The organism is Mycolicibacterium arcueilense, assembly GCF_058536225.1.
Window position 1 is genome coordinate 1 of record NZ_JBZTYL010000027.1, and the last position, 55,259, is coordinate 55,259.

At 65.1% G+C, this 55,259-nt stretch carries 57 protein-coding genes (1 of these 57 running past the window's edge); 29 read left to right on the top strand and 28 right to left on the bottom strand.

Features of this window, described 5'->3' with window-relative positions:
- Positions 1-944, top strand: a 944-nt coding sequence (locus AC4LGL_RS26735) for an HNH endonuclease signature motif containing protein (RefSeq protein WP_491841408.1), incomplete at its 5' end; no start/stop codon positions are given.
- Positions 945-980: 36 nt separating this feature from the next.
- Here the strand turns inward: AC4LGL_RS26735 and AC4LGL_RS26740 are convergent.
- From AC4LGL_RS26740 to AC4LGL_RS26755, 4 genes are all read right to left on the bottom strand, one after another.
- Positions 981-1,580, bottom strand: a complete 600-nt coding sequence (locus AC4LGL_RS26740; protein WP_491841409.1) for a twin-arginine translocation pathway signal — start codon at positions 1,578-1,580, stop codon at positions 981-983.
- On the bottom strand, positions 1,577-2,242 hold the full coding sequence (locus tag AC4LGL_RS26745; RefSeq protein ID WP_491841410.1) for an Rv1363c family protein: 666 nt from the start codon (positions 2,240-2,242) through the stop codon (positions 1,577-1,579). The genes AC4LGL_RS26740 and AC4LGL_RS26745 overlap by 4 nt, the downstream gene beginning before the upstream one ends.
- 104 nt (positions 2,243-2,346) lie before the next feature.
- On the bottom strand, positions 2,347-2,832 hold the full coding sequence (locus AC4LGL_RS26750) for an Rv2576c family protein (RefSeq protein WP_491841411.1): 486 nt from the start codon (positions 2,830-2,832) through the stop codon (positions 2,347-2,349).
- Positions 2,798-3,157, bottom strand: coding sequence for a hypothetical protein (locus tag AC4LGL_RS26755; RefSeq protein WP_491841493.1), 360 nt, complete (start codon positions 3,155-3,157; stop codon positions 2,798-2,800). The genes AC4LGL_RS26750 and AC4LGL_RS26755 overlap by 35 nt, the downstream gene beginning before the upstream one ends.
- 163 nt (positions 3,158-3,320) lie before the next feature.
- Here AC4LGL_RS26755 and AC4LGL_RS26760 point away from each other — a divergent pair, with 163 nt between their 5' ends.
- On the top strand, positions 3,321-3,833 hold the full coding sequence (locus AC4LGL_RS26760) for an Rv2253/PknI dimerization domain-containing protein (RefSeq protein WP_135361304.1): 513 nt from the start codon (positions 3,321-3,323) through the stop codon (positions 3,831-3,833).
- Positions 3,834-3,917: 84 nt separating this feature from the next.
- On the opposite strand, the gene AC4LGL_RS26765 is transcribed toward AC4LGL_RS26760, so the two are convergent.
- The 8 genes from AC4LGL_RS26765 to AC4LGL_RS26800 are packed head-to-tail and all read right to left on the bottom strand — an operon-like array spanning position 3,918 to position 13,106.
- A complete protein-coding gene (locus tag AC4LGL_RS26765; RefSeq protein WP_491841412.1) occupies positions 3,918-5,486 on the bottom strand; it encodes an MCE family protein in 1,569 nt (522 codons plus the stop codon).
- A complete protein-coding gene (locus AC4LGL_RS26770; protein ID WP_491841413.1) occupies positions 5,486-6,721 on the bottom strand; it encodes an MCE family protein in 1,236 nt (411 codons plus the stop codon). The genes AC4LGL_RS26765 and AC4LGL_RS26770 overlap by 1 nt, the downstream gene beginning before the upstream one ends.
- Entirely contained in the window at positions 6,718-8,175 is a 1,458-nt protein-coding gene (locus AC4LGL_RS26775; RefSeq protein WP_491841414.1) for an MCE family protein, read from the bottom strand. The genes AC4LGL_RS26770 and AC4LGL_RS26775 overlap by 4 nt, the downstream gene beginning before the upstream one ends.
- A complete protein-coding gene (locus tag AC4LGL_RS26780) occupies positions 8,172-9,254 on the bottom strand; it encodes an MCE family protein (RefSeq protein WP_491841415.1) in 1,083 nt (360 codons plus the stop codon). Before AC4LGL_RS26780 ends, AC4LGL_RS26775 begins: the two co-directional genes overlap by 4 nt.
- On the bottom strand, positions 9,254-10,285 hold the full coding sequence (locus AC4LGL_RS26785) for an MCE family protein (protein ID WP_491841416.1): 1,032 nt from the start codon (positions 10,283-10,285) through the stop codon (positions 9,254-9,256). The genes AC4LGL_RS26780 and AC4LGL_RS26785 overlap by 1 nt, the downstream gene beginning before the upstream one ends.
- Positions 10,282-11,469 (bottom strand): MCE family protein, encoded by a 1,188-nt coding sequence (locus tag AC4LGL_RS26790; protein WP_491841417.1) that lies wholly within the window; start codon positions 11,467-11,469, stop codon positions 10,282-10,284. Before AC4LGL_RS26790 ends, AC4LGL_RS26785 begins: the two co-directional genes overlap by 4 nt.
- Before the next feature lie 12 nt (positions 11,470-11,481).
- A complete protein-coding gene (locus AC4LGL_RS26795; protein ID WP_491841418.1) occupies positions 11,482-12,339 on the bottom strand; it encodes an MlaE family ABC transporter permease in 858 nt (285 codons plus the stop codon).
- A complete protein-coding gene (locus tag AC4LGL_RS26800; RefSeq protein ID WP_055110583.1) occupies positions 12,336-13,106 on the bottom strand; it encodes an MlaE family ABC transporter permease in 771 nt (256 codons plus the stop codon). The genes AC4LGL_RS26795 and AC4LGL_RS26800 overlap by 4 nt, the downstream gene beginning before the upstream one ends.
- A gap of 228 nt (positions 13,107-13,334) precedes the next feature.
- Here AC4LGL_RS26800 and AC4LGL_RS26805 point away from each other — a divergent pair, with 228 nt between their 5' ends.
- On the top strand, positions 13,335-14,213 hold the full coding sequence (locus tag AC4LGL_RS26805) for an alpha/beta fold hydrolase (protein WP_491841419.1): 879 nt from the start codon (positions 13,335-13,337) through the stop codon (positions 14,211-14,213).
- Here AC4LGL_RS26805 and AC4LGL_RS26810 read toward each other — a convergent pair.
- Positions 14,188-14,856, bottom strand: coding sequence for a TetR/AcrR family transcriptional regulator (locus tag AC4LGL_RS26810; protein ID WP_491841420.1), 669 nt, complete (start codon positions 14,854-14,856; stop codon positions 14,188-14,190). The two genes, AC4LGL_RS26805 and AC4LGL_RS26810, sit on opposite strands and share 26 nt — an antisense overlap.
- A gap of 118 nt (positions 14,857-14,974) precedes the next feature.
- Here AC4LGL_RS26810 and AC4LGL_RS26815 point away from each other — a divergent pair, with 118 nt between their 5' ends.
- Positions 14,975-15,826 (top strand): IclR family transcriptional regulator, encoded by an 852-nt coding sequence (locus AC4LGL_RS26815; protein WP_491841421.1) that lies wholly within the window; start codon positions 14,975-14,977, stop codon positions 15,824-15,826.
- Between the two features lie 7 nt (positions 15,827-15,833).
- Here AC4LGL_RS26815 and AC4LGL_RS26820 read toward each other — a convergent pair whose 3' ends face one another.
- Genes AC4LGL_RS26820 through AC4LGL_RS26845 form a run of 6 tightly spaced genes read right to left on the bottom strand, consistent with a single transcriptional unit; the run spans position 15,834 to position 21,179 of the window.
- Positions 15,834-16,676 (bottom strand): SDR family oxidoreductase, encoded by an 843-nt coding sequence (locus AC4LGL_RS26820; protein ID WP_491841422.1) that lies wholly within the window; start codon positions 16,674-16,676, stop codon positions 15,834-15,836.
- A 2-nt stretch (positions 16,677-16,678) separates the two neighbouring features.
- Positions 16,679-17,440, bottom strand: a complete 762-nt coding sequence (locus AC4LGL_RS26825) for a hypothetical protein (RefSeq protein WP_491841423.1) — start codon at positions 17,438-17,440, stop codon at positions 16,679-16,681.
- 9 nt (positions 17,441-17,449) lie between these two features.
- The gene (locus AC4LGL_RS26830) at positions 17,450-17,938 is read right to left on the bottom strand and encodes a nuclear transport factor 2 family protein (RefSeq protein WP_491841494.1); all 489 of its coding nucleotides are present in this window, start codon (positions 17,936-17,938) and stop codon (positions 17,450-17,452) included.
- Positions 17,939-17,947: 9 nt separating this feature from the next.
- Positions 17,948-18,781, bottom strand: a complete 834-nt coding sequence (locus tag AC4LGL_RS26835) for a mycofactocin-coupled SDR family oxidoreductase (RefSeq protein WP_491841424.1) — start codon at positions 18,779-18,781, stop codon at positions 17,948-17,950.
- On the bottom strand, positions 18,778-19,581 hold the full coding sequence (locus AC4LGL_RS26840; protein ID WP_491841425.1) for a mycofactocin-coupled SDR family oxidoreductase: 804 nt from the start codon (positions 19,579-19,581) through the stop codon (positions 18,778-18,780). The genes AC4LGL_RS26835 and AC4LGL_RS26840 overlap by 4 nt, the downstream gene beginning before the upstream one ends.
- Complete coding sequence (locus tag AC4LGL_RS26845) at positions 19,581-21,179, bottom strand: flavin-containing monooxygenase (RefSeq protein WP_491841495.1); 1,599 nt, start codon at positions 21,177-21,179, stop codon at positions 19,581-19,583. The genes AC4LGL_RS26840 and AC4LGL_RS26845 overlap by 1 nt, the downstream gene beginning before the upstream one ends.
- A 146-nt stretch (positions 21,180-21,325) precedes the next feature.
- Here AC4LGL_RS26845 and AC4LGL_RS26850 point away from each other — a divergent pair, with 146 nt between their 5' ends.
- From AC4LGL_RS26850 to lipP1, 6 genes are all read left to right on the top strand, one after another.
- A complete protein-coding gene (locus AC4LGL_RS26850; RefSeq protein ID WP_491841426.1) occupies positions 21,326-22,390 on the top strand; it encodes a 2Fe-2S iron-sulfur cluster-binding protein in 1,065 nt (354 codons plus the stop codon).
- Between the two features lie 100 nt (positions 22,391-22,490).
- Positions 22,491-23,672, top strand: a complete 1,182-nt coding sequence (locus AC4LGL_RS26855; protein WP_491841427.1) for an acyl-CoA dehydrogenase family protein — start codon at positions 22,491-22,493, stop codon at positions 23,670-23,672.
- Positions 23,673-23,685: 13 nt separating this feature from the next.
- On the top strand, positions 23,686-24,594 hold the full coding sequence (gene bphC, locus AC4LGL_RS26860) for a biphenyl-2,3-diol 1,2-dioxygenase (protein ID WP_491841428.1): 909 nt from the start codon (positions 23,686-23,688) through the stop codon (positions 24,592-24,594).
- Positions 24,591-26,057 (top strand): FAD-dependent oxidoreductase, encoded by a 1,467-nt coding sequence (locus AC4LGL_RS26865; protein WP_491841429.1) that lies wholly within the window; start codon positions 24,591-24,593, stop codon positions 26,055-26,057. Before bphC ends, AC4LGL_RS26865 begins: the two co-directional genes overlap by 4 nt.
- Positions 26,058-26,269: 212 nt before the next feature.
- Entirely contained in the window at positions 26,270-27,103 is an 834-nt protein-coding gene (locus AC4LGL_RS26870) for an IclR family transcriptional regulator (protein WP_491841496.1), read from the top strand.
- Complete coding sequence (lipP1, locus tag AC4LGL_RS26875; RefSeq protein ID WP_491841430.1) at positions 27,100-28,023, top strand: LipP1 family hormone-sensitive lipase; 924 nt, start codon at positions 27,100-27,102, stop codon at positions 28,021-28,023. The genes AC4LGL_RS26870 and lipP1 overlap by 4 nt, the downstream gene beginning before the upstream one ends.
- Here lipP1 and AC4LGL_RS26880 read toward each other — a convergent pair.
- Complete coding sequence (locus AC4LGL_RS26880; RefSeq protein WP_491841431.1) at positions 28,000-29,205, bottom strand: NADH:flavin oxidoreductase; 1,206 nt, start codon at positions 29,203-29,205, stop codon at positions 28,000-28,002. The two genes, lipP1 and AC4LGL_RS26880, sit on opposite strands and share 24 nt — an antisense overlap.
- A gap of 100 nt (positions 29,206-29,305) precedes the next feature.
- Between AC4LGL_RS26880 and AC4LGL_RS26885 the strand changes: the two genes are divergently transcribed.
- Positions 29,306-30,286, top strand: a complete 981-nt coding sequence (locus tag AC4LGL_RS26885) for a Dabb family protein (RefSeq protein WP_491841432.1) — start codon at positions 29,306-29,308, stop codon at positions 30,284-30,286.
- A 9-nt stretch (positions 30,287-30,295) separates the two neighbouring features.
- On the opposite strand, the gene AC4LGL_RS26890 is transcribed toward AC4LGL_RS26885, so the two are convergent.
- From AC4LGL_RS26890 to AC4LGL_RS26900, 3 genes are read right to left on the bottom strand one after another with little or no spacing between them, the layout of a single operon-like run.
- Positions 30,296-31,558: an HNH endonuclease signature motif containing protein gene (locus AC4LGL_RS26890; protein WP_491841433.1), complete on the bottom strand. Its 1,263-nt coding sequence runs from the start codon at positions 31,556-31,558 to the stop codon at positions 30,296-30,298.
- A 44-nt stretch (positions 31,559-31,602) separates the two neighbouring features.
- Positions 31,603-32,490: an SDR family NAD(P)-dependent oxidoreductase gene (locus tag AC4LGL_RS26895; RefSeq protein ID WP_491841434.1), complete on the bottom strand. Its 888-nt coding sequence runs from the start codon at positions 32,488-32,490 to the stop codon at positions 31,603-31,605.
- On the bottom strand, positions 32,487-34,412 hold the full coding sequence (locus tag AC4LGL_RS26900) for a flavin-containing monooxygenase (RefSeq protein WP_491841435.1): 1,926 nt from the start codon (positions 34,410-34,412) through the stop codon (positions 32,487-32,489). The genes AC4LGL_RS26895 and AC4LGL_RS26900 overlap by 4 nt, the downstream gene beginning before the upstream one ends.
- A 103-nt stretch (positions 34,413-34,515) precedes the next feature.
- Here AC4LGL_RS26900 and AC4LGL_RS26905 point away from each other — a divergent pair, with 103 nt between their 5' ends.
- The 9 genes from AC4LGL_RS26905 (at position 34,516) to AC4LGL_RS26945 (ending at position 43,975) form a co-directional block, all read left to right on the top strand.
- Positions 34,516-36,102, top strand: a complete 1,587-nt coding sequence (locus AC4LGL_RS26905) for an acyl-CoA synthetase (protein WP_491841436.1) — start codon at positions 34,516-34,518, stop codon at positions 36,100-36,102.
- A gap of 11 nt (positions 36,103-36,113) precedes the next feature.
- Positions 36,114-37,220, top strand: coding sequence for a zinc-binding dehydrogenase (locus AC4LGL_RS26910; RefSeq protein WP_491841437.1), 1,107 nt, complete (start codon positions 36,114-36,116; stop codon positions 37,218-37,220).
- Between the two features lie 9 nt (positions 37,221-37,229).
- The gene (locus tag AC4LGL_RS26915; protein ID WP_491841438.1) at positions 37,230-38,660 is read left to right on the top strand and encodes an aldehyde dehydrogenase family protein; all 1,431 of its coding nucleotides are present in this window, start codon (positions 37,230-37,232) and stop codon (positions 38,658-38,660) included.
- The gene (locus tag AC4LGL_RS26920) at positions 38,657-39,433 is read left to right on the top strand and encodes a crotonase/enoyl-CoA hydratase family protein (protein ID WP_491841439.1); all 777 of its coding nucleotides are present in this window, start codon (positions 38,657-38,659) and stop codon (positions 39,431-39,433) included. Before AC4LGL_RS26915 ends, AC4LGL_RS26920 begins: the two co-directional genes overlap by 4 nt.
- The gene (locus tag AC4LGL_RS26925) at positions 39,430-40,542 is read left to right on the top strand and encodes an acyl-CoA dehydrogenase family protein (RefSeq protein WP_491841440.1); all 1,113 of its coding nucleotides are present in this window, start codon (positions 39,430-39,432) and stop codon (positions 40,540-40,542) included. Before AC4LGL_RS26920 ends, AC4LGL_RS26925 begins: the two co-directional genes overlap by 4 nt.
- A complete protein-coding gene (locus AC4LGL_RS26930) occupies positions 40,539-41,600 on the top strand; it encodes an acyl-CoA dehydrogenase family protein (RefSeq protein ID WP_491841441.1) in 1,062 nt (353 codons plus the stop codon). The genes AC4LGL_RS26925 and AC4LGL_RS26930 overlap by 4 nt, the downstream gene beginning before the upstream one ends.
- Positions 41,601-41,668: 68 nt before the next feature.
- Entirely contained in the window at positions 41,669-42,175 is a 507-nt protein-coding gene (locus tag AC4LGL_RS26935) for a polyketide cyclase (RefSeq protein ID WP_491841442.1), read from the top strand.
- The gene (locus tag AC4LGL_RS26940; protein WP_491841443.1) at positions 42,172-43,035 is read left to right on the top strand and encodes an SDR family NAD(P)-dependent oxidoreductase; all 864 of its coding nucleotides are present in this window, start codon (positions 42,172-42,174) and stop codon (positions 43,033-43,035) included. Before AC4LGL_RS26935 ends, AC4LGL_RS26940 begins: the two co-directional genes overlap by 4 nt.
- 1 nt (position 43,036) lies before the next feature.
- On the top strand, positions 43,037-43,975 hold the full coding sequence (locus tag AC4LGL_RS26945; RefSeq protein WP_491841444.1) for an alpha/beta hydrolase: 939 nt from the start codon (positions 43,037-43,039) through the stop codon (positions 43,973-43,975).
- Between the two features lie 33 nt (positions 43,976-44,008).
- On the opposite strand, the gene AC4LGL_RS26950 is transcribed toward AC4LGL_RS26945, so the two are convergent.
- Positions 44,009-44,875 (bottom strand): alpha/beta fold hydrolase, encoded by an 867-nt coding sequence (locus AC4LGL_RS26950; protein ID WP_491841445.1) that lies wholly within the window; start codon positions 44,873-44,875, stop codon positions 44,009-44,011.
- A 68-nt stretch (positions 44,876-44,943) separates the two neighbouring features.
- Here AC4LGL_RS26950 and AC4LGL_RS26955 point away from each other — a divergent pair, with 68 nt between their 5' ends.
- Positions 44,944-45,561 (top strand): TetR/AcrR family transcriptional regulator, encoded by a 618-nt coding sequence (locus AC4LGL_RS26955; RefSeq protein WP_491841446.1) that lies wholly within the window; start codon positions 44,944-44,946, stop codon positions 45,559-45,561.
- A 36-nt stretch (positions 45,562-45,597) separates the two neighbouring features.
- Here the strand turns inward: AC4LGL_RS26955 and AC4LGL_RS26960 are convergent, their stop codons facing one another.
- Positions 45,598-46,488 carry an LLM class flavin-dependent oxidoreductase gene (locus AC4LGL_RS26960; RefSeq protein WP_491841447.1) on the bottom strand — a complete coding sequence of 297 codons (891 nt, stop codon included), beginning with the start codon at positions 46,486-46,488 and terminating at the stop codon, positions 45,598-45,600.
- Positions 46,489-46,640: 152 nt separating this feature from the next.
- Here AC4LGL_RS26960 and AC4LGL_RS26965 point away from each other — a divergent pair, with 152 nt between their 5' ends.
- From AC4LGL_RS26965 to AC4LGL_RS26985, 5 genes are all read left to right on the top strand, one after another.
- A complete protein-coding gene (locus AC4LGL_RS26965) occupies positions 46,641-47,240 on the top strand; it encodes a TetR/AcrR family transcriptional regulator (RefSeq protein ID WP_491841448.1) in 600 nt (199 codons plus the stop codon).
- 131 nt (positions 47,241-47,371) lie between these two features.
- Complete coding sequence (locus tag AC4LGL_RS26970) at positions 47,372-48,448, top strand: hypothetical protein (protein ID WP_491841449.1); 1,077 nt, start codon at positions 47,372-47,374, stop codon at positions 48,446-48,448.
- Between the two features lie 18 nt (positions 48,449-48,466).
- Positions 48,467-49,249, top strand: a complete 783-nt coding sequence (locus AC4LGL_RS26975; RefSeq protein WP_491841450.1) for an SDR family NAD(P)-dependent oxidoreductase — start codon at positions 48,467-48,469, stop codon at positions 49,247-49,249.
- A gap of 20 nt (positions 49,250-49,269) precedes the next feature.
- Complete coding sequence (locus tag AC4LGL_RS26980; RefSeq protein WP_491841451.1) at positions 49,270-49,713, top strand: nuclear transport factor 2 family protein; 444 nt, start codon at positions 49,270-49,272, stop codon at positions 49,711-49,713.
- Between the two features lie 59 nt (positions 49,714-49,772).
- Positions 49,773-50,396 carry a TetR/AcrR family transcriptional regulator gene (locus tag AC4LGL_RS26985; protein ID WP_491841452.1) on the top strand — a complete coding sequence of 208 codons (624 nt, stop codon included), beginning with the start codon at positions 49,773-49,775 and terminating at the stop codon, positions 50,394-50,396.
- Between the two features lie 16 nt (positions 50,397-50,412).
- On the opposite strand, the gene AC4LGL_RS26990 is transcribed toward AC4LGL_RS26985, so the two are convergent.
- Both AC4LGL_RS26990 and AC4LGL_RS26995 read right to left on the bottom strand, forming a co-directional pair.
- A complete protein-coding gene (locus AC4LGL_RS26990; protein WP_491841453.1) occupies positions 50,413-50,691 on the bottom strand; it encodes a ferredoxin in 279 nt (92 codons plus the stop codon).
- A 2-nt stretch (positions 50,692-50,693) separates the two neighbouring features.
- Positions 50,694-51,839, bottom strand: coding sequence for a 3-ketosteroid-9-alpha-monooxygenase, oxygenase component (locus AC4LGL_RS26995; protein ID WP_491841454.1), 1,146 nt, complete (start codon positions 51,837-51,839; stop codon positions 50,694-50,696).
- Positions 51,840-51,941: 102 nt separating this feature from the next.
- Here AC4LGL_RS26995 and AC4LGL_RS27000 point away from each other — a divergent pair, with 102 nt between their 5' ends.
- Complete coding sequence (locus AC4LGL_RS27000; RefSeq protein WP_491841455.1) at positions 51,942-53,645, top strand: 3-ketosteroid-delta-1-dehydrogenase; 1,704 nt, start codon at positions 51,942-51,944, stop codon at positions 53,643-53,645.
- 16 nt (positions 53,646-53,661) lie between these two features.
- Here the strand turns inward: AC4LGL_RS27000 and AC4LGL_RS27005 are convergent, their stop codons facing one another.
- On the bottom strand, positions 53,662-54,327 hold the full coding sequence (locus AC4LGL_RS27005; protein ID WP_491841456.1) for a PadR family transcriptional regulator: 666 nt from the start codon (positions 54,325-54,327) through the stop codon (positions 53,662-53,664).
- 125 nt (positions 54,328-54,452) lie between these two features.
- Here AC4LGL_RS27005 and AC4LGL_RS27010 point away from each other — a divergent pair, with 125 nt between their 5' ends.
- The gene (locus AC4LGL_RS27010; protein ID WP_491841457.1) at positions 54,453-54,989 is read left to right on the top strand and encodes a flavin reductase family protein; all 537 of its coding nucleotides are present in this window, start codon (positions 54,453-54,455) and stop codon (positions 54,987-54,989) included.
- Positions 54,958-55,259, top strand: the start of a protein-coding gene (locus AC4LGL_RS27015; RefSeq protein ID WP_491841458.1) for a PaaI family thioesterase. It continues 337 nt past the right edge of the window; the window shows 302 of its 639 coding nt (coding positions 1-302); the start codon lies at positions 54,958-54,960; its stop codon lies beyond the right edge, outside the window. Before AC4LGL_RS27010 ends, AC4LGL_RS27015 begins: the two co-directional genes overlap by 32 nt.

Genomic DNA, 55,259 nt, shown 5'->3' on the forward strand with positions numbered 1-55,259 from the left:
TCGCGTTGATGAGCGATCTGGGTCAGCTCAACGGGCTCCCGGTGTCGATCATCATCCGCACCACCCTGCAAGACCTGGAATCGCGCGCCGGGATCGGGATCACCGGGGGTGGGACGAAGCTGCCCATCAAAGACGTCATCCGGATGGGTGGCCACGCCAACCATCACCTGGCGGTGTTCGACAAGGCCACCGGCGCAGCGCTGAACTATTTTCGGGCCCGCCGTACCGCCAGCCCGGCGCAACGCATCATGCTCATCGCCCGTGACGGAGGCTGCACCAAACCGGGCTGCAATGTCGGGGCCTACGGCTGCCAAGCCCACCACGGCGAGGCCGACTGGGCTGCCGGCGGTAACACCAACGTCGACCAGATGGCGCTGGCGTGTGGGCCCGACAACCGACTGGTCGATGACGGCGGCGGCTACACCACCACCATCACCCCCGACGGTGTCGTGGAATGGCACCCGCCACTAGAACTGGATCACGGCCAGAACCGCATCAACTACCTTCACCGCCCCGAACTTCTGCTCACCCCACCCGAATCCGATCGCGCACCAGCCGACCTCGCACCGGATCCCACATGGGAATGGGAACGGGCACCAGGCCCCCAACAACAATCCCAGCCGGACCCGAACCCCACCCAAGACCCGGACCCGGAGCCGCGGCCGGTGCCGGTGGTTGACCCAGACCCGGACTGGGACGTGAAGCCAGGTCCCGAGTTCGAGCCGGACGCAGAGTGGGATTTCGACTGGAACACGGACTGGGACAGCACCTTCTGCCAACCTGACCTTCCCAGCATCGAACACCTCTGGGACCCAGAACCATGCGCACTGGAAGCCGTAGAGCCGGAAATTCCGATCGGGTCGACGCCGCTCGACCACCCCGACCCATGGCAACGCATCGGCAACGACCACACCGGCGGCGGCAAGGCAGTACGCGGCCCCTAGCTGGGCATTACGTCCGGGCGCCGTCGAGTTGCTCCGCTAGATCGGGTTGAACGACGAGATCAGCCAGCCTCCATGGATTTTCGTGAGCCCGACCTTCACGGCGCTGGCGGCCTGAGCCGGTTCGGGGTTGTCGCGGCTGGTTGTCGCCTGGTTCAGATAGACCAACACCTCTGCGGTGTCGGACTGCACGGTGATCGGAGCAGCGCGGACAACCGATGCCGTGGCGCGGATGTCCTTTTCCTTGGCTGCCGGCGCGACGAACTTGTTCGCGAACTCGCTGTAGTAATCCAGGAAGTCACCGGTCAGCTTGGATTTCGCCGTAGCGAAGTCCTTGTCCAAACTGTCTGGCGCATAGGACAACAGCGCCACTGAACCCTCGGAGGCCGCATCGACCACCGTCGCAGACGCTGCGGCCGACCCATGGTCGGCGCGGTACACGCCGAAATAGAGTGCTGCCGCCGAGCTCGCCGAGGCCAGCAGTAGGCAGACGACGGCGATCGGTCGCCACCGCCGGGCAACGCGATGGATCCACCGTTCCCGGGCCTGTGTTGGCTCTTCGGGGATTGACTCAGCGTCCGAGAGGATTTCGACCTCAGGTTCCGTGCTGACACCGGGTTCTGCTGTGCTGGTACTCACGGGACGAACTCCACCTTCGACATCTTGATCTGTTCCCCGTCGCGGACCATCGTGACGCTCAGCCGCCAGTTGCGCGGCTGCTGATTTGCGCCGGCCGAGTTGCTCACCGTGGTTGCGGTGCTGACGAGGACGACTGCGGAGTCCGCGTCCATCGACTGGACAGCCGTCGCCTTTGCCGTGGCCTTCGTCGTCGCCTTCGAATCCTGCGCAGCTCTCACCAGGTCCTCGGCCGACGATTCGATGTCCTCTCTGAACTGTCCGGTCGAGTTGTCGACGATCTGCTTGACGTTGTCTTCCGCCTTGGCGCTGTCGATCGACATCAGGGTGACTGCGGCTTGCGATGCCGCCGCCGCGAATTCCGCGCGGCGCTGCTGCTCACGGTCGGCCTGCTGGTGAAACCAGATCACGTATCCGCTCGCTGCGAGCAACGCACCGCTGACCAGGATGGCGACACCGGCGAGCACCGTCGCGAGTTTCGGTCGCCATCTGCGTTTTTCGTCCGACGCCGGTGGCTGGTCGTCAGTGTCGTCCCCGTCCGGAGGGGCGGCCTGATCTGGCGACTCGACGTCGACGTCGTCGTCGCTCAGCGGCGAGTCGGTGTCGTCGACGTCATCGAGCACGGTCGGCTCAGTTTCCTCGTCGGGGCGGCTGAGTAACCGCATAGTGCACCTCCGGTTGGTCTCGGCCGCACGCTAATGCGACCGAGACCGGCGCCGACGGCGGTGTCCCACCCAGCGGACAAATCCGTTCTGACGAATCGGCACCATCACCAATTCCGCAATGAGCACAACGCGCCTTTGGGGCCGGCGGCGCGATGAACGACGATCCCGTCGATGGCCAGCTCACAACGCAGGGTCTGGCTGGGTTGCGGAGCCAATCCGGCCGTGGTGACGGTAACCATGGCCCATTTCATGGGGTCGGAGAGCATCGTCTCGCGGATCCAGGGCTTGCCGGGCTCCAGCGTCAGGTCGTCCCTAGGGCTGAACTCGTAGGGATTGTGGCTGTAGTCGGCCCACGTCGGCGGGTCGACCTCACGGAAATAGATGCCAACGGTTGTCGGCTGCTCCGCGGTGACCGTGTAGGTCACGCGGTGGGGCATCGGCTCCTCGTCGGCATGGGCCGAGGGGGCCACGGCAACGACGGTGCCCAGGCCGACGGCGAGAAGCGCACTGATTGTTCCTGTGCGCCAACGTTTCACCGCCGCGCGGTACCGCGCATCAGAGGTCACCACGAAGCCACCTGCTCGTTCCATCGCTCGACACACAGCTCAGGAAGAGCCCGTCGGGCGCCTGGGCGACGGTGTTCTCGAAACCTGTGCATGGGGTGTTCTCCTCGCGAATACCTTTGAGCGGCGGCGACCGGAAGTAGCGCGGCTCGTAACGGCGCGGCGACCCGCAGAACACCACCCGGCCCCAGGAAGTGGTGCCGAAGACGTAGTACGCGGTGTCCGAGCACGGTGCGCCGAGCACGACGCCACCGGTGATTCCGGGTACGCATGAGGGTTCGCTGCAGCCGACAGGTTCTGCGCTCGCCGGCGACGGAGCGATCATCGCCGCCGCAACGAGCAGTCCCGCCATGCCCACCACCGGTATTCGCACGTACGACACTGTGGCACGGCTGAATCCGGCCGCCAGCTCATGGCCCACTAGGTGGGACATTGTCCGTCAGAAGACCGAAGAAGTTGCACAGTGAACACTGCCGCGGCGACCACCGGTGGCCGGCGTACAGAGGAGTTTGGTCATGCGGGTGTCGACTGCGTTCATTGGGGCGGCGGTGCTCACCGCCACTGGGGTGGCCGGCTTGTGCAGCCCGGTTGCCGCGGCGTCTCCGAGTTGGGGCCTCAACGGCACGTACACCGCCACGTCGAATGGCGAGTGGGCGAAAACGAACGATATCTTCCACGACGAGGCCAGCATTCGTGGCACCTGGACGATCTCGACGACGTGCAGTTACCCCAGCGAGTGCACCGGCACGGTCGACACCGATTGGGGCTGGAGTGCACCGATCTACAAGAAGAGCGGCGTCTGGTACGTCAAGAAGACGGTCGACAACTGGCAGCCATGTGGGGACGGCACCGCAGGTCCGGGTCTGCAGGTGTACCGCTTCTTCCCCTCGAACGCGGACGCCACCGCAACCGATCCGGCGTCGACGACGTTGCTGGGCGAGGACTCCACCACCGGCGTCAGCGGGTCGTGCGGCACCAGCAAGGTCGTGTTCATCACGATGCCGTTCAAACTCGTGAAAACGGCCTGAGCAGAGACCTTTTCAACCACCAGACCAGGTACGTCAAGCCCCCGCAATGGCTTCCATTGCGGGGGCTTTGGCATTCACCGGCACTCAGGTGGTGAACAGGTCTTTCCACGTCGAGTCGCCGGTGTGCGGCACCAGGTCCGACTGTCGGTACACCTTGCCGTCCGGCGTGGCGTACCGCCCCGTCTTCGGGTCGTAAGTGGCGATCGCGACCGAGGGGCCATCAGATCCGTTGGGAGTGAAGGCACTCGGCGCCATCGTCGGTGCATCCGGGCTCGGCGGCACCTTACCTTCAGGCGGCGCGACAGGCGCCTCAGCAGGCCCTTCGGCGGGCGCGGCCGCCGGTGGCATCGGGGTGCCCTCGACCGGGCCGTGGATTGCCGCGTCCCGATCGACCCGCGAATCCGGTGCTATCCCCTGGGCCAGCAGATTGGGATCGATCGGGTAGGGGCCGAGGGGGTGCTGTCGCATCGCCAAGGGCTCGTACGGCCGGTCGCTGTTACAGATTTCGACGGTGGGAGCACGTTTCCCGGGTTGCCCCATGCACGGGTAGTTGCGTGCTCCGCGGACACCGATCGGCGAATCCTGCGGGAGCTTGCAATACAACCCGTCGGGGGTGTCGATGTCGCTGGTGTCCTCCGGAGACCGCCACGCCGACGGCGGGAGGAATCCGACGGTGCACGCGGGCGGATCTCCGACGTTGAGGGTGAAGTCGCCCAGCGACATTCCAACCGGGTTGTTCTTCGGCGCACCGTAGGACTGCGTAGAGGCCACGGTTGGCGGCAGCAGCACCAGCAATTGCTCCAACGACGGGTGATAGGTCACCCCGACCTGACCCAAGCTGGTGAGGTTGGCGAGCAACAAAGGCAACGTGGGTTTGACCTGATTGAGCAAGCGGGATGCTTCGTCCGCGGTTCCGGGCCCGTCCTTCAACAGCGTGCGCACATGCTGGTCGTCGTCGGCGACCTGCTTGGTTATCCCGGCCATGCTGCGGGCCCAGGTGCGGATCGCATCGACCGACTCGGCCTGCCCGTCCAGTAAGGGTGCACCGTCGTCGATGAGCGCCCGGGACTGATCGGAGGCAGCGTTCGCCTCGTTGATCAGTCTCGACGACGAGTCCAGCAGCGCCCCCATGTCATTTCCAGTCCCGTTGAACGCCTTGAAGGTTTCGTCGAGCAGCGGGCTGATCTTGTCCTTGGGGATGCTGCCCATGAGTGAACTGACCTGATCGAGCATCGGCCCCACGGCTTGGGGAATCGATGTGCTGGACGCCGGGATGACCGACCCGTCCTGGAGATACGGTCCCGAGTCGTTGCGGGGCTGCAGATCCACGTACTGCTCACCCACTGCCGACACGCTGAGGACCGCGGCGTGCAGGTCCGCGGGCACCTTGGGTGACGTGTTCAGCGACAGCGTAGCCACCGCTCCGTCACGGGTGGGCCGTACTTCGGTGACCTTCCCCATCTGCACGCCGCGGTAGGTGACATTCGAGAACTGGTACAGCCCACCGGTTCCGGGCAGCTGCAGGGTCACCGTCATCCGCCCGATCCCCAACAGGGTCGGAGCCTGCATGTACACGATGCCCATCAGAGCCATCCCGATCACCGACGCCACCGCGAAGATGATCAGCTGAATTCGGACAAAGCGGGTGAGCATCAGTTGCCACCTCCGTTCGGCGCGGCTGCAGGGTCGGAAGGCGGCGTTGCGGCCAGCGGATCGGACTGCCCTTCGTCCGGAGCCGGGTCGACCAGCGGCGGCATCGTGGCCACTGCGGGTGGTGGTGGAGTCAGTGGCATGTTCAGGGGATCCTTGGTGTAATTCGAGAACCAGGGATCGCCGGGCGCCGGCGTCAACGGCAGGCCCTCCTGGCCCCATCTGGTCCCCAGGAACAACCCTCTCTTCAGCCGCGGGACGGTGAAGTCGAAGGTGATGAACTGGTTGAGGTAGTCCCCGCGAATCGCCCGGTCGATGAAGTTCTGCGGATAGGGGAAAGTCGGTGCGTAGGCCAACACGGTGCCCAGATTCGGGCCGACGTCGGCCAGTGCCTTCACCGTCGGTTCAAGGTTGCGCAGGTTGGTCAGCAGGTCGTCCCGCGTCGCGTGGACGAGCTTGGTTGCGGTGTCGCTGAACTGACCGAACTTCTCCAATGCCGTGGTGATGCGCGGGCGTTCCTTCACCAGGACGTCCAAGGCGGGAGGGATCCGTTGCAGCGCCGTGGTGATGACCTCCTGCTGCCCGGACAGCGTGCCGGCCAACCGGTTGAGTGCCGTGATCGACGCGTTGATGTCGTCGCGCTGGTTGGCGAACATGCCGACGATGTCGTCGAGCCGGGTAAGCAGATCGCGAATCTGATCTTCACGTCCGTTGAGCGCTGCGTTGAATTCGGTGACCAGGTCACCGATCTTGCCCAGACCGCCACCGTTGACGAGGACCGACAGCGACGACAAGGTCTGTTCGGTCGACGGATAAGTCGAGGTCTGGTCGAGCTCGAGCGTGGCGCTCGGTGTCAGCCGCCCTGACGGCGATTGCCCTAGCGGGGGATCGAGTGCGATGTGCATGGAGCCCAGCAGGCTGGTCTGCCCCACAGTGGCGACCGCGTTGGCCGGAACGACGACGTCGGGCTTGACCGAGACCTCCACGTCCGCGTGCCAGCCCTTCACCACCATGCGGGAGACGCTGCCCACGATGACGTCGCCGATCATGACGGGCGAATTCGCTTCCAGCGTCCCGATATTGGCGAGCTCGACATGATAGGTCGTGGCGTCAGCGCCACGCCCCACCGTGCCGGGCAGGGGCAGCGAATTCAGTCCGTGGAACGCACAGCCGGTCAGGGTCGCCGCTGCGCAGGCGGCTACCGCGGTCAGGCGCGTCAGCGACCTCCGAGCGCTCATGGGGTGCCTCCTGGGGCGGGTGGTGCAGGGGTCGGAGCCATCTCGGCGGGGAGGAGCATGTCCCCCAACGACTTCGGCGCTTGCACCGGTATGTCCGAGACGATCGGTGATCCGGGATAGGCCGCGGGTGACGGGTTCGCGGGGAAACCGTTGGGTGTGTACGAACCCGGCGGACCCGGGGGCGCGCCCCATCCTGCCGGCGGCGCAACGTCACCGGCACCGGTGTAGGCCGACACCGCAGGCGGCTGATCCGCGTACGGCTGCGGACGCCCGCCGGCCCCACCGGGTGCGAGATTGGGATCGGTGTACACCAGGTTCTCCGGGCTGGGCGCCTTACGGAGGTAGGCGTTGAACGGCATCGGCAGGTAGTTGAAGTTGATCAACGACAGTGCCGGTCCGAGGTACTGGGCGCACAGCTTGGAGGATTCGGACGCTGTGGCGTTCTTCACCGCCGAGATCGCCGAGCACACCACCGAAACCGGATCGGCGAAGTTAGACAGCGCAAAAGCGCCGACGGCGGTCCCACTGTCGGGGTTGTAGATGTTGTAACCGTTGGCGATCGCGTTGGGCGCGACGTGCAGGACGTTCTCCAGCTTGGTCTTGTTGTCCACCAGATTCTGGGTGACGTTGTTCAACCGCTCCAGTTGCTCAGCGGTCTGATCACGCGTGCCGGCGATGAACCGCCGGACGTTGCCGACGGCATCGGCCAGATTGGTCAGCGCACCGTCCAGATCGGAGCGGCTCCCGTCGACGACACTGGTGACGTTGGCGAGATGTCCCTGGAACTCCACGATCTGGGCGTTGCTGTCCCGCAGCGCAGTCACGAAGACCTGCAGGTTCTTGATGGTGCCGACGAGATCGCCGCTCCCCTGGCCGAGGATCTTCGCGACACCGGACAACTGGCTGATCGCCTCGTGCAGTTTCTCACCGTTGCCGTTCATGGCGGCGGCGGCACTGTCGACGAACCGGCTGAGAGACGTGGCCGACGCCCCGTTGAGCGGTCCCAGATCGCTCGCCAACCGCATCAGCTGGTCCTTGACCTGGTCCCACTCGACGGGCACGGCGGTGCGCTCGACACCGATCTGCGCACCGTCCGCCATGGTCGGTCCGGAGTCTTCATAGGCCGGGGCCAGCTGGACATAACGAGCAGCAACCAGGTTCTGCGCCATCAGGATCGCCTTGGCGTCGGCCGGAATCTTCACGCCGTGATCGACGGCGAGGGTGAGCCGCGCCTGCCCACCGACCGGTTCGATGCTCGTGATCGAGCCGACCTTGACGCCTGCCACGCGGACCTCGTCGCCCGGGTAGATCGCGGTGGCCGAGGTGAAGTACGCGGTGATGGTGGTCGGCTTGAAGACGGTCTGCCGCACGATCACCACCGTGCCGGCCAGGGCCAGCGCGGCAAGCAGCACCAACACGGTGCGGCTGATCCGCTTGCGGTTGCGGGTGATCATCGACTTCCTCCAGGAATGCCGTTGTGGGGCCATGGGAATTCGGCGCGCGGGCCGGCATTGTCCGGTGGTTGCCCGGCGTTGGTACCGCGCCGGAATCCGAAGGCGTAGTCGAGGAAGGGCTGAAGGGTCTGCGCCGGCAGCAGGTTCCCGACGAACGCGTTGTAGTACCAGCCGTTGTTCACCGACTCACCCTGGGTCACCTGGTATTTGGCGAGGCCCGCCAACGCGCCCGCGATGTTGTCGCGGTTCTTCTCCAGCATCGCCGTCACCGCGTTGAGCTGCTTCAGGGTGGGCGCCAGCTCTTCTTCGTTGTCGTGGACGAGTCCGGAGAGCTGCTGGGCCAGCGCCGAGGTATTGGCCAGCAGGTTGACGATCGCGTACCGGCGTTGGTCGAGCACCCCGGTCAACGCGTTCGCGTCCAGCAGCAGCGTGTTGACCTGCTCGCTGCGCTTCGAGAGGATGCCGGTCACGTCGGCAGCGCTCTTGAGCAGGTTCGACAGGGACTCATTGCGGCTGTTCAGGGTTTCCGACAGCCGGGACAGACCCTCGAACGTCGGACCCAGTTGCGGCGCCATGCGATCGATGGTGTCCGACAACGTATCCAGGGATTGCGTGAGCGCAGCAGTGTCGGTACCGGCCGTGTTGTTGGTGAAGTCGCCGACGGCGTTGGTCAACGAATACGGTGACGCCGTCCTGGTGATGGGGATGGTGTCCGAGGAGCGCATTGTGCCCGCGCCGGCCGGTTCCAGGGTGAGCATCCTGGCACCGAGCATGGTTCCGGTGCGGATGTGCGCGGTGGTGGCGGAGCCCAGGCGCACCTTGCTGTCGAGAGTGAAGGTCACCAGTGCCTTGCCGTGACTCAGGCTGACGTCCGTGACGAGGCCCTTGGTGACGCCGGAGATCTTGACGTCGTTACCGGTGGTGATCCCACCGGCCTCGGCGAACAGTGCGTGATACTTCACCGACGTGGCCCAGGACCACAGTGCCTGAGGTTGGAGCCCGACGGCGATGACCATCGCGATCAGCACGATCCCGATCAGTCCGCTCCGAATGAGGTGTGATCCACGGTATTTCAGCATCAGGGCTCCCCACAGCGTCCGGTGTTCTGCATGATCCACGGGAAGTACGCGGTGCGCCCCTGCAGGTCGGTGACCCGGACATTCATGCCGCACAGGTACTGATTGATGAAGCTGCCGTAGGCCCCCAACCGGACCAGCTTGCGGTAGTTCTTGGGGGCGTTCTGCAACGAAAGGTCCATCCGCGCCATGTCGTCCTCATTCGAGAGCAGCGGCGCCAGCCGGGTGAGTTGATCGACGGTGCCGGACAGGGGTGGCCGGGCCTCGGTCATGAGGTCTGCCAGAGAGGCGGTTCCATTGTCCAGCGCGGTGATCGCCTCGCCGATGGGATCGCGTTCCTGGGACAGACCGGTGATGAGTTGTTGCAGTTGCTCGACGGCTCCCGAGAATTTGTCACCGTCCTTGGCAACCGTTGCCACCGTGGTTTTCAGGTTGTCGATCAGCTGTTGCACGGTCTGTCCGTTGTCGGCGAGCGCCTGAGTGAACGTGGTCGTGTGCGCCATCAGCGATTCCACGGTGCCGCCCTGGCCCTGCAGGATCTGGATCAGGGAGTTCGTCAGCGCGTTGACATTCTGGGCGTTGAGTCCCTGAATGACGGGCTTGAGCCCACCGAGCAGCAGGTCGAGATCCAGCGCCGGTTCGGTGCGGTCGAGTGGGATCTGCGAACCCGCCGGCTGGATCTTGGTCGAGCCCGGACCCTCCAGCAGTTCCAGATAACGGTTGCCAACAAGGTCGAGATAGCGCACCGCGACCTTGGTGCCGGTCGTCATGACCACTTCACGGTCAGAGTCGAACTGGACCAGCACGGTGTTGTCAGGTTGCAGCGCAACGTCGTTGACCGTGCCGACGCGAATACCCGCCACCCGCACGGAATCGCCGGCCTTCAGGCTTGACGCGTCGCTGAACACAGCCGAATAGCCGTTGGTCGATCCGGTGCGGTACTGGCCCATGATCGCGAACAGCGCTGCGGTCAGGAGCAACATCGTCACGCCGAACACACCGAACTTGATCGCGGTGCCGATGCTGCGCGTCATCCCGGTTGTCCTATCTGGGGTGTGTTGCGGGGCGGACCGTCGAGCGGGCCGTACAACGCCTGCTTGAGTCCCTCGGAGTTCAACAGGATTCCCTGGTTTCCGTACTGCGCCGGGTTGGCATCGATGTCGGTGACCACGAACGGCGGCCGTTGTTCGAAGCCGACCTCGGGCAGGCCCTGGCACTGCGGGCCGCCGGTGGCGGCGACCTTCGGCAGGTTGCCCGGGTAGCGGTAGCGTTCGGTGCCCAGCAGGAACGAGTCCAGCAGCATGACGCCGGGTAGCGGCTGTGGTGGCCCCATCGCCAGCGGCACCATTCCCTTGAGCACACAGTTGAGTGCCGGATTGTACTGGTTCAGCAGATTCGTGGTCGGCACCAGCAGCCGCATCGCGTCGGTCACCCCGGCGCTGTTGGTCGAGACCACCTCGTTGCCGACATCGGCCAGCCCGATCGCGCTCACCAACAACGCATCCAGATCATTGCGTCGATCGACAACGGTGTCACTGAGTCGCGTCGCGCCGCGCATGGTCTCGACCAGTTCCGGTCCGGCGTCGGCGTAAGCGTTGAAAACCTGCGGTGCGACGGCTATCTCGTGGCTCAGCGTGCCGAGGCTGGGGGCGAACTTGGCCAGCATGGCGTCGAGATCGACGAGCGTCTGGCCGAGCTTGTCGCCGCGACCGTCGATGGCCTGGGCCATCGCGCCGAGTGTCTCGTTGAGCTTCTCCGGTTGGATCTGTGCCAGCACCGACACCAGCTGCTCGAACACCGTGTTGATCTCGACGGTGGTGTGCGTGGCGTCGAGCACCTGGCCGGCGTACATCGAATTCTTCGACGGCTCCGGCGGCGGCACGAGCTGGACGAACTTGGCACCGAACACGGTGCTGGAAGCGATCTCCACACCCGTGTTGGATGGAATCAGTTGCAGATCAGCGGGATTCATCGCCAGGCGAAGCGCCGCCTGCCCGTCCGGCAACGTGTCGATGGCTACGACCTTGCCGACCTGCGCGCCGTGCAGTTTGACCTTGGCGTCGGGGTTCATCACCAAACCGGCCCTCGGCGAGATGACGGTCACCGAAGCGGTGGGCGCGACCCCGCCGCGGAACAGCACGACCGCGCCGGTGACGAGCGCGGCGATCACCGCGACCGTGGTCAGTCCGGCCAAAAGACGTATAGCGTCACGCGACATCAGATGCCTTCTTTAGCCGGAGAGGTTGAAGTTGCCGTTGGAGCCGTAGACGGCCAGCGAGATCAGCAGGGTGATCGAGACCACGACGATCAGCGACGTCCGGACCGCGTTGCCGACCGCGACGCCGACACCGGCCGGACCGCCGGTGGCGAAGAAGCCGAAGTAGGTGTGCACCAAAAGTATTGCCAGCGCCATCAGCAGCGCTTGAAGGAATGACCAGAGCAGATCGATCGGGTTGAGGAACGTGCTGAAGTAGTGCCCGTACAGACCACCGGACTGCCCGAGCAGCACGACAGTGGTGAACTGACTGGCCACGAAGGACAGGATCACCGCGATCGAGTACAGCGGGGTGATCGCGATCATTCCGGCCACGATGCGGCTGGACACCAGGTACTCGACGGGCCGGATCGCCATCGCTTCGAGGGCGTCGACCTCCTCGTTGATCCGCATGGCGCCGAGCTGCGCGGTGACGCCGGCGCCGAAGGTGGCGGCCAGTCCGATTCCGGCGACGATGGGCGCCGAGATCCGGACGTTGATGAAGGCAGCCAGGAATCCGGTGAGCGCTTCGATGCCAATGTTGCCCAGCGAGGAGTAGCCCTGGATCGCCAGGACTCCGCCGGTGGCCAAGGTCAGGAATCCGACGATGACGACGGTCCCGCCGATCATCGCCAATGTCCCTGCACCCATACTGATTTCGGCGATCAGCCGGACGACTTCCTTGCGGTAGTGCACGGCCGCATGGGGCATGCCCGCCAGCGCCCGCCCGTAGAACAGGACATGGTCACCGATGCCGCTCAACGCGACACCCGGCCGGCGTACGGCCCGGGACAGGCGCGGGTACGCCGACTGAAGTACTGCCGTTGCCGTCATCGCGTGGTCATCTGGATGCCGATGGCGGTGACCACCACGTTGACGACGAACAACGCCATGAAGGCGTAGACCACCGTTTCGTTGACGGCGTTGCCCACCGCTTTGGCACCGCCACCCGAGACGGTCAGACCGCGGTAGCACGCGACCAGTCCGGCGATCAGGCCGAACAGGGCCGCCTTGACGCAGGAGATGATGACCTCCGGAATGCCGGTGAGCAGGGTGATACCCGCGGCGAAAGCGCCGGGGTTGACGTCTTGGACGAACACCGAGAACAGGTATCCGCCAAGGATTCCGATGATCACCACGACGCTGTTGAGCAGGAGCGCCACCAGGCCCGAAGCCAACATCCGCGGCGTCACCAGACGCTGGATCGGATTGATGCCCAGCACCTCCATGGCATCGATCTCTTCACGGACGGTCCGCGAACCCAGATCCGCACACATCGCCGTCGCCCCGGCACCGGCGACGATCAGCACCGTCACCATCGGCCCCACCTGTGTCACCGCACCGAAGGCAGCGCCCGCCCCGGAAAGGTCGGCCGCCCCCAGTTCCCGCAGCAGGATGTTCAGGGTGAACGACACCAGGACCGTGAACGGGATCGCGACCAACAGCGTGGGCGCCATGGAAACCCGTGCCACGAACCAGGATTGGTCAAGGAATTCGCGCCATTGGAATGGTCTGCGCACCGTGAATCTGGCGGCATCCACCGACATGGCGAACAACCCACCCACCCCCTCGAGTGGGCCGGCGAGTTGTCGCTGCAGCATCGGGTTCTCCTTTTCTGCGTGGGAGTCACCCGGGGGCCGGTATGACCTGGAACACGTCTCGACCGGGAACCATCGCAGTTCACAACCGAGCGCACCATCGCGTGTCCCACCCACCGGGAATACCGCCCCGCCACTGATAGTCACCGGTCAGCGGAACATCCCATTGCCGACCTCTCGGCCCGCGTGTGAGGCTGGATGCAACGAGCCCGGCAAAAGGAAAGAAGACACGTGTCAAGTTCTGCTGCGACCACCACCGGAGTCGGTACGACGGATGCGCTGCGTGAGATCGACACCAGTGCAGGAACTTTGCGGTACTACGACGTCGGCCAGGGTCCGACCGTCCTGTTCCTGCACGGATCGGGTCCCGGCGTTACCGGGTGGCGCAACTTCCGCGGAGTGCTACCGACGTTCGCCGAACGCTTCCGCTGCCTGGTCCTCGAATTTCCAGGGTTCGGAGTCTCCGACGACTGGGGCGGGCACCCGATGGTCACCGCTCAGGGCGCCGTCACTCCCTTCCTCGATGCCCTCGGTATCGACCGGGTAGACATCGTCGGCAACTCCATGGGCGGCGGCGTCGGGATAAACACGGCGATCAACGCTCCCGAACGGGTCGGCCGTCTCGTGACGATCGGCGGGATCGGTACCACGATCTTTTCCCCCGGCCCGAGCGAGGGAATCCGTCTGCTCCAGGAATTCACCGAGGACCCGACTCGGCAGCGCTTGATCGACTGGCTTCATTCCATGGTCTACGACCGGTCGTTGGTCACCGAGGAGCTGATCGAAGAGCGCTGGACGCTCGCGACCGACCCGGAGACGCTGGCCGCCGCCCGCCGCATGTACGGGAAGGCGGCGTTCGCAGCGATGATGGCCTCGATGGCCGCTTCAGACCTGCCCATGCCCTGGGCACGCATGCACAAGGTGTCGGCACCGACACTGTTGACGTGGGGGCGCGATGATCGCGTGAGTCCACTTGATATGGCGCTGATTCCGATGCGGACCATCCCCAACGCCGAGCTTCACGTGTTCCCCAACTGTGGGCACTGGGCCATGATCGAGGCGAAGTCCGCTTTCGAGTCTGTGGTCACGAACTTCCTGGCACGGGGCTAACGGCTTTTCCGTCCGACCGATGCAATCCGGCCAGCACCATGGCGATGCCGGACCGGTGCGCCGCTATCAACTCGTCGAGTTCATGCGGTTCCTTGGCGTCGGTCCACCAGATGTAGGCGTTACTGCTGACGTGGACGATCAGCCTGCTCGGCAATGAGCGCGTGAACACGTCGTCGCTCAAGTCGAAGTGACCCGCCAGGAACTCGGTGATGGCGTCGGCGAGGTTCTCGCTCCATTCCATCCATCGCAGTCGGTACTGCGGAGTCTCGGCGACCAGCGACATCAGTTTCCGCGCCTTGTCGACCGACTGCCGATGCTGGGCCCCGGCTGACCGGCGGTGCCGGACCTCGACCGTGAACATGTCGACAAGGACATCTACGGGGTCTGAATCCGCTGCAGCACAGGACAACAGATCCCGCATGTTCGTCTCGCTTCGCCCGAACAACGGCCCAAGTACGTCTTCCTTGACCGGGAAGTGGCGGTAGAACGTACGCGTCGCGATGCCGACTTCGGCGCAGATGCGCTCCACGGTTGCCGTGGTGTCGCCGTCGGCGATGAAGATGTCGCATGCGGTCCTGGCGATGTTGAGCCGCAGTTCCTCAGCGCGACGCTCGGTGAGCGTCGGCCCCTTACCTTTGGGCATTCGCTGATTGTCGTCGCACCGGCACGCGGCCTCCTTTACTTCGCAGGCGCGCTGTGCTTAGACTCACACCTGTCACGTTGTGACACATATGCAGAGTATGACAGGTATGGAGGGTTCTGTGTCAACGTCGGATGACGACGCTGCTCCCATAGCGCTGCTCAGTCGGGCGGCCGCACTTCTGGAGGTGTTCGGCGCACGACAAACGCTCACACTGGCGGAAATCACCCGGTATTCGAACGTTCCCCGCTCGTCGACTCATCGCATCCTGCAGGGCCTGGTCCAGCTCGGCTGGATCGAACGCCATGGCGCCGAATACACACTGGGACTGAAGATGTTCGAATTCGGCCGCCAGGCAGTGCGACAGCGTCGAGTTCCCGAAGCGGCACTGCCGGTGATGGCCGACCTACACCGTCGCACCGGCCTGACGGCGCATCTCAGCGTCCTGACGGGTACGCACGTGCTGCACATCGAACGCTTCGGCATGTGGCCCAGCTCCGGCAGTTGTTGGCAGGTCGGTTTCAAGCAGCCCGTGGAACAGAGTGCCGCCGGCCGCGCGCTCCTGGCCCAACTGGACGAGTCAGCCTGGCCAGAGTTGCGGTATGCGGTGACGTCGCCGTACGGAATTCACAACCGCGCGGAGTTGGATCGGAGCCTGGCGGCGGTACGCGCCCGTGGCGGGGTTGCCGTCGATGCCGAAGGTTGTGAGCGCGGAGTCACCGTCGTGGCCGCTCCGATCAGCGTGACCGAGGGAGGCAATCAATTCGCGCTGTCGCTGTGCGGTCCCACCAGGTCAACGCGGATCGAGCCCGTGGCCGCCGCTGTTCACAGCGCGTCATGGGCGATCTGCCACAGCCTGTCAAATGTGCCCCGCAAAGGCGCGAGCCAGGCCCGAGCGGCGCATCGCGTGGTGACACCGGCCATGATCCATCGCACCGATGAGGCCACTGTGGCAGCCGTCGGTGGTAGGTGACGAGAACCTAGCGGCGCAGATACTTCCAGGCATAATTGGGAAGCCGGGGTGTGGGCACCCGCCGAGGCCAATCGTCTGGCCTGAAATAGGCATCCGATCCACCGTCGACGAAGATGACGCTGCCGCAGAGAAACTCAGCAGCGTCCGACAGCATGAAGACCATCCATTCCGCGAGATGATCGGGGCTGCCGAAGCCTCCGACTGGGACCGGGAAGGACTGCACCGCCTTGGCTTCTCTCGGGGAGGCGAGCTGCTTCTCCAGTAGCGGAGTCCGGATCGCACCCGGGGCAATCGCGTTCAGTCGAATTCCGGCGCCTGCCCAACTCTGCAGCACCGCATTGCGCCGCACCCATCGCGATACCGCGATCTTCGATGCACCGTAGCTGAGCGACGGTGCGACCGCACGGTACCGACGCAGGGACTTGACGGCGCGGTCGAGATCGTCGCGCAGCAGGGCCCGCACCGCGCGCACCGGCACCATCGGCATCGTGGTACTCGAATTGCTACCGACGACAACCACTTTTCCGTTCCCGGCGGCGACGAACGCAGGGCGCCACCTCTGCAGCAGATCGACCACCCCGAGATAGTTGACCGACAGGATCAGCCGTACGGCGTTGCGGTCCGGCAGCGGACCGACACCTGCCGCCATCACTGCGCCGTCGAGCCGACCCTCAGCCAACTCAAGCACCGCAGCGGCGGCTTCCGAACGGCCCTGTGCAGTCGAGAGATCCGCGATCACCTCGGCATCGCGCAGATCGACACCGATCACGCGGTGCCCGTCGGTCCGCAACCGCTCGGCCGCCGCGCGGCCCATCCCGGACGCCGATCCGGTCACTGCATAGGTACCCATGTTCACCAGTCCTGCCAGGGAATGATCGTGTTCAGTGGCGTGTCGATGACGCACTCTCCGGGCGCCGTGTCAACCAGCCGATCCTTGATCCGGCCGGCGACGCGGACCGGATCGTCATCGAGGTAGAGCAGACGGATGCGCAGGCCGCCGGGCGGGTCTGCCGCCTCCGAGGAACGGAGGCCGAGCCCGTTGTTCTGGTGGCGATCGAGTGCGAAAGTCCACGCCCCGGCCACACCATCCAGTTCCAGCAGAGCCGGAATCGCCACCCGGTCCTCCCATCGGTGATGCTCGTGAGCTTCGGCACCGTACGGTTCGGCAAACCGGGTCATCGTCAGGTGCAGCCCGCGGTTGGGCCGGTACGGGATCACACCGGGCGACACCAAGGCCGAGGCAGCGGCGTAGCCCTTGACCGGTCGGAAGAATGCGAGCACAGTGCGGCGCACGCCGGGGATCATCGGTCCACGACCCCACTGAAATGAGTCCGCACCGAGTTGCTCCCACTCCCGCACCGACTGCTCCACCGGAGAGCGAAACCAGTACATCGCGACATAGTCGGTATCGGCCTGCTCGGACTCAGCCCGAGAGACCTCGCGGCAGGAGGCCGGGCGGCCCCACCGGTCGCCCCAGGCGATACCGGGGAGGGCGAGATTTTCCGGCCGGTGATCCAACTGGTGCCATTCGTTGTAGCGCCGGTGTTCCTCGGCTCCCCCGCCACCGAGTGCGACGAACGAGAAGAACACCAGCGGGCAATCAGTAGCGGACATCGCTGCCTCTCAGATCTGCTCGGGGACAGGCGCTCCCGCCAATCCAAGGTTCAATAGAGTGTGCGCGTACGGGTTGCCGTTGAGCAATCTGCTGGTGCGCGTCGTGATCTGCCATTGCCCTTCGAGACGTTCCAGCGCGAAGTGGTTGGCGGTCGCCCGCCACACTCGATAGCCACTCTCGCCGTCGCGTAACAGGACCAGCGATTCGCACACCGCGACAGCGCGGTCGCCGTCAACTGTGACCACCGCGGGGCCGAGGAAATGGCAACAGCCCGCGGCCACCAGATCCTGGTGTCCGGTCGAGCTGACCATCTGATGCACGCCGCCCCGGCCGGTCATCAGCCAGTCCTCGACGTCATAGGTTCCGTCGACCGCCCACAGTGCGGCAGCATTGTCGGCGTTACCGGCATCCACCGAAGGACCGTATGAGGCAATCAGTTTCGCGATGGCCTGTTCATCTTCGAGGCGCTGCAGTCGAGTGAGTATCTGCTGTTCGATGTCGGCCTCCTAGCGTTGGGTACTTCCGGCGTCAACCGGCAGGCTGATCGCGGTGATATAGCGGGCTTCGTCCGAAGCCAGGAACAAGGTGGCGTTCGCGACGTCGACAGCCTGCACCCACGGCACGGCGAGCAGGTTCATCTGCGTGGCGGTGGCCGCGAATTCGTCACGGGTGGGCGGACGGTCCAGGTCGGGCCGGAACCCACTGCGGACGACGTCGTTCTGGATCAGGGGCGTGTCGACGTTGGTCGGGTGCACACAGTTGACCCGCACACCATGAGGCGCCAAATCGTGGGCAAGGCTACGCATCAGCCCGACGACCCCATGCTTGGCAGCGGTGTAGTGCGCGACACCCACCAATCCCCGGAGACCCGCGATCGAACTGGTCAGCACCATCGAACCCGCGCCGCGTTCGATCAGATGGGGCGCCGTGGCAGTGCACGTGTTCCACACCCCGGTGAGGTTGACGTCGAGCATGGTGCGCCATGACGCCTCGGAGAGTCCGATGGCGGAACCTCGCGACGTGATTCCCGCAGTGGCGCAGACGATATCGAGACCGTCGAAACGGGCCACTCCATGATCGACGGCCGCACGCAGTTCGTCGGTGTCCCGCACGTCGACGATCTCGGTGACGATGCGCCCGCCGGTCTGCTCGACAAGGCGAGCGGTTTCGGCGAGATCGTGCGGTGTGCTGCGCGGAATCATCACCGACTCGATCGGCCCGCACACATCGATTGCGATGATGTCCGCGCCTTCTTCTGCGAAGCGCACGGCCTGGGCGCGGCCGATGCCGCGCGCAGCACCGGTGATCACAGCGGTCTTGCCCTTCAACCGGCCGGTCATGTCGTCTTCTGGGTCAGGCCGGCATCGACCACGAGCTGGGTACCGGTGATGTATCGAGCTTGATCGGAAGCCAGGAAAACCGCCACGTTGGCCACGTCGACGGGTTCCACCCACGGCACCGGGAGCAGGTTTCGGGCGGTGAGCACTTCGATTGCATCGGCTTCGGTGGGGTTGTCCAGATCCGGTCGCAACCGCTTATAGGTATCGGGGTTGCGCACCATCGGGGTGGCGACTGCCCCGGGATGCACGGTGTTCACCCGAATACGATGCGGCCCGAGTTCATTGGCGAGTGTGCGGGCCAGACCCACCGCTGCATGCTTACTGGCAGTGTAATGCGCCGTGCCCGCGGTACCACGTAAACCGTTGGTAGAGCTGATGATCACCACGGACCCACCTTCAGCAACCAGGTGGGGCACACCGGCCTTGACGGTGTGCCAGACACCGGTCAGATTGACATCCAGATTGCGTTGCCATTCCTCGGTACTGATCTCCCACGCCGGCCTGTTCGGCGTGTGGATACCCGCATTGGCGACGATGATGTCGAGGCGGCCCAATGTCGTAACACCCGAATCAACCGCCGCGGTGACAGCCGCGAGATCACTGATGTCGGCCGCGGCGGTGGCACAGCGTCTGTCACGCCGCCGCACTCGCTCGGCTGTCTCTCGTAGGTCGTCAGTGGCCTCAGTCCGGTCGAGCGCTATGACATCGGCGCCTGCGTCGGCGAAGCGTTCGCAATGCACGCGCCCGGTACCGCCTCCGGCACCAGTGACCAGGACGACCTTGCCTGCCAGGTCCGGCACTAGGGCGCCTTCAGCAGATCGAATCCTTTATACCCAGCTGCCGCTGCCTCGTTGCAGATATCGAGGTACACGCCGAAGCCGCCGATGAACAGCATGAACATCCGAGGCTTGCCGGGCACATTGGCGCCCATGTACCAGGAGTTGGCCTTGGTGAACAGCGTGGCGTCGGCGCGCTGGGCACATTCGGCGATCCAACTGTCCACGGCATCGGCCGTGGGTTCGATTGCCGCGTAGCTGTTCTGGGCGAGATAGGCGATGGCTTCGGCGATCCAGTTCACGTGCGCTTCGGCATGCAGAACCATGTTGGCCAGCACCGCCGGTGCCCCCGGACCGGACACCAGGAACAGGTTGGGGAAGCCATCGGTACCCAGACCCAGGTAGGTGCGGGGCCCGTCGGCCCAGTCGTCCGCCAGCTTCCTGCCGCTCCGGCCCACAATGTCGATCTTGGCCAACGTGCCGGTCATTGCGTCGAACCCGGTGGCCAGCACCAACGCGTCGATGTCATAGCGCGCGTCGGACGTGTTGATTCCCGTTTCGTCGATCGATTCGATCGGCGTCCTCCGGACACTCACAAGCTCGACGTTGGGACGGTTGAACGTCTGAAAGTAGTTGGTGTCGGTGCAGATCCGCTTTGTCCCGATCGGGTGATCGTCGGGGATCAGTACCTCGGCCAGGGCCGGGTCGTCGATCACGGCACGGATCTTGTTCTCGTAGAACTTGCGGGCCTGCTCGTTGGCTTCCAGGGAGACCATCTGATCGGTGAACGTCTTGGAAAACAGCACTCCGCCCAGTTGCCAACGCTTTTCGAAGGCGTCATGACGCTCTTCGGGCGTGGCTTCCATGGTGAGTTTGGGGTGCGCGACATGTGGTGAGCCACCGCCACTGCGCCAGGACATCCGGCGCCGCTCGGCATAGTTTGCCTTGGTGTCGGCGACCTCGTCGGCGGTCAACGGCCGGTTGCCAGCCGGCACGCTGTAGTTCGGGGTCCGTTGAAAGACATAGAGCTGCTGGGCCTGTTCGGCGATGATCGGGATGGACTGAATCCCCGAGGATCCGGTGCCGATGACGGCGACGCGCTTGCCGGTGAAGTCCACGTCCTCATGCGGCCAGTGCGCGGTGTGGTAGACGTCGCCGGCGAAGCTGTCCAGACCCGGGAAGTCAGGAGTCATCGCCGCCGACAACGGGCCGGTGGCCATGACCACGAACGTCGCGTCAACAGTTTCGCCGGTATCGGTGGTGACGGTCCAGCGCAGCGTCTGCTCGTCGAGCACCGCTGAACTCACCCTGGTCTCGAACGTGATGTCGCGGCGCAGATCGAGCTTGTCGGCAACCCAATTGATGTACTTCAGGATTTCGGACTGGGTGGCGTACTTCTCGGTCCAGGTCCATTCCTGTTGGAGTTCGTCGGAGAACGAGTAGCAGTAGTCGACACTCTCGACGTCACAACGTGCACCCGGGTAGCGATTGAAGTACCAGGTGCCGCCCACCTCCGGGGCGGCCTCGAAGACTCGCACCGACAAACCCTGCGACCGGAACTTGTGCAACGCGTACAGGCCACCGAAACCGGCGCCCACCACCACAACATCTACGACGTTCATCGATCCACTGCTCACAGGGCGAACGGTAGGCGCCGATCACGCGCGCGGCCGCCACAGTTCCCGGTCACCGGACCGCGAGACCTGACGTCCCGACCACCGGAATCGGCGGATTGCCTCATCGGGTGCGTCAGCGAGAATCTCGGCCCATGACCGACCCGAGCCTCCAGACCAGACGGAGCGTCGTTGTCACGGTGGCCGATGTCATCGATGAAAGCCCCGACGCCCGATCTCTGGTTTTCACTGTGCCGCAGGACCAGCAGGATCGATTTTCCTATCGACCCGGACAATTCCTGACGCTGCGGGTGCCAAGCGAGCTGACCGGATCGGTGGCCCGGTGCTACTCACTCGCCAGCTCACCGCACACCGATCCCGCCCCCAAGGTGACCGTCAAGCGCACCGTTGACGGGTACGGTTCGAATTGGTTGTGCGACAACGTGGATGTCGGCGACACCATCGAGGTACTGCCGCCCGCCGGGTTGTTCACCCCGGCAAGCCTCGACACCGACTTTCTGTTGTGGGCGGCGGGCAGCGGTATCACTCCGGTGATGTCGATCTTGAAGTCGGTGTTGTCGGCCGGAACCGGGCGGGTGGTCCTGTGTTACGCCAACCGCGACGAACGCTCGGTGATCTTCGCCGGCGAACTACGCGAACTCGCCGCCCGCTACGCAGGCCGACTGACGGTGCTGCACTGGCTGGAATCGATTCAGGGCCTGCCGACCCGCGCGCAGCTGAGCGGATTCGCCCACACCGTTTTCGCCGGGTCCACGGGCTTCGAGTCGTTCGTCTGCGGTCCGGCCCCGTTCATGGCGGTCATCAAGGAGACGCTCGTCGCGTCCGGTGTCACGCGGGACCGGATACACCTCGAGGTGTTCCAGTCGCTGACCGGTGACCCGTTCGCCGATGACACCACCGCACTGGCAACAGATTCCGACGACGATGACGCCGCCGACCTTCAGGTCGATCTTGACGGCGCCAGTCACCGGCTGAGGTGGCCGCGCCAGGCGACGTTGGTCGACGTGCTGATCCGCTCGGGTGTCGACGTTCCATATTCCTGCAAAGAGGGACAGTGCGGATCGTGCGCGGCCACGGTGGTACGCGGTGACGTGAACATGGCCGCCTGCGACATCCTGGAGCCAGAGGACCTGGCCGACGGCGTGATCCTCGGCTGCCAGTCGCGGCCGGTGTCCGACGACATCCACATCGAATTCTGAGCCGGCATGGTCGGCTCACTTCCACTGAACGGGATTGGCCCCCTCCACTGGGGTCAAAGCGGTACACCATCAGTACAGCCCTCGACGATAGGACCGAACCATGACTGAGCGCGTAATCGACCGGGTGCGCGACCTCGCCGACCAGTTGCGCCACCAGGGCGCCGAAGCCGAGAAGATCGGCAAGCTCACCGACGAGACCGTGAAGATGATGAAGGCGGCGGGAAACATCCGCCTGCTGCAGCCCAAGGCTCACGGCGGCTTGGAGGTCCATCCGCGCGAGTTCGCCGAGACCGTGATGGCCACCGCGGCGCTGGATCCCTCGGCCGGATGGATCAACGGCGTGGTGGGCGTGCACCCGTACCAGCTCGCCTACGCCGACCCCAAGGTCGCCGCCGAGATCTGGGCCGAGGACGTCGACACCTGGGTCGCGTCTCCCTACGCGCCGCAGGGGGTGGCCAAGCCCGTCGACGGCGGCTACATCTTCAACGGTCGCTGGCAGTTCAGCTCGGGCACCGATCACTGTGACTGGATCTTCCTGGGCGCGATACTCGGTGACGCCGAGGGCAAACCACTGATGCCGCCGCAGATGCTGCACATGATCCTGCCGCGCCAGGACTACGAGATCGTGGAGGACTCGTGGAATGTGGTGGGGCTGCGCGGAACCGGCTCCAAGGACGTCATCGTCAAGGATGCGTTCGTACCGACATACCGGACGATGGACGCGATGAAGGTCATGGACGGCACCGCCCAGCGCGAGGCCGGGATGACCGAAACGCTGTACCTGATGCCGTGGTCGACGATGTTCCCTCTCGGCATCAGCTCGGCGACCATCGGCATCGCCGAGGGGGCCCTGGCCGCTGCGCTCGACTACCAGCGCGAGCGGGTCAACTCCAGCGGCGTGGCGATCAAGGACGACCCCTACGTCATGTACGCGATCGGTGAAGCCGCGGCGGACATCAACGCGGCCCGCCAGGAACTGTTGGCCAACGCCGATCGCATCTACGACATCGTCGACTCGGGCAAGGAAGTGTCGTTCGAGGACCGGGCCGCGGGCCGGCGCACCCAGGTGCGGGCGGTGTGGCGCGCGGTGTCGGCGGTCGACGAGATCTTCGCCCGCTGTGGCGGCAACGCGGCGCGGATGGACAAACCGCTGCAACGGTATTGGCGTGATGTGCATGTCGGCCAGGCCCACGCGATTCACGTTCCGAGCACGGTCTATCACGCGTCGGCCCTCAGCTCGCTGGGCGTGGACCCGCAGGGTCCGCTGCGGGCGATGATCTGAGAGGACAGCTCATATGGGACTGATCAAGAGCCTCGGCTACGTCACCGTCGCCACCTCTGATATCGAGCGCTGGCGGCACTTCGCCTTCAACGTGCTCGGCTTCGCCACCGGTACCGGGCCCGACGAGTCCGCGTTGTACCTGCGGATGGATGAGCGTGCTGCCCGCATCATCGTGGTACCCGGCGACTCCGACAAGATTCTGACCGTCGGCTGGGAGGTGCGCGACCACGCCGACCTTGAGCAGGTCAAGGCAGCGCTCGATACCGCCGGTGTGCCGTTCAAGCAGCTCTCACTCGAAGAGACGGACGCACGACGGGTCGAGGCGGCCATCGCGTTCGAGGACCCTGCCGGCACCTCACTGGAGGTGTTCCACGGCCCGGTCCTCGACCACTCCCCGGTGGTCACACCCTTCGGCGCGAAGTTCGTCACCGGCGATCAGGGTCTCGGGCATGTGGTGTTGCCCGCGCTCGACGTCAACGGCTTGTTCGAGTTCTACACCGAGGTACTGGGTTTCAAGTCCCGTGGCGCGTTCCGCGTTCCGGTGCCGCCGGAGTTCGGACCGGTGCGGGTCCGATTCATGGGCGTCAACGAGCGCCATCACAGCCTGGCGATCTGTCCCGCGCAGACGCTGCGCGATCCGGGACTCATTCATCTCATGGTCGAGGTCGACACCCTCGATGCAGTGGGCCAGGCCCTCGACCGGGTCAATGCCGAAGGCTTCCAGCTGTCGTCGACACTGGGTCGGCACACCAACGACAAGATGGTGTCGTTCTACGTGCGCGCTCCGGGCGACTGGGATATCGAATTCGGCACCGAGGGCATGCGGGTCGACGAAACCTATTACACGGCAGAGGAAATCACCGCAGACAGCTACTGGGGACACCAGTGGGTCACCGATCTGCCGAAGGCCATGCAGCCGTGACGCTCACCGACGACATCCTGCCGATCCCGGTCAGCGCGGTCACCGAGTGGGCCGACGAGGCCGACGTGGTGATCGCCGGTTACGGGGTGGCCGGCGCCGCCGCAGCAGTGGAGGCGGCCCGCGCAGGCGCCGATGTACTGGTACTCGAACGCACCGGCTCCTGGGGCGGAGCCGCCTCGATGGCAGGCGGATTCATCTACCTCGGCGGTGGGACCGAGATCCAAAAGTCCTGCGGGTTCGAAGATTCCGTCGACAACATGGCCGCTTTTCTCAACGCGGCGATGGGGCCCGGCGCTGATCCCGCGCGCATCGCGGATTACTGCCAAGGCAGCGTCGCGCACTTCGACTGGCTCGTGGGCTGCGGGGTGCCGTTCAAAGCCGAGTTCTTCGGCGAGCCCGGTTGGGAGCCCATGGGCGACCAGGGGCTCATGTACAGCGGTGGGGAGAACTCGTACCCGTTCAACACCATCGCAACGCCGGCTCCGCGCGGGCACGTCCCGCAGATGCAGAACAAGAAGCAGGGCGAGTCCAGCGCGGGTTTCATGCTGATGAAGGGCCTCGTCGACACGGCGACCGCGGTCGGGGCGCGCTCGCTCTATGACGTGCGGGTGCAGTCGCTGATCGTCGAGTCCGACGGCCGCGTCGTCGGCATTCGGACCCGGCGCTACGGCACTGTGCTGGATATCCGGGCACGGCGTGGAGTTGTGCTGGCCACCGGCAGTTTCGCCTACAACGACGCCATGGTCGCCAGGTATGCCCCGCGCATCGCCGGGCGCCCGGCCGCCTCGATCGAGCAGCACGACGGGCAGGCCATCCGGATGGCGCAGGCGCTCGGTGCCGATCTGGCGCACATGGACGCCACCGAGGTCGCCCTCTTCATCGATCCCCAGCAGTTGGTGCGCGGGATTCTGGTCAACGAACGTGGTCAGCGTTATGTCGCCGAGGACACCTATCCCGGTCGCGCCGGCCAGTTGACGCTGTATCACCAGAACAACACGGCCTATCTGATCATCGACGGCGACGCCCAGGAGGAGGCGATGGCCTCGCTCTCTCCCCACCTGATGATGCGGCCGCCGACCTGGGTGGCCGACACCGTCGCCGATCTGGAGGCCGAGATCGGGCTACCTCCGAACTCGCTGCAAGCCACCGTCGATGCCTATAACGACGGCGCGTCGCGCGGCGAGGACCCGCTGCTGCACAAGAAGCCGCAGTGGCTCAAGCCGATCAAGTCCCCGGTGGGAGCCATCGACCTCCGCGAGAGCACCGGCGGTTTCACCCTCGGCGGGCTGCACACCACGCTCGACGCCGAGGTACTGCACGTCAGTGGCGAGCCCATTCCGGGGCTGTTCGCTGCCGGGCGCTGCACGGCCGGCCTGGCCGCCTGGGGATACGCCAGCGGTGTGTCACTGGGTGACGGGAGTTTCTACGGTCGTCGCGCCGGCCGGGCCGCAGCAAGGGCATAGCCGCTGGTCATTGCGGCTCCCGCAACTTGAAATCGCCCAACCCCCGCCGCATCGCGGCGGGGGTTTTGGCATGACCCCGCTCGCATTCAATCGTTCATGTGACAGCACCCACACCGATATGCTACAAACAGTCATATGACTAATAGTCATATGCCGTCCAGGCATGCGGCTCGATATGGGAGGTCCTCATGACAATGGCTGTCGAGAAGACAATGGCCGCCGAGAAGCCGGGCGAGACGCCCAGCGCCGTCATCGACCGGGTCTCCCTGGTTCTCGATGCCTTCGAGGGATCTGCCCGACTGACATTGGCCGAGATCGTGCGGCGGACCGGCCTGCCACGGTCGTCGGCCCATCGCCTCCTCGAGCGCCTGGTGCACCTTCGTTGGCTTCGCCGTGACGGCCGCGACTATGAGTTGGGCATGCGACTCGTCGAACTGGGTTCTCTGGCGCTGCACCAGGACCGCATCCACCGTGCCGCGATTCCCTTGCTGCGCGATTTGCACCGGGCCACCGGACTGGTCGTCCACCTGGCGGTACTCGACGGATCCGACGTCGTATACCTGGAGAAGATCGGCGGTCAGATGGTGGCCGCCATTCCGACGCGTATCGGGGGTCGGCAGCCCGCACACTGTACGGCGGTGGGTAAGGCGATCCTGGCCGACAATTCGTCGGTCGAGGTCAATCTGGCCTCGCGGTTGACGCGGTTCTCGATCAGCACGGAACGGCAGTTGGAAGCCGAGTTGGCAAAGGTCCGCGCCCACGGTTTCGCGTTCGAGCGGGAGGAGTCGCTCGCCGGATTCGGCTGTGTGGCAGCACCGATCGGCCCAGCCGGCGCAGCCGTCGCGGCGGTGTCGGTGTGTGGTCCGATGAGCCGGATGGCATTCGATCAGCGGCTCGCCGCTCCGGTGCGGATGACGGCCATGGGTATCTGGCGTAATGCCGAAGATGGGCCTCATCGGGTGGTCCCCACCTTGCAGCCGGTCCGGCCACTGCGCGTCGGCGGCCCCGTCGGCCCGCGGACCTCTGCCACCCTGGTCCCGGCATGACGCTCGATCCGCAGATCGCAGGTTTGATCAAGACACTGGATTCAGGCTTCCCGCCTGTACACACGATGACCGGCGCGCAGGCCCGCGCCGCGATCCGCAGCCGGTTCGTCGCCAACCCTCAGCCCGAGCAGGTGGCTTCCGTTGCCGACCACCAGGTACCTGTCGACAACGGTCGTATCGATGTGCGGGTCTACCGTCCCGAGGCCTCCGAACCGCTGCCCCTGCTGGTGTACGCCCATGGCGGCGGATTCGTGTTCTGCGATCTCGACAGCCACGACGGGTTGTGCCGCAACCTTGCCAATCTCATTCCGGCTGTGGTGGTTTCGGTCGACTACCGACTGGCCCCGGAGCACCGCTGGCCGACCGCCGCCGAGGACCTCTACGCCGCCACCCGCTGGGCGGTCGATCATGCAGCCGATTTCGGCGCCGACCCGTCACGCGTCGTCGTGGGCGGCGACAGCGCCGGAGGCAACCTCGCCGCCGTGACCACCCTGATGGCCCGCGACCGCGGTGGGCCGGACCTGGCGGCACAACTCCTGCTGTACCCGGTGATCGCCGCGGACTTCGAAACCGACTCCTACCGACTGTTCGGCCAGGGCTTCTACAATCCGCGCCCGGCACTGCAGTGGTACTGGGACCAGTACGTCCCGGTGGTCGATGATCGGCAAAACCCTTACGCCTCACCGTTACACGGTGACCTCAGCGGTTTACCGCCGGCCGTCGTGGTTCTCGCCGGCCACGATCCCCTACGAGACGAGGGCATCGCCTATGCCGACGCGTTGGAGGCGGCCGGGGTGCCCGTGACCCGGCGCCCCTTCGAGGGGGGCATCCACGGATTCATGACGATGCCGATGCTCGACATCGCCCACCGCGCCCGGCGAGAGACCGGCGGGGCGCTAAGTGATCTGCTCGGCTCCTAGCACCGCACCGTAGCGCTGCTCGGGGTCGAGCACGCAGTGGGTGCGGCTGAACACCGTCACCATGCACTTGTTGTTGTGGTTGCAGCGGCTGCGTGAGGTGGGCTCGGCGATCATCGTGTTGACCCGGTCCGGTTCACGCAGCAATGCCCGACCCATGGCGAAGAAGTCGAATCCTTCCCGCATGCCCGTCTCGAGGTGTTCGAGATCGTTGATGCCGCCCAGCAGAATCAGTTTGGTGTTGCGCATGAGCGGCACGAACTGCCGGGCGGCCTCCAGCATGTAGAGGTCTCGATACGGATAGACACCCATCGTCTGTTTGCCCACCAGCCGGACCGCCGGTCGCAATGCCGGCGGCATCACCTTCGCGAACTCCTTGACCGGGACGTCGCCGCGGAACAGGTACATCGGCTTGTACACCGACGAACCCTGAGTCAGTTCGATGGCGTCGAGGGTGGCATCGGTGTCGAGAAGCTGGGCAGTCCGCAGCGCCTCGTCGATCCAGATGCTGCCCGGAAGTCCGTCGTCCATGTCGAGTTTGGCGATCACCGCGATCCGATCACCGACCACCTCGCGCACCCGCGCAGCGATCTCGCGCACGAACCGCGATCGGTTGTCGATGTCACCGCCGTACTCGTCCTTGCGGCGATTGATCAGCGGGCTCAGAAACGAGCTGGGCAGGTAGAGATGTCCGAAATGCAGTTCGACGGCGTCGAATCCGGCGTCGACGGCCACCTGCGCGGCGTCGCCGAACTGGTCGATCACCTGAGCGATTTCGCCCCGGGTGATCTCACGGCAATAGGCGAACGACGTCGGGTTGATGAACCTACTCGGCGCCACGGCGGTGACACCGGTCAGCTTCTTCTGCGCCACCACCCCGGCATGGCCCAGCTGTGCCGAAATAGCCGCCCCCGCACCGTGTACTGCGTCGGCGAGCCGGCGCAGCCCCGGCAGCGCCTGGCTGTCCATGACGATCTGGCCGGGTGCGCTCGCACCCTGCGGCGACACGCAGCAGTAGGCCACGGTGGTCATCCCGACGCCGCCCTCGGCGAAGCTGCGGTGGAAATCGATGAGGTCGTCGGTGACCAGCCCATTGGGTGAGCGGCCTTCCGACGTGGCGGCCTTGATCACTCGGTTGCGCAGCGTCACGGGCCCGAGCTGGGCCGGGCTGAACGGATCGGTCATCGCCCCACCATCGCGCCGGCATCCCTCGTCGTCAACGGTGGTATCCCGATGGCCGGGAACGCTGTGCCTCCATCAATGCGGGCGATCGTAATCTCGGTTCATGGCTGAGGTTTTCGTCATCGACAGGGTTGTCACCAAGCCTGGCTGCGCCCAGAAGTTCATCGACGCCTACCTGACCGGATATGCCCCGGGTGCCCGTGATCGCGGTATGAGCCTGCGCGATGTCCTGGTCAGCCCGCCCATCTGGTTCGACGACCGGTCCAATGTGGTCACCATTACCTGGACGCTGCCCAGCCCTCAGGCCTGGTGGCAGATGACCTGGCAGGGCCGGCCCGACCCGGCCGTTGCGCGGTGGTGGGACAGCATCACCGATCTGGTGGTGGAACGCACTCGCGAAGTGGCTTCCGGCGCGGATGACATCACAGATGTCTCACCCGTTCTGCCCGACGCAGCAGCCGGCGTTGCCACGCTCGGGGTTACCCGCCTGGTCGACGTCGACGAGTCCGAACGCGACCGCGTCCTGGACGCCCTGCGTGCCGCGGCCGAACGCAGTGGAGCGTTGCGGGCGTTGGTAGAGCCGACCCTGTCAGGATCCCGCAACGGTGGCGACATCCTGGTCCATCTGCGGTTTGCGAACGAAGCTGACTGGGAGAAGAGCGATTTCGACGAGGCGCTGACGGAACCGGCGATCACGCGCGTGAATGGAGTGACCTACCAGGGAGCTCCGTTCCGCCGCGGCATTGGCACCGTATATCGCGCACTGCTGCTGCGTGTACCTCCCGAGGTGGAGGCCGAGACCGTCGCGGCATTCGAGAGTGAACTGTCGATGATGCCCCGATACGTCCCCACCATTACCGCGTGGCAGCTCAGCCGGGTCGAGCAGGCCGTCGGCACCAGCGAATGCACCCACGTCTTCGAGCAGGAATTCACCGACGTCGCCGGACTGATGGGCCCCTACCTCATGCATCCGATCCACTGGGCGGTGGTGGACCGCTGGTTCGATCCCGAGACCACCGACATCATCGTCCGCGACCGGGTATGCCACAGCTTCTGCGAACTGCCCGGCCCCGTGCTCTCCTGAGCTGGTTGCCTAGTTCAGGGTGGGTGGCGGTTGTGGTTGGAACGGTTGGTACCACCACCAGTCTGCGCGTTCCCCGGTCGGTCCGCGGTAGGGCGGGACGTCGGGTGGCCGCGAAGTCGGCGGGCGGGCCAGTGATCCGCCGCGCAGTGTGCGGCCACGGTCATCGGTCACGACGAGCTTGTGAGCGGTACCGCTGATGGTGATGCCGCCCCGGTGATGCAGGCGGTGATGATAAGGGCACACCAGCACCAGGTTGTCGAGTTCGGTGGTACCGCCGTCTTCCCAGTGCCGGACGTGATGGGCATGTAGGCCGCGGGTGGCCCCGCACCCGGGAACGACGCAACAGCGGTCGCGGTGCTCCAATGCCCGGCGCAGGCGTCGACTGATGGTCCGTGTCGTACGGCCCACGCCGATCGGCTGGCCATGGCGTTCTAACCAGACCTCGCATGTTGCATCGCAGAGCAGGTATTGGCGCTCCTCATCTGTCAGCAGGGGACCCAGATGCAGTGAGGCGACTGGCTTGTCGGCATTCAGATGCACGATGACGTTGGTGTGCTGCCCGTGCGGGCGGCGGGCCACGTCGGAGTCCCAACCGGCCTCGACCAGGCTCATGAACGCGTCGGCATTGTTCGGGAACGGCGGGGCCTGAACTGAGGCCGCCTCACCAGTGTCCTCGTCGATGTCGTGGTCGTGTTTCCAGTCGGCGACCAGCGCATCCCGGTGCGATGCATGGGCGGCGTCGAACTTCGCCGCCTCCACTCGTGGTAACACGATCTTGTAGGTGGTGTACCCGTCACCCTCGATTCGGGTGAACGACCGCTGCGGTTCGGGTTTCGGTTCGGGTTCGGGACGTGGTTCGAGCTTGACCGCGGTTCGCAGTTGGCTGACCGTCGCGCTGGCCGCGAGTTCGGCGTAGTGCGCATCGGATCCGTCGGCGGCTTTCTCGGCGATGACCCCGACCTGATCCAGCGACAGCCGGCCCTCGCGCATCCCTTGCGCGCAGCGGGGGAACTCCTCGAGCCGACGCGCGACGGCGACGATGGTCTCGGCGTTGCGTGGGGTCACCCCAGTTTTCCAGGCCACCACTGCCGGAATCGAGCGGGCGCCGGTGGCGCCGCACAGCTCGTCGCGTTCCAGTTCGGCGACAATCTCCACCAAGCGCGCATCGATCGCGTTGCGTTGACCGCACAGCTCGGCCACTTCGTCGAACAACACCTCCAGGCGCTCACCGGGCGGCACGCGGGCATCCAAAGAGGTTGCTGCCGAAGACATGACACCATCATCTCACCGACCACCGACAAGAATTGAGGGCCGACTCAAACCCCCGCGGGCAGGATGTTCGGATTCGCCGCCGCAGGTGGCTGCAGCGCAGGCAATACGGTTCTGCCGTCCAGTGAGTGCACCGGAAGTTGTTGCGACCACGGGTAGTGCAGGCTGAACGCCACCAGACCGGTCCGCTCCGCGGCAGGCAGGTGACACATCGCCAGTACCGTTTCGGCCAGGTATTCGACCGGTTCGGTCGGAAAGCTGTCCGGAATCAGCGACGCCGCGCCCGGCGTGCGCACAGCCGTCGACGGTCCGACGCAGTTCACCGCAATGTCGGCATCGAGCAGTTCGGCGGCCACGCCCTGGGTGAACCGATGCAACGCAGCCTTGCACGACGCGTAGATCACGTCGCCCGCGGTCTTGTTGTAGTCCCGGTAGGGCCGCACCGGGGCCACCCCGGTCACCGATCCGATGTTGACGATCCAGCCGGCACCCTGATTACGCATGTGCGGCACAGCGGCTTTCGTCAACGCGAACGGGGTCTTCAGGTAGTGCTCCACGGTACGGTCGAAGGTCTCGACCGGCATGTCCTCGACGACCGAATAGTCGGCATAGCCGGCGTTGTTGACCAGGATGTCCAACCGACCCGTGCGTTCGATGACGGCCTCGATCAATCCGTCGCGCGCAGTGGCATCTTCGAGATCAGCAGCGACTCCGAAGGCCGAACCGCCGGCGTCTTCGATGAGAGCGATGGTCTCCTCGATCGTTCCCGGGATCGCCTCGGTGACTCCGGCCCGCGTGGACGGGGTCGGAGTGTACGACCGCGCGGTCACCGCAACCGTCGCCCCTTCGGCCGCCAGCCGCTGCGCGATGGCGCGCCCGATCCCCCGGCTGCTTCCGGTGACCAATGCCGTTTTACCGGCGAGCATCTGGTTCATCGGAGAACGAAATCCTCTTCGATCGGTGCGCGGTGCTGATGCCACAGATCCACCAGGCGGTACGGCGTGGCCACCACGACACGTCCGGACTGCGATCGGTAGTAGGTGTGGGCATTGGGCGTGTGACACCACACTGTGCCCTGCATGGTCTTGTCGATCCCGTCGACGTAATCCGCGAACGCGGCCTGGGTGACTTCCATGGTCGACGCGCCGCGCAGCGCCATCAGCTGCAGGCATTCCAGGATGTAATGCGCCAAGATCTCCATCGAGAAGTTGGCCCCCGCACCATGTCCCGGGCTGTAGTTCGGCGCGGAGGTGATGAACAGGTTCGGGAACCCCGGTACGGTACCGCCGCGGTACGCGCTGGGACTGTCGCCCCACACCTGGGCCAGGGTCTTGCCGTCCCGACCCCGAATATCCACGGTGGACAGGAAATCCAAGTGGTAACCGGTCGCGTAGATGATCACGTCGAGGTCGATCTGGCGACCGTCGGCGGTGATGATGCCGCGCTCGTTGATCTCCGCGGGTTCGCTGGCCTCCACGTCGACATGGTCGCGGGTAAGCGCGTCGTAGTAACCGCCTGGGTCACGGATGATCCGCTTGCCGTACGGGGCGAAATCCGGCGTCACCTTCTTCGCCAATTCGGTTCCAGCACCGAACATCCGGTCGATGTATCCCAGGCACATCTGCAGAAGCACATCGTTGACTGGTGAAATCGACAGGTGCGTCTTGGACCATTCGGGGTCCTGCAGGATGATGGGGTAGTTGTTGTCGGCGGTACCCCAGTACGACTTGAGCCGGTGCCACATCGAATAGAACGGCAATGCACGCCCCAGATAGCGACGGTGTGCGGGCACCTCGTCGGAAGGGCGCTTTCGGGGGGCAACCCAGTGCGGTTGGCGTTGGAAGACGGTGAGGTTCTCGACCTCGTCGACGCAGGCGTCGACAATCTGCACCGCAGTGCAACCGGCACCGATCACCGCGATCTTCTTACCCGTCAGATCCAGTGACGGGTCCCATTGCGCCGAGTGAATACTCGTTCCAGCGAAGGTATCTGAACCTTTGATCTCCGGGAATCGGGGACGGTTCAAGTAGCCCGCTGCGGTGACGACGACAGTGGCATGGTCGATGCTCTGGGTGCCATCGGCAGACCGGGAGTGGATCTCCCACTGCGCCCGCTCCTCGTCCCACCACAAGGCTTCGACCTCGGTGCCGAACCGGATGTGACGACGCAGGTCGTGTTTGTCGGCCAGCGAGACAAGGTAGGCCTGGTACTCCGCGCCCTGCGGATAGTAGTTCGACCAGTCCGGGTTCACCTCGCGCGACAGCGAGTAATACGCCGAGGGCGTATCCACGCCGATGCCCGGGTAGGTGGTGGTCAGCCAGGTGCCGCCGACTTCGTCGTTGCGGTCGAAGATCTCGAACTGCACGCCCTCCTCCGCAGCGGCCAGCGCGACCGCGATACCTGCGATACCGGCACCGATGATCGCCACCGTGGTGGACGAGGGAATCGGCGTGGTGCGCGGCAACGTCGGATGTGACGGGCGGAATCCGCCTTGCTCCAACAGCAGGTCGACGTGTTCGTCGTCGACAGGACCACCCAGCGCGATCGGCAGCAGACGGGCGAAGAACCCGCGATCGTCTACCGGCAGCGCACCAGCCGGACGCGGCCGACCGAGCGCGGCAATGATTTCGTCCGCCAGCATCTCGGCCGTCTGGGGATCGGTCGATCCGGCCCGCTCCGGCGGATCGGGAACGTGATCGATCTTGGATGCATACCGATCGATGACCGCCGGATCACCCGTCATCTGCGCCAACACCGCGACCAGGACACCGGGGTCCGCCTGCAGGAGGTGGGCGCGCAGGACGTCAGGGTCTGCGGCGCGATCCGCGAGTGACGAGGATTCAGTGGTAGCGGTCATGGTTTCGAGTATCGAAGGGTCGGGCCCCGCACCGCGCCCTCCCTGTCTACTGAGCGGGAGACGAACCACCGCCGCAGCGGGTGGCGTGCCTACTCTGCCGACCATGCATTCCGACGACCTTGCCGCCGTCATCGCCCGGGCCCGCAGCCACAGCCTCGCAGATATCCCCCGCCGGTCGGCGCGTAAGCAACCTGAGAAGACCGCCATCATCGATGGCGACGTCGCCCTGAGTTTTGCCGAGTTCGATCACCTGGTGGACCGCGCGGCGGCCGCGTTGCACGAGAACGGGTTACTTCCCGGTGACCGAGTGGCGTTGTTGTCGCGCAACTGCTGGCAGTACGCGGTGTTGGCATTCGCCACCGCCCGCGCCGGTGTGGTGCTGGTGCCGATCAATTTCATGCTGATGCCAGAGGAGATCTCCTACATCCTCGGCCACAGTCAGGCCGCCGGATTCATCGTCGAGGCCGACCTGATCCCGGTGGCCGAACAGGCCATGGCCGCGGGGACAGCAGTCCGCACGAAGGCAGCACTCGTCCCCTCCGGCCAGACATGCGCCGGCGACTGGCCTGATTTCGCCGAATGGCTCACCACCACCGCGAACGTTCCCGATTGCCGAATCGACGACGATCAGCTGCTGCGGGTCATGTACACCAGCGGCACCGAATCCCGACCCAAGGGCGTGATGCACAGCAGCCGCAGCTTGATGTGGCAGTACATCAGCACCATCGTGGCCGGCTCGATGTCCGGCGACGACGTCGAGATCCACTCCCTGCCTCTGTATCACTGCGCGCAGTTGGACAACTTCCTGGCTACCGACATCTACCTGGGTGCCACCAGCATCATCCTGCCTCGGCCGGATCCGGAGCTGGTACTGCGGACGATCGAGCGCCACCGCGTCACCAATTACTTTGCGCCACCGACGGTGTGGATCAGCCTGCTGCGCTGTCCCGTGTTCGACGAGGTCGACCTGTCCAGCCTACGCAAGGGGTACTACGGCGCCTCACCGATGCCTACCGAGATCCTGCACGAGATGCGCAGGCGTCTACCCAATCTGCGGCTGTGGAACTTCTACGGCCAGACCGAGATGGCCCCACTGGCCTCAGCCCTGGGGCCAGCCGAACAGGACGCCCACGCGGGGGCGGCCGGCCGACCTGTCGTCAACGTCGAAACGATCATCCTCGATGACAACGACGTGCCGGTCACGCCCGGCACCGTCGGCGAAATCGCTCACCGCAGCCCGCATCTGATGCTGGGCTACCTCGACGACGAAGATAAGACAGCCCAGGCCTTCGCCGGCGGCTGGTTCCATTCCGGCGACCTGGGCTACTACGACGAGCACGGCCTGCTACACGTCGTCGACCGCAAGAAGGACATGATCAAAACCGGCGGCGAGAATGTCGCCAGCCGCGAGGTCGAAGAGATTCTCTACCGGCACAACGGCATCGAAGAGGTCGCGGTATTCGGCGTGGCACACCCGGTCTGGGTCGAAGCGGTCGTCGCGGCGGTGGTGACTCGTGTCGGCACCACCCTGACCGAACAAGACATACTGCGGCACTGCCGCGAGCATCTGGCCGGTTTCAAGACTCCCAAACAGGTGTTCTTCGTCGATTCTCTGCCGAAGAACCCCAGCGGCAAACTGCTCAAACGTGATCTGCGGCAGCGATTCGGTCTCGAATTCACAAGCAACTGAAGGGATACACGATGTACAAGGGACGGATCGCGCGATTCGACGAGCCCGGCAAGCCATTCCAGATCGAAACCGTCACCCTGCCTGACGTCGGGCCCGGGGAAATTCTGGTCCGGGTCCTGCGGACGAACATCTGCGGTTCAGATGTACATGCCTGGCATGGCACCTTCGCCACGCGCGGCTTGGGTGGACAGCTACCGACCGTCCTGGGTCACGAGATGGTCGGCGCCATCGAGGTGCTGGGTGACGGAGTAACCGCCGACTCCAACGGCAGATCCCTGGCCGAAGGCACCCGAGTGGTGTTCCCGTACTTCTACTGCTGCCACAAATGCCGAAACTGTCTGGCGGGGCGCCGTAACGCCTGCCTGAACCTGAAAATGGCGATGTTGGGCCGCGCCGACGAACCGCCATACTTTGTCGGCGGCTACGGCGACTACTACCTGTTGCCCGCCGGGGCAGTCGTTTACACGGTGCCCGACACTCTGAGCGATGACATCGCCGCGGGTGCGAATTGTGCGCTGTCACAGGTCATGTATGGACTTGAACGCGTCGACCTGCAGCTCGGTGAGCACGTCGTGGTTCAGGGAGCCGGCGCACTCGGTCTCTACGCGGTGGCCGTGGCCAAAGCACGCGGGGCAGCCAACGTCATCGCCATCGACGGAGTGCCCGAAAGATTGGAGCTGGCAACGGCATTCGGAGCTGACTCGGTGATCGACCTCAACGAGGTCGCCACGCCCAAGGACCGCGCCAAAGCAGTACGCAAGTTGACCGACGGCCAGGGCGCCGACGTGGTGGTCGAGGTTGTCGGACACCCGTCGGCCATCGACGAGGGTCTCCAGATGCTCGCCCAGTTCGGCCGCTACGTCGAGATCGGCAACATCAACATCGGCAAGACCTTCGAGTTCGACCCGTCACGGTTCGTCTTCACCAACAAGACCATGGTCGGGGTCTCCCTGTATGACCCGGCAGTCCTGTCCCGCGCATTGGCCTTCCTGGACAGCCACCAGCATCAACTGCCGTTCGATCGGCTCGCCGCGGCGTCGTACTCACTCGACGACATCAACGAAGCGTTCAGCGCAGCTGACGGCAAGCGCGACGTCCGCGCCAGCATCGCACCATAAACAAAAAGGATGACAGTGCCCACTTTCGACCACGACAGACTGTTCATCAACGGCAGCTGGACCGCCCCCTCCGGGAACGGGTTCATCGAGGTCGTCGACCCGGCGACCGAAGAAGTGATCGGCCACGTGCCCAATGGCGACGCCGTCGACGTCGACATCGCGGTGGCCGCGGCCCGTCAGGCGTTCGACCCGCTCATCACCGTTGACGAACGTCGGGACCGGGTGCAGCGGGTCATCGCTGCGATGGAGAAACGCCTACCCGATATCGCCGAACTCATCACCGCCGAGATGGGTGCCCCCATACGCATCGCGCAGACGGTGCAGACGCAGGTGCCGCTGGCGGTGGCCAAGGGTTTCGCCGATGTGCTGGAGACCTTCGAATTCGAAGAGCGCATCGGCAATTCGCTGGTCCTGAGGGAGCCCTACGGCGTCGTCGGCGCCATCACGCCGTGGAATTATCCGCTCTACCAGGTGGTCGCCAAGGTGCTACCCGCCATCGCTGCGGGCTGTCCCGTCGTGCTCAAACCCAGTAACGAGGCCCCGCTTTCGGTGTTCGCCTTCGTCGAAGCCTGCGAAGAGGCTGGCCTGCCACCGGGGACCATCAACCTCGTCTCAGGCCCCGGTCGGGTGATCGGCGAACGCCTCGCCTCACATCCCGATGTCGACTTCGTCTCGTTCACCGGGTCCACCGGTGTGGGCGCACGCGTCGGAGAGCTGGCCGGCCAGTCGATCAAGAAGGTTGCCCTCGAGCTCGGCGGCAAGTCGGCCAACGTCATCCTCGACGGCGCTGATCTGGCGACCGCGGTCAAGGTCGGGGTGGGCAATGCCTTCCTCAACGGCGGTCAGACCTGCATGGCCTGGACCAGGATGCTGGTGCCGCAGAGCCGCTACGGCGAGGCCCTGGACCTGATCGAATCCACCGTCGCCCGCTACACGGTGGGTGATCCGCGCGACCCGGCGACCCGGATCGGACCGTCGGCGTCGCGGTCGCAGTTCGACTCGGTGCGTGGCTTCATCGAGCGCGCCCAGCGCGACGGTGCCCGGTTGCTGACCGGCGGCGCGGATCCGATCCGCGACGTCGGGTACTTCGTGGCACCAACAGTTTTCGCCGACGTGGATCCCGAGTCCGAACTCGGTCAGGAAGAAGTGTTCGGTCCCGTGCTCGCGGTGACGCCCTTCTCCGGCCCCGAAGAGGCACTGCGCATCGCCAACGGCACCCCCTATGGATTGTCGGGCGCAGTGTGGGCCGCCACCGACGACGACGCCATCGCCTTCGCCCGCCAGGTGCAGACCGGCCAGCTCGACATCAACGGCGGCGCCTACAACCCGACCGCCCCATTCGGCGGGTACAAGAAGTCCGGGATCGGCCGTGAACTGGGCCGGTTCGGCTTCGAGGAGTACCTCCAGACCAAATCCCTTCAGCTCAAGGAGCATGCGTGACCTCACCGCTCGACGTCCATACCGACGGACCGGTACAGATCTGGACGATCAACCTTCCTGAGGTCGGCAATGCCATCACCGGCAAGGACGTCATCGCCGCATTCGAGGACAAGGTGGATGCGGTCAACGCCGACAACACCGTGGGTGCCGTCATCCTCACCGGTGCGGGCAAGATCTTCTCGGCCGGCGGCAACGTCAAGGAGATGGCCGACCGTCAGGGCATGTTCGGTCTGGATGCCATCGACCAGCGACGGGCCTACATCGATGGGATCCAACGGATCCCACGTGCTCTGGGTCGCCTCGAAGTCCCTCTCATCGCTGCGGTCAACGGCGCCGCCATCGGCGCCGGGTGCGATCTGGCGATGATGTGCGACATCAGGATTGCCTCCGAGCGCGCATCCTTCGCCGAGAGCTTCGTGCAGCTCGGCCTCATCCCGGGCGATGGCGGCACCTGGTTCCTCCCTCGCGCCATCGGCTACGCCCGCGCCGCCGAACTGACGTTCACCGGCGAACGGATCGACGCCGCAACGGCGTTGGAGTGGGGACTCGTCAGCCGAGTGGTAGCGCACGACGAACTGCTGTCCGAGGCTCGCACACTCGCCGACAAGATCGCGGTCAACCCGCCGCGCCCGCTTCGGATGGCCAAGCGCCTGCTGCAGGAATCGATCACCGGCTCCCTGGAATCGACGCTCTCCATGGCGGCGGCAATGCAGCCGCTGGCCCACCACGACGCCGAGCACCAACAGCGCATCGCGAAGTGGCGGACATCGTGACGGGCACGCACCTGGCACACCTGGACCGGTTACGCCGGGAGGTCCGTGGCTTCCTGGCCGAACAGTTGGCCGTCGGTACGTTCCGACCGTCGGTCGACGCCTGGTTGTGTGGGTGGGACGAGAACTTCACCGCAGCCCTGGCGAAGCAGGGTTGGCTGGGCATGACCGTTCCCGTGCGCTACGGCGGTCATGGCCGGTCGTTTCAGGAACGGTTCGTGGTGACCGAAGAACTGCTGGCCGCGGGCGCCCCGGTTGCCGCCCACTGGATCGCCGACCGCCAGATCGTGCCGTCGCTCCTGAAATACGGGACGGAAGAGCAGAAGTCAGAGTTCCTACCTCGCATCGTGCGCGGTGAATGTTTCTTCGGCATCGGGATGAGCGAACCGGATTCCGGCTCCGATCTGGCGAGCGTCCGCACCCGTGCAGCACGAGTCGACGGCGGGTGGTCGATCACCGGTACCAAGGTATGGACCTCGGGGGCGCACCGCGCTCATGCCTTCATCGTGCTGGCCCGCACAGAACCGGTCGATCCGTCGCATCGGCATGCCGGGTTGAGCCAGTTCATCGTCGACCTGCGCACCCCGGGCGTGCGGGTCCGCCCGATCATCTCGATGAACGGCGGACATCACTTCAACGAGGTCGTGCTCGACGAGGTGTTCGTTCCCGATGCCATGGTCTTCGGCGAGATCGGCCACGGCTGGACCCAGGTCACCTCAGAACTGAGCTTCGAGCGCAGCGGGCCGGAGAGATTCCTGTCGACGTTCCCCCTGCTGGCCCGCGCGCTCGAAAACACGTCAGATGATGCCGAATTGGGCCGTCTGGTCGCGCGCGTCGCCGGTCTCCATCACATGTCAACTGCGGTGGCCGGCGCCCTGGAGCGCGGTGAGAATCCCGATGTCCCGGCAGCCGTCGTCAAGGTCCTCGGCACCACGGTCGAAGGCGACATCGCCGACTACGCAGACCGGCAGAACGGAGATGACGCCGCCAGGGATGCCGAGTGGGCGCACCTGGTGGCCACTGCGGTGGATCAGCGCCCCGGCTTCACGTTGCGCGGCGGAACCAACGAAGTACTGCGCGGTGTCATCGCGCGGGGATTGGGTATGCGATGAACACAACTGAACTCGCTGTCAGCACGCTGTCGGCGGTGGACCCCGATCTCGCGGCCATGATGGACGGCGTCTTTGCCGAGTACCGCCAGACCGCAGGCCCGGTTCGCCCGGGTGAGCGCGTCACCTATGACCGCGCACTGTGGCAGCAGCTCGAGTCCCTGGGACTGGTCCGCCTGACCGGCGCCGAGGAATCCGGTGGCAGCGGCGCAGGTTGGCTCGAGGCAGCTGAGTTGCTCAGTGCCGCAGTCCGTCACGGTGTCCGCATCCCCCTGGCCGAACACGATCTGTTGGCCTGTTGGATGCTGGAGGCAACCGGCAGGCCCGTCGATGGCGCCGTGCGAACGGTGTGTGTGGCTCCACTGCGCGGCGAATCCCCCGCACCTGTGCCGTGGGCCGCTGATGGGGAACGGATCGTCGTGCTCTGGCAGGCCGGCGACGAATACCGGCTCACCGAGTTCGACACCGCGGACCTGTCGATCACCCCGGGCACCAACCTGATCGGCGAGCCGCGCGACACGATCACCATCGACACCACGTCAATGACGGGACCACCGGTGCCTACCCGATTGGTTGACCAGCTCGCCCGCAAATCCGCGATGGTACGCGCGATTCAGGTGTGCGCGGCGCTCGATCGTGCTGTGGCGCTGTCCATCGAACACGTGGCGTCACGGGTGCAGTTCGGGCGTCCGCTGGCGAAGTTCCAGGCGATTCAGAACCTGATCTCGGATGCGGCGGCAGAGTCGGCGCTGGCGCGGGCCGCCACCGAGGCTGCGCTGCACACCGCCATCGGAACGGACTGGCAGTCAGCTCAACTGGACTTCCAGATCGCGACCGCGCGATCGTGTACCGGGCATGCCGCCTCGGTCGTGACCCGCAACGCGCACCAGGTGCACGGCGCGATCGGCACCACCCACGAGCATCGTCTGCACGAGTTCACCCGCGCAGCCTTGGCCTGGCGCTCGGAGTTCGGCTCCGTGCGCTTCTGGGATGACCGGGTTGCGGCGGCGGCCGTTGCGGCAGGCGGACAACAGCTCTGGGCGTTGATCGCCGGCGCATAGCGGTTTGGTGTTCCGCTGACCGGTCACCGGTGCTGTTACCGGCGCCACATCACGGGTTGACTGCCGGCATGAGCAACCAGATCGCCCTGTCCGATGTCCAAGAGTTCATCTCCGGTTTCTGGTACCACTACGACCAGGGTCACTTCGATGAGGTCGGCATCCGCCTCGCCGACGAGATGGAGTACCTGAGCCGCTCAGACTCCGGTGCCTGCCCGTTCGAGCACCTGCTGGCCGCAGAACTGCACGGTAAGGCCGAGACGGTGGCCTGGCTCATTGAGCACCGCAACGAGAACCCGTACCCGTGCCGTCATCACGCGACCAACGTGTTCCGCACCGGAGTCGACGGCGCGGTCACCAACGTCCGCTTCTATCTGTTCGTCAACCAGATCACCAACAACGTTCCGTTCGCGGTGTCCAGTGGGGTCGTCGATGCCGGGATCCGGCAGTCGGACGACGGTCTGGTCTTCACCTCGCTGAATGTCGTGCTCGACGCCGAGGACTCGGTCCCGTTCGCCGAGCACGCCGCCAAGGCCTCGTCCATCACAACGTCGGCCGCCGGCGCCCCTTCCGCGTGAACGCCGCAGAGGTCTTCGGGGGCGGAGTCGCCGTCATCACGGGTGCCGGCGCCGGAATCGGCGCCGGCCTCGCGCGGCATGCCAGCCGGTTGGGTATGACGGTGGTGCTGGTCGACATCAACGCCGACGCCATCGCGGGCCTCCGAGAGGAGATCAGCGCCGCCGGCGGGTCGGCGACCGACGTGGTGTGCGATGTGCGTGATGCCGCTGCGGTGCAAGCGATGGCAGACGACGTCTACCGCGAACTCGGACCGGTACGCCTGCTGGTGAACAACGCCGGCATCGAGCAGTTCGGATATCTGTGGGACACCCCGGTCGACAACTGGCAACGTGTCGTCGACATCAACATCAGCGGAGTGTTCCACGGCGTCAAGGCATTCCTGCCGAAGATGATGGCCACCGACGCACCTGCCTGGGTATGGAACCTGTCCTCGATCGGCGGTGTGGCCGTTGTCCCGCTGCAGGCGCCCTACATCATGAGCAAGCATGCCGTTCTGGCCCTGACGGAATGCCTGCACCTGGAAGTGCAGTCCGCCGGACATGACCATCATGTGCACGTGCAGGCGGTGCTACCGGGCGCCGTGGTATCCAACATCTTCGAATCGGCAGGCGGAGTCCAGTCCGGCGATGCCGGCGCGGCCGAAGGACAGCGCGCCGCCATGCTCGACATCAAGGCCGAGGCGATGGATCCGCTGGCCGCCGCCGAGGTGGTGTTCGAGCAGGCCGCCGAAGGCCGGTTCTATCTGCTCACCCAACCCGATTACGTCGGCTCGGCGATGTCCGAGCGGGCCCGGGTGTTGAGCAACCAGGAGGCTCCCCACTTACGGACCGAGCGCCGTTTCGATCCGGCTCAGAGCTGAAATGTCCTATCCACCACTGGATCCCGATGCGGCCGCACGAGTTTCCTCGTTCGGTGAGATCGCTCCCATGCGGGCCCGCGGCCTGCAGGCCGTGCGGGCCGGCCTCGAATCCGGACCGCTGCCCGAGATGCCGGCCATGGCGGGCATCGAAGACCTGACGGCCACAGGCCCGGGCGGTCCGATACCGCTGCGCCTGTATCGGCCCAGCCCGGAGCCCGGTCTGCCCGTACTTGTGTACCTGCACGGCGGCGGGCTGGTGATGGGTTCCAATCGTTCGTTCGAGCCGTTGGCGCGCGAACTGGCACACTCCAGCGGCGCCGCGGTGGCGGCGGTCGAGTACCGACTGGCACCGGAATCGCCACCGCCAGCGCAATTCGACGACGGTTACGCGGCCACCGAATGGGTTGCCGCTCATGCCGACGAACTGAACCTCGATGTAAGCCGGCTGGCGGTCGTCGGCGACAGCGCCGGCGGATCGCTGGCTGCCGCAGTGACATTGGCGGCCCGCGATCACGGCGGTCCACGAATCTTCGCCCAGGTATTGATGTATCCCGGCCTGGACCGCGACATGGGCGCGGCATCCATCACCTCCATGCCCGACGCCCCACTGCTGCGCCATGAAGACATCGTCTACATGCACGAACTGGTCGACCGTGGCGGAGCGCCGCGAGACCCGTATCAGGTCCCGGCGTATGCGACCGACCTTCGTGGCCTGCCGCCGGCGATCGTCGTGACCGGCGAGTGCGACCCGATCCGTGATTGGGGCGAGCGCTACGCCGGGCGCCTGCGCGATGCGGGCGTGCAGACCACCCTCACGCGTTATCCCGGTATGTACCACGGCTTTCTGATGCGCGCCGACTCCACCGCGCGGGGCCGCCTGGCCCTGGCAGAGATCGGCGCGCTCCTGCGGGCGAAGTTCGCGCATCCCTTGGCATTCTGAGGGTCTCCCTGTTCGGGGTTCGCTGTCGCGATATCACGTCGGCGAGTCCTTCTGCCGGAGGTGTTCGAGGACCCGGCTGCGGACAGGTTCGACGTCGGCCAGGAGACCGTGCCCCGCACCGGGGAGAATCACCGTGTCCGCTCCGGCACGCCGCGCGACTTTCGCTGCTGCCTCCGAATCGTGCACCTGACTCGCCCCGGCCAGGGCGACGAGGGTCGGGACCGGCAGGTGCGTCAGCCCGTCCGGCAGGTGCGGATGAACGATCGGCGAAGCCGGGAAGTGCGCGGCTCCGTGCGCGAGCAGGTCAAGGTAGGCCTCCAGATGGGCCGGCCCGCTGCCGGGAGCGCCCGGTGCCAGCATCGCGCGAGCATCCTCGAAAGTCGGGGGCGGGTCGCGGTTCCGGCCAAGCTCCTCGAACTCAGGGCTGAGACCGGCGAAGGCCAGGGGCGGATCGAGCAGGACCAGCCGCCGCACCCGTTCGGGATGGGCGAGCGCGAACCGGAGTGCGAGGTGCCCACCCAGGGACTGACCGCACAGGTCGGCCGCGGGCAACTCGAGCAGATCGAAAGTTTCCGCCAGCCAGTCCACCAGATCTTCCATGCTGGTCAAGGCTGCGCCGGTGTGCCGACTGCGGCCCGGCTCGCCCATGGTGTCCACGGCCCGCACGTGGTGCTCCTCGGCCAGCGAACCGACTACCGGATACCACATTCCGGACGTGCCGCTGTATCCGTGGAGCAGGACCAGCGACGGCGCTGCGGTCGGGCCCGCGGACGTGACCCGTGTCGTCCCGTACCGTCCCGGAAGATCGACCGTCTCGGCCGGCACCGGCCAATTGGCCATCACCGCGTCGTAGGCCGCGAAATATGCTGCCTCCAGCTCGGGGTCGGTGAATGCGGTCATCTCGCACCACTCCTTTCCAAGTCAGATGTATTAAGTCAGATGTATGGTAATAGCGAAAGGGGTGCGCGTTGCCGAAACAGGTCGACCACCGAGAACGCCGCGAAACCATCGCACGCGCGCTGTGGCGGGTAGTGGAACAGCAAGGATGGTCCCGGGCGACGATGCGCGAGGTCGCCGGCGCGGCGGGCGTCTCCCTCGGCCAGGTCCAGCACTACTTCGCCTCCCGGACAGCGATGCTCGAATTCGCGATGGAGTTCGCTTCCGAACAGACCTCGCAGCGCGTGACCCAAAGCCTCCAGCGTCTCGGCTCACCCCCGCACCCCCGAGACGCACTGCGCGTGATCCTCATAGAGATGCTCCCCCTGCACGCAGACGCCCGCGCCACCAGCCGTATGAGTGCCGCCTACACCCTCGAGGCGCTGCACGACCCAGAGCTACATGAACGGGCCCGCCTCGGACTCCGGAACGGCAGAACGCTGACAGAACGCCTGATCAGGCAAGCAATTGCCGACGGCCACCTCCCGCCGGATCGCGATCCGGTCATCGAGACAAACCTTCTGCTCGCACTGACCGGGTTCACCCCGCTTCTCGACCTCGATGTCATCGATCCCGACGCCGCATCGGCCGCTATCGATTACTACCTCGACAGACTCTTCGACGGCCCATCGCCCAGTCCCAGCCGGTGAGCTTGCGGCAGGCGCTCGAAACCTCGTGCGGCGGGATCAGATACCGAGTACCTCTCGCGCCCGGTCAATTTCGTCGGGATCGGCTGTCGTCGGGACGAGCCTGAGCTCATCGAGACCCGCTTCGCGCGCGCCGTTGACGGCTGCGAGGAGCCCGGAGGCTCCGCAATTCAACGTCCCTGCGGTCGGGGCCGTGAGGAAGGAGGACTCAGCTCCGGTGAGGTCGACATCTTGGTTCCAGAAATCCTGTACATGCTCCCCGAGTTGGTTCTCCGGATCCGGACCGAGCGCGAACCAGACCGGTGCGGAGAAGTGCGGCCGTTCCGTCCTTCCCGCCGCCCGCCAAGCCTCCATGACGCGCTCACGCTGCGCAGCCAACGCCTCGGCGTCGAAGTGAAGTGAATGCGCCGGGTCGCTCACTCCGTCAGCCCACTGCGCGGCTCGGGCGAGCGCCTTGGGGCCGATCACTCCGGCGACGAGCGGGATGCCCCCAACCTGGACGGGCACGGGACCCACCGGAAGGTGTCCTTCGACGGGAGGCTCCTGTGCCCACACCCTGCGCATCGCCGCTACGGCCTCGTCCATACGTTGACGCTTCCGGTCGAGCGCGCTGCCGACTGCGACGTAGTCCTCGTCCCATGCGCCGATACCGACCCCGAGCGTCAGGCGCCCGCCGGACAGGACATCGATGGTCGCCAGGTCCTTTGCGAACAGGACCGGGTCCCGCATCGGGAGCGCAACGACGTCGGTCCAGAGCCGCACGCGCTCGGTCATCGCTGCCGCGGCGGCAAGCTGGGGGACAACCGACCAGCTGTCGGGATAGAGCACCCGCTCGTACGTGACGAGGCCGTCCCACGGCCCTTCGTCGATCTTGCGATACCACGCAAGCTCCGTCTCGCGCCCGTGAGGGAAGAGGGTCGGAAGACCCATGCTGATGTGCATTTGGGAGTACATCCCTTTCCGAGGGGTTCTGGCGACCACCGCGGGGTTATTTGAACAGAATGTCGCGTTAACGCCCTCCAGTTGGACCGCTCAGCGGGAGGCGGTGATTCTCGACCTAAATGCCGTAGTAGACCGGTGGCATGCGCGTCCCGGATTCAGCAGTCAAACCACGCGTCCGGCCCGGAGGACGCAGCGAGCGCGTCCGCGAATCTGTGCTGCGCGCTTGCCTGGAACTGTTGACCGAGGGCAAGGTCGAACTCCCGATCGCCGAGGTTGCCGATCGGTCGGGCATCAACCGCGGCACCATCTATCGCTGGTGGCCCACGGCGACCGAGCTGCTCAACGATGCCCTGGCGTTCCACGCCCGTCATCGCACCGATGCTCCGGACACCGGAGCGTGGGAGAGCGATGTCCGCTCCCTGATCACCGAGCTCGCCTCGCTTGCAGCCGATCCCGTCGAGCGCGGGATCATGGCCACGATGATCTCGGCCCGATACCCGTCACTGAACGACGCGATGATGGGTTGGTACCGAAACGACCTGCCAAAGTGGTTCACGATGGTCGGACGCGCCATCAGCCGCGGCGAAGTGAGCCCTGACGTGGATCCCGCGATCGTGCTCCAGATGATGCTGGCGCCGGCCGTGTCCGTCTCTCTCTTCGAAGGGCGGGCTCTGACCCACGAGGAGATCGACTCCCTCGTGACACTGGTCTGCCGCGCAACGGCACCTGCGCGCAGCTGAGCAAACGACCGCTACGTACCTGGTGGCGTCTTGAATTCGTGTCCCGATCAGCGGTCACCTCTACGTTCGAAAATTCGCAGTGCCTCCAGACTCGAACGAGCGATACCGCTGAAAGCCTTTAGGAGACAAGAATGCTGACCGACGAACGGCGCCTTGAGCTGTCCGACATCCTGCGTCCCGCCGCCCCACCGCGCGAGCTCACCGACATCTACACCGAAGACCAGAAGCGCAGACTGCTCGATGTCGCACACACCCAGGGCCCGTGGAAACTGATCATCGCGCAGCACTTCGCCTCGGCCGACGAGTTGATGGCCACCATGAGCGGCGCCTTCCCCGAGGGATTCACCCCGTCACTGGACCTGTTCCTTACCCCGACGTTCCGCGGTTACCTGGCCAACTACGGCGCCGTTCTGTACCCCGAGCTGCACGACTGCTTCTACAACGCCGGCTTCATCGAGCAGGCCAAGAGCTACTGGAACGCCGAGTACGCCAAGCCAGAAATGATGCTGTTCAACATCAACGGGCCGTGTGCCAACCGCGATCCCGGCCACCTGGACTCCCCCAGCTTCCGCGGAGTGCGCCACGAGAACGCCCCCACCTGGTTGTGCAGCGTGATGGGCAAGTCCGGCCTGTTCACCGGCTACCTGATCAAGATGGCTCAGGTCATCACCTGGTTCTCCCTCGACGAAGGTTCGGGCTTCACCTACTGGCCCGAGGGTCCGCTCAAGCCGCCCGCCCGGGTACTGCCGCCGATCAACAACCGCGGTGTCGTCGTGCAGAACGAAATGATGGTGCACCGCGGAGAAGCCAACGGTCCATTGGAACAACAGGTTCCGGCCGGCCTCGCGTTCGACACCACGTTCACCGGCGACCCGGCAGACCGCGACCAGTGGCTGCTGAAGAACGGCGAAGATGTCATTGCCCGCCACCACACCGACGAGCTGAGGTTCCTCGTCCACTGGTCTGCTGAAGTCTTCTCCGACTACGAAGAACTCAAGAAGAACATGGACGGCTCGGACGACATCACCATTGAACGCGCCATCGGAATGATGGTCGATGATCTCAAGGAGAAGGGCATCAAGCTCGACGTGCCCGCCGAACCGCTGCACGACCCGATGTTCATCGGTGCGCTCAATGCCGCCTACGACCTCGGTGGCCCCAGCAGCTACCCGGAAGAGGCTCCGATCTCCGCCTTTCAACTCGCCTGATCTCGAAGGGGATATCTGATGGACCGTTTCTCAGATCGTCGCGTGATCGTCACCGGCGCCGGGTCGGGTATCGGCGCGGCCACCGTGGCGCGCCTGCTCGATGAAGGTGCGACGGTGGTGGCCTACGACATCTCGGCCGACGGCCTGGCCGCGACTACCGAAGCCGCCGAGGAAGCAGGCACCGCAAAGCGGCTCACCACAGCCGTCCTCGACATATCGCGCGAGGAGGACGTGATCGCCGCGGTAGACGCTGCCGTCGCCGAGCTGGGCGGCCTTGAGGTTCTGGTCAATGTGGCTGCGATGCAAACGTGTTCGCACACCCACGAAACCACTCTTGAGGAGTGGAACCGCACCTTGGCGGTCAACCTCACCGGCACCTTCCTCATGACGCGCCAGGCGCTCCCTGCTCTGCTCGAATCGGGGCGAGGCGTGGTCGTGAACTTCACGTCGACCGCCGCGATGTTCGCGCACCCTTACATGGCGGCGTATGCGGCCAGCAAGGGCGGCATACTCAGCTTCACCCACTCACTGGCACTGGAGTACTCGAAGCAGGGTCTGCGCGCGGTCAACATCCAGCCCGGCGGGGTGTCAACGGCCCTGGCCAACAGCACTCTTGACAAGATGCCGGAGGGATACGACCTCGGCCTGTGGGCCAAGCAGACCCCGCTGCTGCACGGCACCGAAAGCGAAATCCTCGGGGACCCAGGCGCAGTAGCATCGGTCATCGCCATGGTCGCCTCCGATGACGGCGCGTTCATCACCGGCACCGAGATTCGCGTCGACGGCGGCGCGCACACCTGAGCAGTGGAAGGAATGTGGGCATGGATTCAGTCGCCCTGAAGGTGATGCGCGATGAGCGAGACATCGAACGGGCGCTGCATCTGTTTGCCCGCGCGATGGACAACCGGGACTGGGCGGCGATGGCCGCGATCCTGGCCGACGACGTCGAAGGAGACTTCGGCACCGGACGCCTGGTGGGAGTTGCCGCCATCCTCGACATGATTCGCGGATTCCTCGACAGTTGTGGCCCTGCCCAACATCTGTTGGGAAACATCATCATCGATGTCGTCGACGACACCGCCACGAGCAAGGCTTACATCCGCGACGTCCACCTGAATACTGCCGGCGACCCTTCGACCCGCTTCTACACGCTGGGCGACTACCACGACACCTGGCGGCGTGACGGCGATGGTCGTTGGCGTATCACCGAACGCATCAAGGCCAACCGTGCGTATGTGGGTCCGCTGGAAATCTTTGGTAGCTAGTGCCCGGTCAGCGAGAGCAACTGCGCTCAACCACCTGAGCGGAATCTAGTGTTGTCACCGTGAGCGCATCTGAGTTGAAAGTAGCGATGTTTCGCCCCCAGGCGACCGATTCATGCTTGGGAACAACAGAACTCACCGCGCGCCGGATGGCCCGTCGTGAGCGGATTGTCAATGCCGCGATGTCGCTGGCCTTCCAGGGCTACGACGCATGCCAAATCCGTACAGTCGCCGCGACGGCAGACATGTCGGCGAGCACTGTGTACCAATACTTCCCATCGAAGGATGACCTGCTGCTCGCATGCTTCTACGAATGGCTGTGGGATTTCGAAACTGACTATCGTTGCGGCACCGGCGACACGGATCCGTTTCAGCGTCTGCTGCAGGTTTCCCTGGCGCTCACCGGCAGGCTCTGCTCCTCACCACGATTTGCCGAAGCCATGATTCGCCCGTATCTCTATGCCGACGGAACTGCTGCGACCCAGGCCGACCTGGTGCGACGGCAGACCGTTCGGATCTTTGTTCGTGCCGTCGGAGGCGAGAATTCGGCAACGAGGGAGATCGGCGCGGCCGAAATCCTCTCCGACGTCTGGATGTCCAACATCGCCGCATTCGCTCAGCAGCGCATCGCTGCGGGAGAACTGTCAGAACGGATCGCCCGTACCGTCGGCCTCCTGAAGAGGTAGCCGACGGTTCCGGGCTTCACGACGTCTCGTCGACGACCTGCAGCGCTCCCGTGCGCACGGCGTCGGCGATGGAAACACCCAAAGCCGAGCAGGCCAGGAACAAACCGTGCCCACCGTTGCCGGCCAATTGTGCAGCTGTGCAACGCTCTTCACAACGCGCCAGGGCGGCGCCGGACCACTGAACGCTGGTCTGGTTCCAGCTGCTCTTGCGCACCTCGACGCCGGCGCCGCAACGTGCGCACGTCACCGGCGCCATCGGCGCGTCGTCGAGACGATTGTCCGGACGGACGGCCATCCTCACCCCACGGACCCGGAGGTGGTGGAGCGGGCAGCCAGATTGGCTTCCACTTCCCTCATCCATGCCTCGTACGGCCGGGTGGTGTCCAGTTCGAATTCGAAGCGGTCCACCATGTCCGGCGCGACGTCCGCCGCATCGACATAGAACTGCTCGTACCAGCGCCGCAGCTGGTACACCGGTCCGTCCTCTTCCACGAGCAGCGGATTGTCGATCCGAGTCTTGTTGCGCCAGATCTCGACGTCCTGCTCGAATCCCATCTTGACGAAGTCACCAAGTGCGATGGCGGTCTCCATCGCGAGTTCCTCCGGCATGGCCGCATTCTTCTCCACCACGATGCCGTACTGCAGCACAAAAGAATTGGCATCGATCGGATAGTGGCAGTTGATCAGGACCGTGCGCTGATCGAACTCCTGGTAGTGATAGATCAGATCGTCGATCATGAACGACGGGCCATGGTAGGCGGCCAGTGAGGTGGTCCCGAGCAGCTTGGACCCCTCGGGGTCGCCGATATCCGGTCGGCCCGCACTCTTCATGTACTGAGTCGCGACCTGGCCTTCGAAAATGTTCTTGAAGTGCGTGGGAAGCGAACCGTGGATGTAGAAGAAATGCGCCATGTCGACGACGTTGTCGATGATCTCGCGGCAGTTTGTGTTGACGACCGTGGTGTACCAGTGCCATTCGGTCCACCCATCGCTGGTGGCCCCCTCGATGCGGGGAATAGTCACGTCCGCCGGCGGCGGCTTGCGCTCGGGGTCATTCCAGACGAACAGCATGCCGTCCTGCTCCAGCGTGGGCCAGGCCGCGGTGCGGGCCAGCCGCGGGGTGCGCTTGGCGTAAGGCACCAACTTGCACCGGCCGTCGCCGCCCCAGCGCCAATCGTGGAACGGGCAAGCGATCTCGTTGCCCTTCACCGTCCCTTGCGAGAGGTCTCCGCCCATGTGCCGGCAGTATCCGTCGAGCACGTTGATGGCGCCGTCCTCGCCCCGGAACACCACCAGCTTCTGCCCGAAGGCATTGATCTGGTGAGGCTCTCCATCACCGAATTCGCGGACCAACCCCAGGCAGTGCCAGCCCCGGGCGAATCTGGTGGGTACCGAACCGGCCTCGATCAACCGAATTTCGTCGGTATCTGCGTGCGTCGTCATGGCCTCATTGAACTGCGGTGACGGACTGGCGGGAAGGTCAGTGTTCCGCTCAACAGGAGACTGGAATCAACTTTGCCGGTTGTCGCCATATCGTCTCCGGTCGTGACCGCCACCACCCACAAGACCATTCCCGCCGGACTGACCGTTGCCGCCACCGACGTCGACCTGCTCGTCGTCGGATCCGGTACCGGCCTGGCCGCGGCCCTGGCAGCCCGCGAGCAGGGATTGTCCGTTCTCGTCGTCGAGAAGTCGTCCTACGTCGGCGGTTCGACGGCCCGATCCGGTGGTGCGCTCTGGCTGCCGTCGAGCCCGGTGATCGAGGACTGCGGTGGCAACGACCCCGTGTCTCGGGCACACACGTACCTGGAGTCGGTCGTCGGGGATTCCGCACCACGGGAGCGCTCCGCCGCATACCTCGACAACCTGCCGGCCACGGTCGAAATGTTGCGCCGAACCACACCCATGAAGCTGTTCTGGGCCAAGGAGTACTCCGACTATCACCCCGAGGCCCCCGGCGGGTCGGCGGCGGGACGCACCTGCGAATGCCGCCCGCTCAACACGGCCGTGCTAGGCGAATACCTGGCCGACCTACGGCCCGGCGTCATGGAAGTCAAGATTCCGATGCCGACCACCGGTGCCGACTACCGCTGGCTGAACCTGATGAGCCGGGTGCCACGAAAAGGGCTGCCCACCATCGCAAAACGACTTGCGCAGGGCATCGGCGGGCTCGCCCTCGGTAGGCGTTACGCCGCCGGTGGTCAGGCCCTGGCCGCCGGATTGTTCGCCGGGGCGATCCGGGCCGGCATTCCGATCTGGCTCGACACCTCACTGACCGAGCTGGTCACCGACGGAGGCCGCGTCACTGGCGCCGTCGTCGAGCATGGCGACAAGACGTTCACCGTCACCGCCCGACGCGGCGTCGTACTCGCCGCCGGCGGTTTCGATCACGACATGAAGATGCGTCACAAGTTCCAATCCGAGTCTCTCGGAAGCAATCTCAGCCTCGGTGCCGAATCCAACACCGGAGACGCCATCCGACTGGGACAAGAGGTCGGCGCCGACATCGCCTTGATGGATCAATCATGGTGGTTCCCCGCCGTGGCGCCACTCCCGGAGGCCGCTCCTGCGGTGATGCTCGCGGAGCGGTCGTTGCCCGGATCGTTCATCGTCGACCAGGACGGTCAACGGTTTGCGAACGAATCGGCCGACTACATGAGCTTCGGGCAACGCGTCCTGGAACGGGAAGCTTCGGGAACCCCGGTCGAAAGCATGTGGATCGTCTTCGATCAGCAGTACCGCAACAGCTACGTCTTTGCCGCCGAACTGTTTCCGCGCATGCCGATCCCCCAGACCTGGTACGACGCCGGAATCGCGGTCAAGGCAGACAATTTCAACGAGCTGGCAACCAAGATGCGGGTGCCCGAGGACAGTTTCTCGGCCACCGTCAGGCGGTTCAACGAGAACTCGTTCGCCGGTGAGGATCCCGACTTCGAACGCGGCCGCAGCGCCTACGACCGTTACTACGGCGATCCCACGGTCACGCCGAACCCCAACCTGCGGCCGCTGGTCAAAGGCCCGTTCTACGCGGTCAAGATGGTGCTCAGCGACCTGGGTACCTGCGGCGGCCTACGAGCCGACGCCCAAGCACACGTGCTTCGCGAGGACGGCACCGTCATCGACGGGCTTTATGCGATCGGCAACACCGCCGCCAACGCATTCGGTAATACCTATCCCGGTGCCGGGGCGACCATCGCACAAGGGTTGGTCTACGGCTACATCGCCGCACTCGACGCGGCGGGAAAGTAACACGACGGGAGGAAAGTCAGTCGGCGTCTTCGGCGTCGGCTTTCTTCTCGATCTCGTACCAGTACGAAGGGTCTGGCCACGGGATCTTGGCGCCTTCACCGACTTTCGGGAAGTTGGCCTCGGCCTCGTCGAGATCTTTGATGAGTTGCAGCGTGAGCTCCCGTTCGGACGCGTAGTAGCGATCCGCCCAATCCAACGCGATCTTGGCGTATGCCCATGACGGATTGACGCCGGCCCAACGGGCGTCTTTGGCGGCGTCGCGTTGCATCTCATCGACGTAGGCCAAGTGCTCCTGGAGTATCTGCTTCAGCGTGGCGGGGTCACTCAGGTGGCCCATCGTCACCCGCATGAGTGCCGGGTGCTTCAACGACGGAGGATCCGGTGGCGTCTTCCGTGCCCACTGCGTGACGGCGTCCAGGCCCGACTGCGTGATCTTGTAGAGGCGGCGGTTGCGCGTACCGGTGCCGTCGACCCGCGAGGTGAGGTAGCCCATCTTTTCGAGCTTCTTCAGATCGGAGTAGATCTGGCTGTAAGCGGGGCTGCCGTAGTAAAAGCGCATGCTCCAGTGGAGCCATTTGCGGATGTCGTAACCGGAGAGTTCTTGCTCGTACGACAGCAACCCGAGCAGCGCCCAGCTGTTCGCGGCCAGCGCCGGCTTGGCTGTCTGCTCGGAATCTTCCATGGTGCAAGGGTAACAATCGAGGTCACGACACCTCTCCGGCCAAACCACTGACCGGGAGACACCGTTGCCCACGGTCCATGTCTCGACGAATCTGGTTGACGACGCGAGATGAGGGAGACGCAGCGATGGGACTCGATAGCACTGCGACACTGGGCAGCCCACCCCAACGACCAGGCCCCCAGGACATGAGGGCGGTGCTCGGTCACTTCTGCACCGGCATCGCTGTCATCACCGGTCACGACGGGCAGCGACCGCTGGGTTTCACCTGCCAATCGGTGACGTCGGTGTCGCTGGAGCCGCCCTACGTGTCGTTCTGCCCGTCGCGATCCTCCTCGACCTGGCCGCTGATCCGAGCTACCGGCCGGATGTGCATCAACATCCTGGCCGACCATCAGCAAGCGGTCTGTGCCCAGTTCGCACGCAGCAGCGTGGACAAGTTCGCCGGAGTCCACTGGAGCCCGGCTGCGAACGGCGCCCCGCGCCTGCACGACACGTTGGCCACCATCGAAGCCGATCTTGAGTACGAGCACGGCGCGGGCGACCACACCATCGTCGTCGCCCATGTCACCTCGTTGAGCGCCGACGGCGGACAGCCGTTGTTGTTCTACCGCGGTGATTACGGTGGCTTCGATGACCGGCGACTCGATTCCACGAGGGAGTGAGGAATTGTCCATTCACAGCGAAACCCATGTCCCAGAAGCGCTTTACGCATCCATCACCGAATCCGTCCGCCGACTCGTCGATGCGACCATCCGAAGTCAAGCCGATCTCGACACTCTCCTGTCCGCCAAGGCGAAGATCGATGCGGCCGCAAGCGAACTCAGCCAGTCGCTGATCCCCGGTTCGTTCGGTGTGCAACAAGCCGTCGACGGCCAATCACTGGCGTGGGGAAACGCCGTCATCGGGCTCCGCAATGCCGTGGCTCCGCCCTT

Coding starts and splice junctions, on each gene's coding strand:
- AC4LGL_RS26870 (WP_491841496.1), top strand. CDS start 26,270: ATGGCCGCCGAGAAGCCGGGCGAGACGCCCAGCGCCGTCATCGACCGG.
- AC4LGL_RS26970 (WP_491841449.1), top strand. CDS start 47,372: ATGCTGACCGACGAACGGCGCCTTGAGCTGTCCGACATCCTGCGTCCC.
- AC4LGL_RS27010 (WP_491841457.1), top strand. CDS start 54,453: ATGGGACTCGATAGCACTGCGACACTGGGCAGCCCACCCCAACGACCA.
- AC4LGL_RS26775 (WP_491841414.1), bottom strand. CDS start 8,175: ATGATCACCCGCAACCGCAAGCGGATCAGCCGCACCGTGTTGGTGCTG.
- AC4LGL_RS26770 (WP_491841413.1), bottom strand. CDS start 6,721: ATGAGCGCTCGGAGGTCGCTGACGCGCCTGACCGCGGTAGCCGCCTGC.
- bphC (WP_491841428.1), top strand. CDS start 23,686: ATGGGACTGATCAAGAGCCTCGGCTACGTCACCGTCGCCACCTCTGAT.
- AC4LGL_RS26755 (WP_491841493.1), bottom strand. CDS start 3,157: ATGGCGGGACTGCTCGTTGCGGCGGCGATGATCGCTCCGTCGCCGGCG.
- AC4LGL_RS26915 (WP_491841438.1), top strand. CDS start 37,230: ATGACAGTGCCCACTTTCGACCACGACAGACTGTTCATCAACGGCAGC.
- AC4LGL_RS26825 (WP_491841423.1), bottom strand. CDS start 17,440: ATGTCCGCTACTGATTGCCCGCTGGTGTTCTTCTCGTTCGTCGCACTC.
- AC4LGL_RS26975 (WP_491841450.1), top strand. CDS start 48,467: ATGGACCGTTTCTCAGATCGTCGCGTGATCGTCACCGGCGCCGGGTCG.
- AC4LGL_RS26895 (WP_491841434.1), bottom strand. CDS start 32,490: ATGAACCAGATGCTCGCCGGTAAAACGGCATTGGTCACCGGAAGCAGC.
- AC4LGL_RS26965 (WP_491841448.1), top strand. CDS start 46,641: ATGCGCGTCCCGGATTCAGCAGTCAAACCACGCGTCCGGCCCGGAGGA.
- AC4LGL_RS26785 (WP_491841416.1), bottom strand. CDS start 10,285: ATGACGCGCAGCATCGGCACCGCGATCAAGTTCGGTGTGTTCGGCGTG.
- AC4LGL_RS26810 (WP_491841420.1), bottom strand. CDS start 14,856: ATGCCCAAAGGTAAGGGGCCGACGCTCACCGAGCGTCGCGCTGAGGAA.
- AC4LGL_RS26935 (WP_491841442.1), top strand. CDS start 41,669: ATGAGCAACCAGATCGCCCTGTCCGATGTCCAAGAGTTCATCTCCGGT.
- AC4LGL_RS26760 (WP_135361304.1), top strand. CDS start 3,321: ATGCGGGTGTCGACTGCGTTCATTGGGGCGGCGGTGCTCACCGCCACT.
- AC4LGL_RS26790 (WP_491841417.1), bottom strand. CDS start 11,469: ATGTCGCGTGACGCTATACGTCTTTTGGCCGGACTGACCACGGTCGCG.
- AC4LGL_RS26980 (WP_491841451.1), top strand. CDS start 49,270: ATGGATTCAGTCGCCCTGAAGGTGATGCGCGATGAGCGAGACATCGAA.
- AC4LGL_RS26855 (WP_491841427.1), top strand. CDS start 22,491: ATGACTGAGCGCGTAATCGACCGGGTGCGCGACCTCGCCGACCAGTTG.
- AC4LGL_RS26800 (WP_055110583.1), bottom strand. CDS start 13,106: ATGCTGCAGCGACAACTCGCCGGCCCACTCGAGGGGGTGGGTGGGTTG.
- AC4LGL_RS26750 (WP_491841411.1), bottom strand. CDS start 2,832: ATGGAACGAGCAGGTGGCTTCGTGGTGACCTCTGATGCGCGGTACCGC.
- AC4LGL_RS26795 (WP_491841418.1), bottom strand. CDS start 12,339: ATGACGGCAACGGCAGTACTTCAGTCGGCGTACCCGCGCCTGTCCCGG.
- AC4LGL_RS26845 (WP_491841495.1), bottom strand. CDS start 21,179: ATGAACGTCGTAGATGTTGTGGTGGTGGGCGCCGGTTTCGGTGGCCTG.
- AC4LGL_RS26765 (WP_491841412.1), bottom strand. CDS start 5,486: ATGCTCACCCGCTTTGTCCGAATTCAGCTGATCATCTTCGCGGTGGCG.
- AC4LGL_RS26900 (WP_491841435.1), bottom strand. CDS start 34,412: ATGACCGCTACCACTGAATCCTCGTCACTCGCGGATCGCGCCGCAGAC.
- AC4LGL_RS26745 (WP_491841410.1), bottom strand. CDS start 2,242: ATGCGGTTACTCAGCCGCCCCGACGAGGAAACTGAGCCGACCGTGCTC.
- AC4LGL_RS26995 (WP_491841454.1), bottom strand. CDS start 51,839: ATGACGACGCACGCAGATACCGACGAAATTCGGTTGATCGAGGCCGGT.
- AC4LGL_RS26930 (WP_491841441.1), top strand. CDS start 40,539: ATGAACACAACTGAACTCGCTGTCAGCACGCTGTCGGCGGTGGACCCC.
- AC4LGL_RS26820 (WP_491841422.1), bottom strand. CDS start 16,676: ATGGGTACCTATGCAGTGACCGGATCGGCGTCCGGGATGGGCCGCGCG.
- AC4LGL_RS26835 (WP_491841424.1), bottom strand. CDS start 18,781: ATGACCGGCCGGTTGAAGGGCAAGACCGCTGTGATCACCGGTGCTGCG.
- AC4LGL_RS26910 (WP_491841437.1), top strand. CDS start 36,114: ATGTACAAGGGACGGATCGCGCGATTCGACGAGCCCGGCAAGCCATTC.
- AC4LGL_RS26950 (WP_491841445.1), bottom strand. CDS start 44,875: ATGACCGCATTCACCGACCCCGAGCTGGAGGCAGCATATTTCGCGGCC.
- AC4LGL_RS26960 (WP_491841447.1), bottom strand. CDS start 46,488: ATGGGTCTTCCGACCCTCTTCCCTCACGGGCGCGAGACGGAGCTTGCG.
- AC4LGL_RS26885 (WP_491841432.1), top strand. CDS start 29,306: ATGGCTGAGGTTTTCGTCATCGACAGGGTTGTCACCAAGCCTGGCTGC.
- AC4LGL_RS26890 (WP_491841433.1), bottom strand. CDS start 31,558: ATGTCTTCGGCAGCAACCTCTTTGGATGCCCGCGTGCCGCCCGGTGAG.
- AC4LGL_RS26990 (WP_491841453.1), bottom strand. CDS start 50,691: ATGGCCGTCCGTCCGGACAATCGTCTCGACGACGCGCCGATGGCGCCG.
- AC4LGL_RS26905 (WP_491841436.1), top strand. CDS start 34,516: ATGCATTCCGACGACCTTGCCGCCGTCATCGCCCGGGCCCGCAGCCAC.
- AC4LGL_RS26850 (WP_491841426.1), top strand. CDS start 21,326: ATGACCGACCCGAGCCTCCAGACCAGACGGAGCGTCGTTGTCACGGTG.
- AC4LGL_RS26880 (WP_491841431.1), bottom strand. CDS start 29,205: ATGACCGATCCGTTCAGCCCGGCCCAGCTCGGGCCCGTGACGCTGCGC.
- AC4LGL_RS26945 (WP_491841444.1), top strand. CDS start 43,037: ATGTCCTATCCACCACTGGATCCCGATGCGGCCGCACGAGTTTCCTCG.
- lipP1 (WP_491841430.1), top strand. CDS start 27,100: ATGACGCTCGATCCGCAGATCGCAGGTTTGATCAAGACACTGGATTCA.
- AC4LGL_RS27005 (WP_491841456.1), bottom strand. CDS start 54,327: ATGGAAGATTCCGAGCAGACAGCCAAGCCGGCGCTGGCCGCGAACAGC.
- AC4LGL_RS26780 (WP_491841415.1), bottom strand. CDS start 9,254: ATGCTGAAATACCGTGGATCACACCTCATTCGGAGCGGACTGATCGGG.